Source organism: Enterococcus sp. AZ015 (genome assembly GCF_050499225.1).
Classification (GTDB): Bacteria; Bacillota; Bacilli; order Lactobacillales; family Enterococcaceae; genus Enterococcus_D; species Enterococcus_D entomosocium.
In genome coordinates this window covers 1-57,671 of the sequence record NZ_JBMHEX010000002.1, presented here as the reverse complement: position 1 = coordinate 57,671, position 57,671 = coordinate 1, and the positions used below count along the sequence as shown (strand labels likewise).

At 36.8% G+C, this 57,671-nt stretch carries 55 protein-coding genes and 1 pseudogene (1 of these 56 running past the window's edge); 46 read left to right on the top strand and 10 right to left on the bottom strand.

Features of this window, described 5'->3' with window-relative positions; all coding sequences use genetic code 11:
- The 30 genes from IGK85_RS16900 to IGK85_RS16755 form a co-directional block, all read left to right on the top strand.
- Positions 1-363, top strand: partial view of a VirD4-like conjugal transfer protein, CD1115 family gene (locus IGK85_RS16900; RefSeq protein WP_429972370.1) — the final stretch only. 2,268 nt of this gene lie to the left of the window's left edge; only the last 363 of its 2,631 coding nucleotides appear in the window; its start codon lies beyond the left edge, outside the window; its stop codon occupies positions 361-363.
- 44 nt (positions 364-407) lie between these two features.
- Positions 408-890, top strand: coding sequence for a hypothetical protein (locus IGK85_RS16895; RefSeq protein ID WP_311950824.1), 483 nt, complete (start codon positions 408-410; stop codon positions 888-890).
- 55 nt (positions 891-945) lie between these two features.
- Entirely contained in the window at positions 946-3,357 is a 2,412-nt protein-coding gene (locus IGK85_RS16890; protein ID WP_429972369.1) for a pLS20_p028 family conjugation system transmembrane protein, read from the top strand.
- Between the two features lie 11 nt (positions 3,358-3,368).
- On the top strand, positions 3,369-3,818 hold the full coding sequence (locus tag IGK85_RS16885) for a single-stranded DNA-binding protein (protein WP_200127100.1): 450 nt from the start codon (positions 3,369-3,371) through the stop codon (positions 3,816-3,818).
- Between the two features lie 13 nt (positions 3,819-3,831).
- Entirely contained in the window at positions 3,832-4,140 is a 309-nt protein-coding gene (locus tag IGK85_RS16880; RefSeq protein ID WP_005230821.1) for a DUF5592 family protein, read from the top strand.
- 3 nt (positions 4,141-4,143) lie between these two features.
- Entirely contained in the window at positions 4,144-4,713 is a 570-nt protein-coding gene (locus IGK85_RS16875) for a hypothetical protein (protein ID WP_005230823.1), read from the top strand.
- Between the two features lie 17 nt (positions 4,714-4,730).
- Complete coding sequence (locus IGK85_RS16870; RefSeq protein WP_200127098.1) at positions 4,731-6,656, top strand: VirB4 family type IV secretion system protein; 1,926 nt, start codon at positions 4,731-4,733, stop codon at positions 6,654-6,656.
- Positions 6,657-6,660: 4 nt separating this feature from the next.
- Positions 6,661-7,776 (top strand): lysozyme family protein, encoded by a 1,116-nt coding sequence (locus IGK85_RS16865; protein ID WP_429972368.1) that lies wholly within the window; start codon positions 6,661-6,663, stop codon positions 7,774-7,776.
- 24 nt (positions 7,777-7,800) lie between these two features.
- Complete coding sequence (locus IGK85_RS16860; RefSeq protein ID WP_429972367.1) at positions 7,801-8,466, top strand: hypothetical protein; 666 nt, start codon at positions 7,801-7,803, stop codon at positions 8,464-8,466.
- 377 nt (positions 8,467-8,843) lie between these two features.
- Positions 8,844-9,059 carry a hypothetical protein gene (locus IGK85_RS16855; protein ID WP_429972406.1) on the top strand — a complete coding sequence of 72 codons (216 nt, stop codon included), beginning with the start codon at positions 8,844-8,846 and terminating at the stop codon, positions 9,057-9,059.
- The gene (locus tag IGK85_RS16850; RefSeq protein ID WP_429972366.1) at positions 9,059-9,931 is read left to right on the top strand and encodes a hypothetical protein; all 873 of its coding nucleotides are present in this window, start codon (positions 9,059-9,061) and stop codon (positions 9,929-9,931) included. The genes IGK85_RS16855 and IGK85_RS16850 overlap by 1 nt, the downstream gene beginning before the upstream one ends.
- Before the next feature lie 56 nt (positions 9,932-9,987).
- On the top strand, positions 9,988-10,431 hold the full coding sequence (locus tag IGK85_RS16845; RefSeq protein WP_429972365.1) for a hypothetical protein: 444 nt from the start codon (positions 9,988-9,990) through the stop codon (positions 10,429-10,431).
- A 300-nt stretch (positions 10,432-10,731) separates the two neighbouring features.
- Complete coding sequence (locus IGK85_RS16840; RefSeq protein WP_428214247.1) at positions 10,732-11,004, top strand: hypothetical protein; 273 nt, start codon at positions 10,732-10,734, stop codon at positions 11,002-11,004.
- 17 nt (positions 11,005-11,021) lie between these two features.
- A complete protein-coding gene (gene mobP2, locus IGK85_RS16835; RefSeq protein ID WP_429972364.1) occupies positions 11,022-12,533 on the top strand; it encodes a MobP2 family relaxase in 1,512 nt (503 codons plus the stop codon).
- A gap of 16 nt (positions 12,534-12,549) precedes the next feature.
- A complete protein-coding gene (locus IGK85_RS16830; RefSeq protein WP_207490835.1) occupies positions 12,550-12,741 on the top strand; it encodes a hypothetical protein in 192 nt (63 codons plus the stop codon).
- 520 nt (positions 12,742-13,261) lie between these two features.
- A complete protein-coding gene (locus IGK85_RS16825; protein ID WP_429972363.1) occupies positions 13,262-16,294 on the top strand; it encodes a DUF3991 domain-containing protein in 3,033 nt (1,010 codons plus the stop codon).
- Between the two features lie 13 nt (positions 16,295-16,307).
- Entirely contained in the window at positions 16,308-16,721 is a 414-nt protein-coding gene (locus IGK85_RS16820) for a CPBP family intramembrane glutamic endopeptidase (RefSeq protein ID WP_272017728.1), read from the top strand.
- Between the two features lie 59 nt (positions 16,722-16,780).
- Positions 16,781-18,961: a DNA topoisomerase 3 gene (locus IGK85_RS16815; RefSeq protein WP_429972362.1), complete on the top strand. Its 2,181-nt coding sequence runs from the start codon at positions 16,781-16,783 to the stop codon at positions 18,959-18,961.
- Entirely contained in the window at positions 18,958-19,422 is a 465-nt protein-coding gene (gene ssb, locus IGK85_RS16810; RefSeq protein ID WP_429972361.1) for a single-stranded DNA-binding protein, read from the top strand. The genes IGK85_RS16815 and ssb overlap by 4 nt, the downstream gene beginning before the upstream one ends.
- A 105-nt stretch (positions 19,423-19,527) precedes the next feature.
- Entirely contained in the window at positions 19,528-20,007 is a 480-nt protein-coding gene (locus IGK85_RS16805; protein ID WP_016612331.1) for a phage transcriptional regulator, ArpU family, read from the top strand.
- Between the two features lie 227 nt (positions 20,008-20,234).
- Positions 20,235-20,378 (top strand): putative holin-like toxin, encoded by a 144-nt coding sequence (locus tag IGK85_RS16800; protein WP_080542687.1) that lies wholly within the window; start codon positions 20,235-20,237, stop codon positions 20,376-20,378.
- Between the two features lie 352 nt (positions 20,379-20,730).
- A complete protein-coding gene (gene dcm / locus IGK85_RS16795) occupies positions 20,731-22,188 on the top strand; it encodes a DNA (cytosine-5-)-methyltransferase (RefSeq protein ID WP_429972360.1) in 1,458 nt (485 codons plus the stop codon).
- 112 nt (positions 22,189-22,300) lie between these two features.
- Entirely contained in the window at positions 22,301-23,053 is a 753-nt protein-coding gene (locus IGK85_RS16790; protein WP_271814713.1) for a DNA-methyltransferase, read from the top strand.
- A 293-nt stretch (positions 23,054-23,346) separates the two neighbouring features.
- Positions 23,347-23,550 carry a hypothetical protein gene (locus IGK85_RS16785; protein ID WP_086373464.1) on the top strand — a complete coding sequence of 68 codons (204 nt, stop codon included), beginning with the start codon at positions 23,347-23,349 and terminating at the stop codon, positions 23,548-23,550.
- Between the two features lie 44 nt (positions 23,551-23,594).
- Positions 23,595-23,924, top strand: a complete 330-nt coding sequence (locus tag IGK85_RS16780) for a hypothetical protein (RefSeq protein ID WP_207490841.1) — start codon at positions 23,595-23,597, stop codon at positions 23,922-23,924.
- Positions 23,925-24,017: 93 nt separating this feature from the next.
- Positions 24,018-24,197, top strand: coding sequence for a hypothetical protein (locus IGK85_RS16775; RefSeq protein WP_429972359.1), 180 nt, complete (start codon positions 24,018-24,020; stop codon positions 24,195-24,197).
- A gap of 98 nt (positions 24,198-24,295) precedes the next feature.
- Positions 24,296-24,958: a DUF2786 domain-containing protein gene (locus tag IGK85_RS16770; protein WP_429972358.1), complete on the top strand. Its 663-nt coding sequence runs from the start codon at positions 24,296-24,298 to the stop codon at positions 24,956-24,958.
- 27 nt (positions 24,959-24,985) lie between these two features.
- On the top strand, positions 24,986-25,231 hold the full coding sequence (locus IGK85_RS16765; RefSeq protein ID WP_200127073.1) for a hypothetical protein: 246 nt from the start codon (positions 24,986-24,988) through the stop codon (positions 25,229-25,231).
- A complete protein-coding gene (locus IGK85_RS16760) occupies positions 25,188-25,544 on the top strand; it encodes a hypothetical protein (RefSeq protein ID WP_429972357.1) in 357 nt (118 codons plus the stop codon). The genes IGK85_RS16765 and IGK85_RS16760 overlap by 44 nt, the downstream gene beginning before the upstream one ends.
- A gap of 42 nt (positions 25,545-25,586) precedes the next feature.
- Positions 25,587-25,973: a DUF6075 family protein gene (locus IGK85_RS16755; RefSeq protein ID WP_429972356.1), complete on the top strand. Its 387-nt coding sequence runs from the start codon at positions 25,587-25,589 to the stop codon at positions 25,971-25,973.
- A 61-nt stretch (positions 25,974-26,034) separates the two neighbouring features.
- Here IGK85_RS16755 and IGK85_RS16750 read toward each other — a convergent pair whose 3' ends face one another.
- A complete protein-coding gene (locus tag IGK85_RS16750; protein WP_429972355.1) occupies positions 26,035-26,940 on the bottom strand; it encodes a hypothetical protein in 906 nt (301 codons plus the stop codon).
- 36 nt (positions 26,941-26,976) lie between these two features.
- Positions 26,977-27,375 (bottom strand): hypothetical protein, encoded by a 399-nt coding sequence (locus tag IGK85_RS16745; RefSeq protein ID WP_269924546.1) that lies wholly within the window; start codon positions 27,373-27,375, stop codon positions 26,977-26,979.
- A 546-nt stretch (positions 27,376-27,921) separates the two neighbouring features.
- Between IGK85_RS16745 and IGK85_RS16740 the strand changes: the two genes are divergently transcribed.
- From IGK85_RS16740 to IGK85_RS16730, 3 genes are all read left to right on the top strand, one after another.
- Positions 27,922-28,389, top strand: coding sequence for a MarR family transcriptional regulator (locus IGK85_RS16740; protein WP_260663669.1), 468 nt, complete (start codon positions 27,922-27,924; stop codon positions 28,387-28,389).
- Positions 28,390-28,601: 212 nt separating this feature from the next.
- Entirely contained in the window at positions 28,602-29,648 is a 1,047-nt protein-coding gene (locus IGK85_RS16735) for a hypothetical protein (protein ID WP_429972354.1), read from the top strand.
- A gap of 68 nt (positions 29,649-29,716) precedes the next feature.
- The gene (locus IGK85_RS16730; protein ID WP_429972353.1) at positions 29,717-31,087 is read left to right on the top strand and encodes a YecA family protein; all 1,371 of its coding nucleotides are present in this window, start codon (positions 29,717-29,719) and stop codon (positions 31,085-31,087) included.
- Between the two features lie 10 nt (positions 31,088-31,097).
- Here the strand turns inward: IGK85_RS16730 and IGK85_RS16725 are convergent, their stop codons facing one another.
- Positions 31,098-31,703 (bottom strand): recombinase family protein, encoded by a 606-nt coding sequence (locus IGK85_RS16725; RefSeq protein ID WP_429972352.1) that lies wholly within the window; start codon positions 31,701-31,703, stop codon positions 31,098-31,100.
- A gap of 364 nt (positions 31,704-32,067) precedes the next feature.
- Here IGK85_RS16725 and IGK85_RS16720 point away from each other — a divergent pair, with 364 nt between their 5' ends.
- The 12 genes and pseudogenes from IGK85_RS16720 (at position 32,068) to IGK85_RS16665 (ending at position 48,701) form a co-directional block, all read left to right on the top strand.
- Positions 32,068-32,724, top strand: a complete 657-nt coding sequence (locus tag IGK85_RS16720; protein ID WP_160806150.1) for a hypothetical protein — start codon at positions 32,068-32,070, stop codon at positions 32,722-32,724.
- 998 nt (positions 32,725-33,722) lie between these two features.
- The gene (locus tag IGK85_RS16715; protein WP_429972351.1) at positions 33,723-34,370 is read left to right on the top strand and encodes a hypothetical protein; all 648 of its coding nucleotides are present in this window, start codon (positions 33,723-33,725) and stop codon (positions 34,368-34,370) included.
- A 32-nt stretch (positions 34,371-34,402) separates the two neighbouring features.
- Entirely contained in the window at positions 34,403-34,738 is a 336-nt protein-coding gene (locus IGK85_RS16710; RefSeq protein WP_128489812.1) for a hypothetical protein, read from the top strand.
- 246 nt (positions 34,739-34,984) lie between these two features.
- The gene (locus IGK85_RS16705; RefSeq protein ID WP_429972350.1) at positions 34,985-35,395 is read left to right on the top strand and encodes a Spx/MgsR family RNA polymerase-binding regulatory protein; all 411 of its coding nucleotides are present in this window, start codon (positions 34,985-34,987) and stop codon (positions 35,393-35,395) included.
- Between the two features lie 479 nt (positions 35,396-35,874).
- Positions 35,875-38,556, top strand: a complete 2,682-nt coding sequence (locus IGK85_RS16700) for a MucBP domain-containing protein (RefSeq protein ID WP_429972349.1) — start codon at positions 35,875-35,877, stop codon at positions 38,554-38,556.
- Positions 38,557-39,150: 594 nt separating this feature from the next.
- Positions 39,151-39,504, top strand: coding sequence for an LPXTG cell wall anchor domain-containing protein (locus IGK85_RS16695; RefSeq protein WP_429972348.1), 354 nt, complete (start codon positions 39,151-39,153; stop codon positions 39,502-39,504).
- On the top strand, positions 39,501-40,337 hold the full coding sequence (locus tag IGK85_RS16690) for a WxL domain-containing protein (RefSeq protein ID WP_429972347.1): 837 nt from the start codon (positions 39,501-39,503) through the stop codon (positions 40,335-40,337). The genes IGK85_RS16695 and IGK85_RS16690 overlap by 4 nt, the downstream gene beginning before the upstream one ends.
- A 98-nt stretch (positions 40,338-40,435) precedes the next feature.
- The gene (locus IGK85_RS16685; RefSeq protein ID WP_429972346.1) at positions 40,436-41,506 is read left to right on the top strand and encodes a DUF916 and DUF3324 domain-containing protein; all 1,071 of its coding nucleotides are present in this window, start codon (positions 40,436-40,438) and stop codon (positions 41,504-41,506) included.
- A 15-nt stretch (positions 41,507-41,521) separates the two neighbouring features.
- Positions 41,522-44,491 carry a WxL domain-containing protein gene (locus IGK85_RS16680; RefSeq protein WP_429972345.1) on the top strand — a complete coding sequence of 990 codons (2,970 nt, stop codon included), beginning with the start codon at positions 41,522-41,524 and terminating at the stop codon, positions 44,489-44,491.
- Between the two features lie 289 nt (positions 44,492-44,780).
- Positions 44,781-45,128, top strand: a complete 348-nt coding sequence (locus IGK85_RS16675; protein WP_429972344.1) for a DUF7006 family protein — start codon at positions 44,781-44,783, stop codon at positions 45,126-45,128.
- 102 nt (positions 45,129-45,230) lie between these two features.
- Entirely contained in the window at positions 45,231-46,970 is a 1,740-nt protein-coding gene (locus tag IGK85_RS16670) for a glycosyl hydrolase family 28-related protein (protein WP_429972343.1), read from the top strand.
- Positions 46,971-47,711: 741 nt separating this feature from the next.
- Positions 47,712-48,701: pseudogene (locus IGK85_RS16665) on the top strand (IS30 family transposase).
- Between the two features lie 498 nt (positions 48,702-49,199).
- On the opposite strand, the gene IGK85_RS16660 reads toward IGK85_RS16665, so the two are convergent.
- The 5 genes from IGK85_RS16660 to IGK85_RS16640 form a co-directional block, all read right to left on the bottom strand.
- On the bottom strand, positions 49,200-49,388 hold the full coding sequence (locus IGK85_RS16660) for a hypothetical protein (RefSeq protein WP_429972342.1): 189 nt from the start codon (positions 49,386-49,388) through the stop codon (positions 49,200-49,202).
- Between the two features lie 622 nt (positions 49,389-50,010).
- The gene (locus IGK85_RS16655) at positions 50,011-51,012 is read right to left on the bottom strand and encodes an N-acetylmuramoyl-L-alanine amidase (RefSeq protein WP_429972341.1); all 1,002 of its coding nucleotides are present in this window, start codon (positions 51,010-51,012) and stop codon (positions 50,011-50,013) included.
- A 175-nt stretch (positions 51,013-51,187) separates the two neighbouring features.
- Positions 51,188-51,445, bottom strand: coding sequence for a phage holin family protein (locus tag IGK85_RS16650; protein WP_429972340.1), 258 nt, complete (start codon positions 51,443-51,445; stop codon positions 51,188-51,190).
- Positions 51,446-51,827: 382 nt separating this feature from the next.
- Complete coding sequence (locus IGK85_RS16645) at positions 51,828-52,520, bottom strand: Fic family protein (protein ID WP_429972339.1); 693 nt, start codon at positions 52,518-52,520, stop codon at positions 51,828-51,830.
- A 48-nt stretch (positions 52,521-52,568) separates the two neighbouring features.
- Entirely contained in the window at positions 52,569-53,168 is a 600-nt protein-coding gene (locus IGK85_RS16640; RefSeq protein ID WP_429972338.1) for a tyrosine-type recombinase/integrase, read from the bottom strand.
- A gap of 696 nt (positions 53,169-53,864) precedes the next feature.
- Here IGK85_RS16640 and IGK85_RS16635 point away from each other — a divergent pair.
- Positions 53,865-54,074: a KTSC domain-containing protein gene (locus IGK85_RS16635; RefSeq protein ID WP_429972337.1), complete on the top strand. Its 210-nt coding sequence runs from the start codon at positions 53,865-53,867 to the stop codon at positions 54,072-54,074.
- Between the two features lie 192 nt (positions 54,075-54,266).
- Here IGK85_RS16635 and IGK85_RS16630 read toward each other — a convergent pair whose 3' ends face one another.
- Positions 54,267-54,614 carry a DUF7006 family protein gene (locus IGK85_RS16630; RefSeq protein ID WP_429972336.1) on the bottom strand — a complete coding sequence of 116 codons (348 nt, stop codon included), beginning with the start codon at positions 54,612-54,614 and terminating at the stop codon, positions 54,267-54,269.
- Between the two features lie 256 nt (positions 54,615-54,870).
- Positions 54,871-57,654 carry a WxL domain-containing protein gene (locus tag IGK85_RS16625; protein ID WP_429972334.1) on the bottom strand — a complete coding sequence of 928 codons (2,784 nt, stop codon included), beginning with the start codon at positions 57,652-57,654 and terminating at the stop codon, positions 54,871-54,873.
- Positions 57,655-57,671: the final 17 nt, after the last annotated feature.

Genomic DNA, 57,671 nt, shown 5'->3' with positions numbered 1-57,671 from the left:
GACGTCGATGATTTGATTTCAGAATCAATCAACCGATCGCTGCTTTTGTCTCTGGAAGAAGGCCTTCAGTCAGAAGAGGAACTGTTACAGATCGATGAAGAAGCCTTTGCATCAGTCCTCAAACGGTTTGATACAAAAGATGTGGACAGGTATCGAGAAATTGTCAAACTTTCAATCGTAGAAGATCTAGTCAATTCTGAAAAAATCAACTTAGTCGACTTTTTGAAACAAGCGGTAACCGAAGATCTTAAACCACTTTTTAAAGAAGAAGAACGGTGTGCGTTTTTACAGCTGGCGAATTTTTATTTAAACAAGCCATACTATAAAGATATTTCTAATTTAGTCCGATTAGATACAGAGTAGACGTGCTATACTAAAATCAAATGAATAGAAAAAGAGGGGTTACTGTGAAGCGTTTAAAAATGAGTGTTTTTGGGATCTTTTTGGTAGTGGGAACTGTATTTCTTTTAAGTGGGTGTTCCAATTCACCTGAAGCCAAGCTGGCAGATCTTTTTGAAGAAGATCAGACTTATTATTTAAAGGGTTCACCAACGGATGAACCAATGATCGCAATTGAAAAATTGTCAGATGATAAAATTACTGCTAGCAGGATCAAAAAAGGAATTTCAGAGGAAATGACCTATTCTGTTGAAGAAAAAGAAAAAGGTCTATACTTGTATCATATTTCAAACGATGAAGGGAAAAGTATTTTTAGAGTATCGAATTTAGGTTCTGATACAACTGATTTCAACGTATTTTACGATGAAGAACATGAAGGATATGCTTTCGTTCCGGTTTCTCAGAATTATTCTAAAGCAGATTCAACATTAACGGAAGTGAAGGTCATTTATAAAGATGATCCGATGTACTTCGTTTCAATTTATCAATAAAAGCAACTGTAAAGGGAGACTCAGCATAGGGTCTCCCTTTTTTTATGATTGGAAGGTGAAAATCACGGAAAAAGCGACGGAATTTTTACAAAAATTTAGTGAATGGATCCATGATGCGACTTTGTTTGGCTATATTTTCAAATGGATAAGCAGTAATTGGATCAAAGGATTGTACAAACTGGCTTCAGGAGTGGAAGATATACTTGATCAAGTATTTAAGGTATTTGGCTTTTTGGAAAACGGAAAAATCGGTACGATTTACACCAGTATGCGTATCTTATCTGGAACGATATTGGTCATTATGATCATTGTCTTAGCTTATAAATTTATTCTTAATGAACGTGTTAATTTACAAGCTGGCTTGTTTCGAGCAGCTTTGATCGTTTGTTTGGGCATTCAACTACCTGGTATGATCACGTCCAGTGTCGATTTGGCTGAAAAAGTTTATGGGCAAACAAAAACATTAGATGGTGGGGAAGCAAGTACGTTATCTTATAGTATCGTCAAGGAAAATCTAGCGGATCTGCAGTATGCATCGAAAAAAGGTTTTGGACGGTTGAACGGGCAAGCAGGAACACCTAAAAATAATTTGTCAGAAAATGCTTTTCAGTCTACGGATCTTACTCAAGTGATTACAGCAGATGATTTAAAGACAATGAAAGAGAAAGCTCGTAATGAGGATGATGTTTCTTACTTAGAATATAAATTAGTAACAGATGAAGAAGGAAATATCACTTCGGAGAAAATCACTAATGGTGCATTCAGTTTTTTTGACGAAGGAAAATTCCGTTTCACATACAAGACAGGCACGATCACTTTATCATTAGTGACCGTGTCTTTTGCGTTTATTTGTTCGGCGTTTATCATTGCGACCTCTTTGCTTGAGTTGGTTTTTGCAAAACTGATGTTTCCAGTACTTTCTGTATCAGATATTGAGACGGGACAGCGTGCGAAGAAGATCTTCTTGGATATCGGAAGCAGCTTATTAGCAATCATGTTGACAGGGTTTAGCTTGAGTATTTTCAAACTGTATTTTTCCTATATCGGAACCTTGCACATAGGCTTTTTGGCGTACTTGATCTTGTGTATCGTTGGGGTTCGAATCACGATCGACGGGCCGAATTTCTTTGGTAAATACCTTGGCATAGATATCGGGGTTCGTTCAGGATGGCAAGCTATGGTTGGTACAGCAGTTGCGGCGAAAGCTGCGACTTCCGGAACTGCCGCAGCTGCCGGTGCAGGCGCAAGTGCGGTAAAAGGCGGAATCAATGCTGGAAAAAGTATCAAAGATCATGCTGGCAATGCAATCAATCGGATGCGAGTCAATAACGGTGTTCATGAAAGCAACAATGACAAATCGATTCAAAGTCGCTCAACGGTTCCAGGAAACAATGGCTCTTCTAGAAGCAGTGTGCAGGAATTTGCGGCCAACATGCGCCAAACATTTGGCATGAATGACCAACAAGAGCCGGTGACACAAACGCAAGGATCGAATCGATCAGCGGTTCCAAATGATCAGATAAGTCCATCGGTTCAAGACAAGGATCAGGTTTCTGCTAATGGAGAGTTGCCTTCAGGAACCAATCTTTCACCAGAAACAATGTATCAACCAATGAACGCATCTGCTTCTTCCAGCACCGTTCCCCAAGGAAAAGAAACAGATGGAAAAAGCATTGGCAATATTTCAGCTGAAGAGCTGAAACATATGGGTGAAAGCGGCAATCGAACGGAATCAACGATCGACCCTATCAACGGCAATCGTACGAATGGTTTGGCAACAGGGAAAACGGCCGCTTCACAAAAAATCCAACGAACGACCATTCCGCCGATCCATACGCCAAGTAGAAAAGCCGCCATCCAAGCAGCGACTGACAAAGTCAATCAGAACAACAATATGCAACAGTCAAACAATCCGAGTGCCTCTGAAGGAAATCCAACTAACACTCAGAGAGCCAATGATCAAGAAGTGAAACGATCCGCACCAGAAACGTCTTACGGCACTTCTGCAGTAGCACCTAGTCAATCTGTTCAATCGAGTGAACAAGCGCCTGAAGGAGCTTCTGTGGCGTTTGAACGGACTACAAGTGTAAGTCCTTCTACAGCAGCGAGCGTACAACGAAGCAATCCATCGTCCACCAGTGCTGGCACTCAAATAGTGCAACAATCACCAAGTAGAGGAATTGATCGATCAACGGTGATACCTGCTAGACGTAGTGAGCCAAAATCAGGTTCGATCAAACAATCAGTACAACCAACGAACCATCGATCGGTGACTAGCCAGAAACCTGCAGAAAAATCAACGGCACCAACGTATCATATTCCAACGGTTGAATCAAAAACGAAGGAGCTTTCTACACCAAAAGAATTGGCCACTAAATACTTGAAAGAGTCGAGTGTGACACCAGAAAATGAGTACTATGATATCTATCAATCCATGAATAAAGTAAATGCCGATGATTATATTTAGGAGGAGATCTCGTGTTAAATGTCCATTGTATTGAAGGCCGATTGGCTGAAAGTCCCGTCTTAAAGAAAACGGAAAGTGGCACGTGTTATACACGTGTCTTGCTAATATCAAAACGAAACTTCAAGACAAAAAAGGAATCTGACTATCAATCAGATTCCTTTTTATGTGTGCTGTATGGCACGATCGCAAAGTCCTTTGTTGAAATGACGTGTCGAGGATCTCATGTGTCCTTTGTGGCCAGAGTCCAAGTCCGACCGTATGAAAATCAGTCAGGGGAACGGTGTTACGTGTCTGAAGATATTGTACAAAGCTACAACTTGTTAGAAACCAAGGAAGTGACCGATCGTCGTAGAAAGCACTTATCTGAAGGTCAGCCAGCAGAAGAAACGGCTTTAAATGAGTACCGTCAAGCGGTAGAACATATTCCAACCAGTTATGACGAAGCAGATTGGTACCAATAGAGGAGGAAAAAACATGGATAAATACCATAATATAGTGATTCAACGAAGTATTAAACAAGAACTAAAATATAAATCTTTGTATATCTTGGATCTTCTGATCGTCTTTGGCCCCTCGATGTTCCTTTTGTATCTACAAGGGTATCTGCATTTTTCTCTTGTGACGTCGATCCTATTAGGCATTGTTTTCTTTTTCCTTGGCTTGTTCCTATGTGCAAAGCCAGCGTCAAATGGCAACAGAAGAAACCTATATACGATCTATTGCTTGATCGTTATGGATCGAAATGTGTATGAAGTACAAAGCTATAAAAAAAGGAGAGGGTAAGGCATGGCCGCAAAACAAGTTCAAAGTTTCCGATCAATAGGACGAAAGCGCACTAAAGGGGAGAACCCTTCTATTCAAGAATTGGTACCAATCAAAAAAATGATCAGAGGAAACGTGGTCAAAAAAAATGGCCGGTACCTCTCTTTTTTGAAAGTCACGACAAGAAATATTAACGGTCTCAGTGCAAGCGAGCAATATCAGGCTATGCGACATTTTGAAAATATGTTGCGGATCTATGAAGAAGAAATGAGTATTTTATCGATGATGTTTCCTACAAATATCGATGATAATCTGGTCTATTGGAACCGACAGCTGCAGCTGGCAAGGGAAGAAAGAAACCCCGTTCGAGCAAGAATCATTCGAGAACAGATCAGCCGTTTGGTGTGGGTCGAACAAGAACTATCAAATTTAGAATTCTACTTTATCGTTTATGGAAAAACAGAAAAGGAGCTGAATCTTTCCAAAACGATTCTAAAACGAGCAGGCGGATCCAATCTAGGAATCAAGGATATTCCGCCGAAACAAATTGAGCAGATCTTAATTAAATTAAATAACCTGAATACCCCGATTTAGTCTGGAGGATAAAAATTATGTTAAATGAAAAAGAAATTCAAACACTTGTTAAAGAAGGCTTTGACCTCAGTTTCATCGAAAAAATCCAACCTCAAGGCGGCATTACGTTTCCTGAAGACCGAATGGTCGCAGGGGACGGTACCTATGCTTGCCTTCACATCTATCAATTAGCCAAACGGCCAGCGCCATTTTGGTTAACCACGATCATGAACAATCAAAATTCAATCACAAAATTCGATCTAGCGCCGATCGACAAAGAAGTCATTTTAAGCGATATTGACAAAGCTATGCGTGAATTAGACTCACAAGCAGAAGAAAACCGAACCCGTACCCAACGAAACGAAGCAGTCAATGAGTTTCGTTCTCTGGAACGTTACGCAAATGAAATCAATCAAGGCGACGAAGTCAGTAAAATGGTCGATATACGTATCTATGTGACTGCAGATACACAAGAAGAGCTTGAAAAGGAAGTGGGTGATCTTAGACGTTCGCTCAAAGCCATGGGCTACAAATCCGTTTCTTATATTGGCAAACAAGCTCAAGAATGGCTAGCTTTCTTTCAAAGTTATTCTGAACAACAAAATGAACCAGGCAGTAAGGAAGGCATAACCGTGCCAAGTTCTGCGATCGGTGGCGGTTATCCTTTTAATCACCAATTTTTAAATGATACGGGTGGTGGCTATATTGGGAAAACAGACACAGGTGGGTCATTTATCTATAATCCGTACATGATCACTGCACTTAGAAAATCATTTAGTTCTATGCTTCTTGGGAAATCTGGTATGGGAAAATCGACGTTACTGAAGCTAATTGAGGAATTGTTATATGGCAAGCGGACGATCATTCGAGGGTTTGAAAAAAATCGAGATTGGTATAAATTGATTCAGTCGCAAAACGGGAAAATTTATGATCTTTCTGGAAAAGAAGGCATGTTAAATCCGATGGAACCACTAGCCACAATCACCGATACTAGCGGTAAAGTAATCGATGAACTGAACAGTTACTTGCAGCATAGAGCAACTTTTTTTAACAAAGTGCGCTTCTTAAATCCTGCTATGCGTTCAGTAGATATTCTCGATTTTGGTAAGATCATGGATGATTTTTATATCTCTTACGGTCTATTACCTGAAAACTATACACAGAATCAAAAAGATATTCATATCATTGGATTGGATCCTTCAAAATATCCTACAGTTGGTGAATTCAAGAAATTCGTTGATCAATTTGTGGAAAGTGGCTATAAGGATCGTGTGACAGACGTCAAAATGGTGGAAATGGAAAACTTTCAAACGGTGATCACGTCAATGTGCGAACAATATGGGTCGATCTTCAATGGACGCAGCACGTTTCGAAATATTGATGAAGAAGATGTCCTTTTCTTTGATATTGAAACGATTGGTCACTTTGACGATGAAGTGTACAAATGCATGCTTTATACGGCTATGAATATCGTTTGGAACCAGGCACTTAAAAATGGCCGGAAACAAAAAATTGCTTTGGAGAATGGCGATATTACTCCTGATGAAGTTCGATTCTTTGCCTTTTTCTTGGATGAATGTCAAGAGATTCTAAGTCCTGACACGGTATTTGTTGTTAAACAAGTCGTGAAATTTTTAAAAGAAATGCGGAAGTTTTCGGCCGGTGCTTTCTTTGCGACACAATCACCACAAGAGCTATTGCCTGAAACGTCTTCTGATGATTACATTTCAAAAATCAAACAAGTCTTTGAATTATGTAATGCGAAATTCTTTCTACAGCTGGATGCTTCAGTCAGTGAGACAATGAAAAAAGCAATGGGAAATCTGTTGACTGATGGACAGTATGAAGACCTGGCATTACTCGAACAAGGAGAAGTAATCGTCAATTTAGGAGGAAATAACAACTACAAGATTAAAACGGATCCTGATCAAGAACAGTTGAAACGATTTGCAGGAGGTCATTAATAAAATGAAATCGAAAATAATTAAATTATTGGCAGGAAAAGCAAGTAAGAAGGAGAAAATCCAACTCTTACTTGCTTTTTTAGGTAGTTCTACCGCTGTTTTAACTGCTCTAGCTGTTGTGGTAGCCAGCTTGCTTCTCGTGATCTTTATCGGTGGTGCTTCTCAGACAACATCGACTGATGGAGGTATTGAGGGGGGCGGAATTAGTGTCTCAGAAATGACGATGCAATGGAAAGATAAGGTCACAAAAGAAGCAGAGAAAAACGGGATCCCTGATATGGTGGATCCCTTACTTGGCATTATTGAAGCAGAGACGGGTGGAAATGCCATTCGTTATCCTGATGTCATGCAGTCCAGTGAGTCACAAGGAAATGCCCCTAACACGATTTCAGATCCTTATACGAGCATTGAAGTCGGTGTAAAGTATTTCGCTAGTTTGGTTAAAGCACATAAGGATATGGATTTGTTAAATCTCATTCAGGCCTATAATTTTGGCCCTGGTTTCTTGTCCTTTTCGACAAACAATTACGACTTAAATCGAGCGATCGCTTTTTCGAGTAAATACGCTCACGGCGTACAAGTGACCTACACGAATCCGATGGCGGTAAACCTCGGTTATACCTATCGTTATGACTATGGAAATATGTTTTATGCCATGATCGTTAAACAATATCTAACACCGAAAAGTTCCGGCCTTCCTGGTGGAAGCAGTGATATGGCGAAAGTCGCTCAAGCAGAAATCGATGAAGGTTTGCATGTCGGAGGACAAAAATATTGGTCATGGTATGGCTATGGTGGCCGTGTTGAATGGTGTGCAGTCTTTGTTTCCTATGTGACCGCAAAAGCAAATGTGAACATGGAAAAATTCGCTTATTGTCCCACTGGTATTCAAAATTTCAAACAAAAAAATGAATGGCAGCCAGTCGGTGTGGAACCAAAAGATGGTTGGGTGATCTTCTTTGATTGGGACGCAGATGGCATCAGTGACCATGTGGGTATCGTAAAAAACTACTCAAACGGCACGGTCTATACGTTGGAAGGAAACTCAGGAGACAGCACGAAAGAGCGCAATTACGGCAAGACTAGTCAGTATATTATGGGTTATGGCACACCTAAATAAGTCATAGAAAAGGAGCATAACAAAATGATAAAAGAAGCTTTTAAACAGTGGAAACATGAACTAAAAGAAGAGCATTTACAAATTAAAATCCAAAACAAATGGTTCGAAGAACTAAAAAAAACAGACCTTTATCGACAACTTAAGAAGTACAAATGGTTGAGGAATGGATCTATTTTGATCGACTATATCATTTTAGTCGGGTGCTATCTATCTATTTACACGTTGCCAGTTAGTAAACTAAATGCTATTTTGGGTAGCCATATTACAAAAGTAACCTATCAAAATATTGTATTTATTTATACAATTTTAGTTTTATTACTGATGATTTTCTCTGTTTTCTTTACTGTAGTTCTATCTAAAGACAAGCTGAAGGATGTTCGGGTGCTAAATAATATGCTTATTTTTTTCTTGTTTGGCGGTGTAAATTATTTGTTGCTTTGTTTGGCCTGTATCATTCAACCAGCATACTTATTGTTCGTTTTAGGACTAGGTATTGTAAAAATAGTCATTCGAATATGGAAGGATCTACAAAGAGAAGCCGTCTTCCTATCTTATAACGAAGCAGAGAAAGAAGATTTGATCGGTCATTATAAGCGTCATGGCATACGATTTGAAATGGGAGATGAGCCACGTATTTATCGAATGGACTATTTTCAAGAAGAAAATAAAAATGAGGAGTTGAGATCATGAGTTATCAACGATTGAGCGGTATTTTAATACTTGGTTTATTAGCTAGCTGGGGAGTTTTTGGACTCTTTATCTGGCATTCAAGCAAACAATCAGAAGCTGTTTCAGAAACCAAAATTGAACAATCTATTGAAGAAAACCATTCGGAGCCGGACAATAGCAGCACGGTTGTTCCTACTGAAAATCAGGCATCAGAAACCGTTGAAAGTGAACAAACAAATCAATCAACGGATGAAAAAAGTGCCGTTGTGCAAGACTTTGTGACGACCTATTTCAACACAAAAGATGAACCATTTATTAAAGATCGTGTTTCGCTGTTGAACGAAAAGAAGTTGATTACTGATGAATATAACCAAGAAATGAAGCTATCGATTGGGGATATGGACAATGAAGATGCCAAAATGAGCGTAGAAGATCTACGTGTTTATACGAACGATGATCAAACCTATTTCGTCGTTTTTGATCTCAAATATGAAGGATTGGATTCAAATCAAGTCCTTGTTTATGTAGCATCTGCGCACGTCAGTGATTCGAATCAAATCGATCATTATGAGCTGATCGCAACAAATACCAAATTAAAAAAGGGGGATGAATGATGGTTATTTTCGGAAAAATCTCTCACTTTATTTCTTCAGTAAAGGAAATGAAATCGAAAATAAAACAAAAACATTTTCGAACGAAGACACAAACATACACCAAAATATTAATGGCTTTTGGTTTTTTATTTCTATCGATCATCGGGCAAGCTGTGTTATCAAAACCAGCAAATGCGTATTCGGAATCGTCAGTTGAAAAGCCGATTCCTTTTGATGCAGGAGAGGTCACAGTACTAAAAAAACAATATTCACCAGTTAGTAAAAGTTATCGAATGGATATTTATGTCGATTCAGAAGTCGATCTTGTATCTGATGGAGAGCCAGTTACAAAGGCAACTGTCGTCACAAAAGAAGAGATCAATACACCGTTAAAAGTAGAAGTAATTCCCGTTTCTGAAAATTATTTTGTTCTTTTAGCACAAAATATCGACGATGAATTCGGCGCTTTGCGGTTTGATGTTACGTATAAACGATCCAAAGATTCCGATGAATCAGCGCTTAGTCTGTATGGATCCCAAGAAAAATCGACGATCGTTAAAAGTGATCTTTCAACTTTAAGTCAAGCTGAATTGAAAATCAGCGGACTTGAAAATGATATCCGATTACAGCAGCTAAACAGAAAAGTGATTGAGGAAGAGAACAAATCTCTTGTCGAAGAAATCAAAAATACACGAGAAAAAATTGCTTCTTTCACTGAAGAAAAAGAATATCAAGTCGGAGAGCAGTTAGCAAAAACGGAAGATTCAATCACCACTTTGGAGAATACGATTGAATCATTTAAAGGGAATATTTCAGATAATCAAACGAAGATTTCCGATATAGAAAAGACAATTCAGTTGATTAATGAAAAGATTAATGAATTAAAAAAATAAACTTTTCGTAGTCTAAATCGAATTAGTAAGAAAAAAATAAAGAATGGTGGAATACCATGGCAAAAGAAAAACTACAAGTTTATATCGATCTAGAACATAGGGAAGCGTTGGAAGAATTAAAACTCTGGTTGCACGTAGATGAGAGTGTAAAAGACGGTGCGCTGATTCGATATATCATAATCGATTTGTTAAATCGTTTGCGAAGAGAAGAATCATTTGAAAAAAAAGTGCTGGATTCTTTGTCTGTTTTGTCCGTAATGACGAATGCAAAGCTAGAACAAGATCATACAAAAATTCAAGATCTTTTTTCTTCTGATGTGTATCAAGAAGCAGTAACAATGAGCAAAAAAATTGTTCGAAATAAAAATTATCGGTTCAAGAATAAGAAAAAAGTTCAGATTAATCAGGAAAATAAAGACAATAATGTTGCCAAAGAAGATACAAAAAAAGAACTCAGTTTCGAAGAAATGGTCGCTCCGTTTCTCCACAAAAATACCTAGTAGCTGGATTTTTTTCAAAAGAAAATGGTAACAGCGAAAGTAGTCGCAAAGTAGTCAAAATAGCTAAAATGACTACCTGAGTAGTCGTAGTAGTATTCATGGGAGAATACAAAAAAAGAGGCAATGATATCACTTTGAAATCTCTTAAAACCCAATAGGCACAGCCTATTTTCCACCTTCTAACCAGAAGGTGGGGGTATCTACCTTATGCTCTTTCATTACTTGGGGCTATTTATCCGAATTTACAACCTACAATCAGAGATCTATATTACTATTTTTAACTTACTGAAGGAGAAAACTATGAAAGAAATTGTTGTTCGATTCGAGCATGATGAAACATTAACGTATCTTACTAGAAGAGCCAAAGAATTGTCTGAGCGGTCAGGAAAAAAAATCTCGAGGAATCAATTAATTAACATGATTATTGAAGATGATATGAAAAAATTTTTATCTCAAAATAGAGAAGTCGATATGCTTAAAGATAGTTTGGATGATTTTAAGCACATTCTACAACAATACGTTGATACGAATAATGCGCTTTTGTATCGTGCATTTGAATCTGATGGCATTTAAATGAATGAGGTGATCACATGGCACAATCTGCTGGCTCTTATATAAACCTAATAAGCGTTTTTGTCCTTTCGTTTGATTCTGAGTATGTACAGTATATGGATCGAGAAGATAAGAAAGTGTATCAAGAAAAAGATCTTTCTGACTTTGAAACGGCCATGACGAATGACGATTCGAGTCAATCATTTGAAGGCTATTTGGATTATATGGATCGAAAAAATGCGTTACTTGCTCAATCAAAATTGACAGATGAAGAAAGAGTATCGCTAGGAGAGATCAACAAACGTCTCGCTGATTATTCGACTTTATCAAAAGCACAAATCGAGATCATGCAAAAGGAAACCCAAGAAAAAATATGGTCACTGAATACAGGGATGTTTGATTTCAACAATGATGATTTGACGCAACAAGAAGTTGAACAATACAAAGAATTATTCGATCGAGCGAACAAAAATGAATCTGTTTTGTTTCAAGATGTGGTGACTTTCGATACAAAAGCATTGATTGAAGCAGGCTTATACAATCCATATTCAAATGAATTAAAAAGGGAACCGTTGATCATGGCCGGTCGAAAGATGATGAACGTTCTTTATGAGAAAGAAAAATTAAATGGATCAACAATAAGTGTCGGTGAGATCCATTACAATACGGGTCACTTTCACGTACATTTTGCGACGACGGAAGTCGAACCTACCCGTGAAATGATTTTTGTCAAAGAGAATAATCGTTATGAACGAAAAGGGCAACGTTCCTATGAAACATTAGAAAAAATGAAATCCACTTTTGCGAATCTCATTTTTGATCGATCGAGCGAATTGGAACGATTGAATGATTTGAGAAATGGTCTGCGTAATGAAATAAAAACAGAAATGGCAACACCAAAAAAAGAAAGTGTTTTGTTACTTGAGGAATTAAAAGCGCAGCTGCCGGAGAATCAAAGCAAGTGGAATAGTAAAAACTTAACGCCAGAAAGTCGAGAAACAATGAACCAGCTGATTGATTCATTGATGAAAGACAATGGCCACTTTGAAGAATTCAAACAGCTGGCAAAAGAGGAAGACATTTTCAAGAAAGCTACTTATGGTGAGGGAGATCCTAACAAAGAGAAAAAATCATTTTACGATGGCCGAATGTACGGGCCGGATGGCATCTACTATCGATTAGGAAACAGTATCCTCCAAGAACTAAAAAAGGAAAATGATTCTTCCCCACAAGACAAACCTTTCCATCGATCTTCGGTATCAGGGCAACAAAACCCTAACAAAGAAATATACAATAGAATGAAACAGGAGTACTTCAAGGGGAAGGAAACGAATGAAAGTCGATCACCGCCAAAGGGAAATCCAAGTGAGCGAACCAAACCATTTAAGGAATCATTTAAGTATCGTCGGTCGGTCACAAATCAAGTCAAACACCTGGAACGGGTGACGAGCAATGAATTTGATCAATTCAAAAATAAAGTAGCCTTTGAAAAGCTGCAACGTGAAATCGAACAAGCAAAAATGAGTCAAGAGTCAGACCTATTCAATTAGGAGAAAGAGGAAAGTCATGGAAAATTATTACTTTATCAATAGCGTGGATCCAGAGAACCAAACGATGCGTATTCAAGAAGTGGGTGCTGGCGAAATGAGTGCGCAACAGGTACGTATCACGAAAGAGGATGCCGATGTTTATTCTTTAATGTTGAATGAAGCAACGCAAGAAGGGGAGCCGTTGATCGTTCAGCTGGATCTAAAGTAAGGTCAAAACCGGCTGTAGAAAAATTTTTTTCGACCAGTACAAATAAAAACCGATTTTCTTTTTTTAGAAAGTCGGCTTTTAATAAACGAAGCTAATTTAGTTGAAGTAATTGCTCAATAATCGAAGAGCTGCCTGGTAAAAATAAAAGTAGACTACCTATGACTAACAAGATCCCTAAAACAAAACAGGCTATTACAAATTTGGTTGATCTAGATACTTCTTTATTTGAAACACTTATGATCAACAAAGTTATGCCAACAGCTAACGTTAAAAAATACCAAAATCCCATTATTATCGCCAACTTTCTTTAAATAGTTTTTATTTTTAAACTGTTAAATAAATTTTATCATATGCAATAAGAGCTAATCCTTGTGCAAGAAAAATATATGTAAAGTTTAAACTTTCTTATTTCAAGGAAACTGATAGATTAATTTCAAAATTGATAGAGCCGCTTTCAAATAGTAAACAGAATAAAAAAAGAAGATCGGCGAAAGCCGGTCTTTTTTTGGAGGGAAAGTTGATGGAACAACAGGACAATGATCGACAAGAAACGGACAATAGTCGATTAGCAAGAGCAAAAAGAAAGTTGGAACGTCTGAAGAGAGAGTACAGTGCGCAAATTTCAAGAGTCTTTGACCATCAAGCACAAACAAACGGTCAGCCGATGAATGACAAAGCAAATGGCCGATCTTTTTTTAATAGGCAAGAGCAGCTGGAAGGTAGGGCTAGAACTTTGCTTCGTGAAATAGAAGCACAAGAGGAACGAATCTCGATGCTGGAACACCAAAAGGAACGCAAAGAACTCGGCCTAAATAATCAAGGCGGTTTAATCATGAGCGTTGATAATATTCCAATGATCAAAGCAGAAATCGAACAAGCAAAGCAAGGAAACTCGATGTATTCGGCCGCAACAATTCGGAAATACGAAAAGCAACTGGTGGAGTTAGAAGAATTGAAGCGTCGATCAGAAAGGGCGGATAAACATATGAATGAACAAGCGCAAAAAATGATTGAAAGTGGACGTCTGACACAATGGAAAAAAAATCCAATGATCTACTTTGTAAAAGGCTATCGAAAACTGGCCGTTGAATTAACGGAGGCGGGAACATTCGAACCTTCTCAACGGTATGCGGCAAAAACGGAAGCAGAACAGTCGGTCATTTCTGATATTTTAAGCGAACTAAAATTTAACACTGAAGAAATACCCAATGCTACAAAAGATCAAGAAGCTGCCTTGAACCATTTCTACCGAGTGGAATTTAATGAGGGGTCGGAAAGCATTCGTAATTTTGAAGGAGAGATCGTTTCACAACCTTTGATCGAAGAAATCAAACGTTTAGATCGACCAATGGAAAGTGGGTATTACAAATTTTACTTTCAGGAAATTAAAGATGGAGAAATCGTCGATGCGTTTCGTTTAGACGTCGGGGACGGGGTCAATAGTAACCAAGACTATTATAAAAAGCTCGAATCGTTAGCTGCACAAGATAAGACAAATGCCGTAACAAACGAACGTCCAAAAGAAGGCGTGAACTCAGGAAAAAATGATGCAGTTAAAAAGAGAAAATCAGCCGATGAACTAAAAAAAGAAACAGACCAACTCGTCAAAGACGCCATGGAAAATATCAAGAATCATTTTGATGATCCGGAAGACGTCTTAGAATTAGGTGCGTTTATGAGTAAGTTTTACAATTACTCACTAAAAAATACGGCATTGATCCAAAATCAATTACCGCATGCCCACGCTGTTGCCGGTGCGAAAAAATTCAAAGAAGCTGGCTTTTTTATTCGAAAGGGAGAAAAAGCCATACGGGTTTTGGCGCCAACAACTTATAAATGTTTTATCAATGAACAGGGACGGTCACAGTCATTATCGAAAGCCACCAAGCTACAAAAAGAGAAGATTCTCAAAGGAGAATTGAAAACGGAGGAAAGAAGAGCATTCAAAAACGTACCGGTCTTTGATATTAGTCAGACGACGGCCACAGCTGATGATCTGCCGAAAATTTTCCCTAATCGTCCTTATAACTTTGATTTGACGAAGGCCACAAACACAAAACTGTTATACCAATCATTAGAAACCTATGCCTTATCAGAAGGCCTAACGATCATTGATGATCTAACGACTGTTACGCCAGTGTTAGGAACTGCAAAAGGGGCATATGGTCAGGGTATCGATGGCTCAGAAATGCTTTTCATGAATCCTCGGTTTACACAAGCAGAACAAGTGCCAACCATGATCCACGAATTGGCACATGCAAAACTTCACTCAAAAGCGAGTAATTCGACTTATTCTAGCTCAGTCAAAGAATTTCAAGCGGAGCTGGCTGCGTACATCGTTGCCCACCATTACGGCATTGATACGAAAGAAGAATCGATTCCGTATATTGCGGCTTGGACAAAGAATGGACAGACCGTTGAGGATAAATTGGCTCAAATGGAAGAGGTGAAAGTGTTCTCTCGCCAAATGATTGAACAGATCGACACGCAACTGGTGATCCAACAAGAATTGGAACAAAAAGAACAAGAGCACGCGCCCACGGTAGAAAAACAAAAGCTGACCAAATCACAAAAGACGTACAAAACGTTCTCGGAACAGATTGCTTTTGCGAAGACGGTATCGATCCTAGATATCGCTCATAAAAATGGCATTGACTTAAAAAAAGATTCTGCCAAACAATATCGTATTGCAGACAATCATTCTGTAGTTATTACAGCCCCCAAAAATTTGTTTATTGAAAATAATGGACATTTTGGCGGAGGGCCGATTGATTTTGTCCAAAAGATTGTTGGAATTAAGGACTTTAAAGAAGCCGTTAGACATATTACAGACAATGATTATGACGCAACGGAATTTGTACCAGAAGAAAAAATTGACTACAAATATGATAAAGAAAATGAACGGCCTTTTGTTCGAGCAAAAAAATATTTAATAGAGGAACGCTGCATTGATGAAGAGCTTGTCAATGTTCTTCATAACAAAGGGTTTTTACGACAAGATAAACGTAATAACCTAGTATTGATTTGGAATAATCAAGGGGAAATCTGTGGAAACAGTGAAAAGGGAACGATCAAAGACTCAACCTGGAGAAAAATCGAACCAGGTTCCGATAATTTTGTTGGATTTAACGTTAGAAATGGCGAACCTAAACGGTTGAAATTCTTTGAAGCTGGCGTTGATCTTATGAGCTATATGACACTAAATAAATCTGATCTGCAGGATACCTGGTTTGTCTCTATGGAGGGGTTGAAGCCGGAAACGGTCTACTATTATCTTGAAGAGTCACAGCGTGTAGCGCCTTCAGGAGTTGAAGAAATATCCTTCTGTGTCGATAATGATAATTCTGGGAAAGAATTTTTGGAGAGATTTGAAAAATTCACCTACAATCAAAAAGAAAAACAACCGATTGAATTTCAAGCAGAGTTTCCGCAAGCTCCGATCGGACAAGAAACACAAAAATGGGATTGGAACAATGAGTTGGTCTATCAAGTGAACGAGGGCGAGAATCCAAGAAAAAAGTCTCTCGAATCTGAAGCCGCATTGAGTTTATAAAGAAGGTGAAATGATGAAACGAATGATTTTTACAATCATTCAGGGAATAGGGATGGCCGTTGTGCTGTCCCTTCTTAGTATGTGGATCGGCGAACAATTTTTTTCAACGTATCTTCCTAGACTTCCTGAAGCAAGACACGGAATTTCCATTTCTGCCGCAACGTTCTCTATTGTATTGGCACCGATCATTGAAGAATACTTGATACGGGTCAAACTATTGCCTTTTTTGATTCGACGAACGAATTTGCCAGCGGCAGTCTTTTTCTCTAGTTTCATTTTTTCTGTTTTACATGGGCAGGTTTTTCTACTGCCCTATTTTTTAAACAGCCTGGTCTATTCCTGGGTTGCTCTCAAAACAAAAAAAGCCTATGGATCGATGATCGTTCATAGTGCTTATAATTTTATCGCCCTGATTCCTGGTTTATAAGAAATTTAAACCATTTTTAGTTATACTGATTATCAATCAAAAAAAGAGGTGTGTACGTATTGACTACCGTAATTTTAGCAGAAAAACCAAATCAAGCAGCTGACTATGCTAGTGCGTTAAAACATAGCGTAAAAAAAGATGGCTTTTTTGAGATCCAGGATCCACTTTTTTCAGATGAGACCTTTATCACGTTTGCCTTCGGTCATTTGGTCGAATTAGCAGAGCCAGGACATTATGATGAAAAATGGAGGAATTGGGCATTGGATGCATTGCCTATCTTTCCGCAACAATACGATTTTCAGGTCGCAGCTGACAAGAAAAAACAATTTAAGATCGTTTCTGGACTGCTAAAGAAAGCAGATACGATCATTATTGCAACAGATAGCGATCGTGAAGGAAGTAATATAGCATGGAGTATTATCCATAAGGCAAACGCATTTAACAAAAATAAGACCTACAAACGCCTATGGATCAATAGTTTGGAAAAAGATGTGATATTAGATGGATTTAAACATTTAAAAGAAGGCGCTGAGGATATACCCGCCTATCAAGAAGCACAGACACGGCAAATCGCTGACTGGTTGATCGGAATGAACGCCAGTATGCTTTACACATTAAGCCTTCAGGCACAAGGAGTTAAAGGTACGTTTTCTTTGGGACGTGTTCAAACACCAACGCTTTACATGATCTATCAACGCCAACAACTGATCGAGAATTTCAAAAAAGAACCCTTTTATGAAATTGAATCATTGATCAATACAAAAAATGGCTCGTTCAAAGCCCTATTAAGCCCGTCACAACGTTTTTCTACTAAAGAGGAGCTACTTTCCTTTGTTTCTTCTAAGGGCGCTGCAATCGGGACACAACCAGGCACGATCAAAGACCTTCAAACCAAAATGAAGAAAACGAATAGTCCCAATTTGTTCTCATTGAGCAGCCTGCAGTCAAAAATCAATCAGCTGTATAAAGCAACAGCTATTCAGACGTTGAAAGCCATGCAAGGACTGTACGAAGCAAAATTGTTGAGTTACCCAAGGACAGACAGCCCCTTTATTACAGACAGTGAATTTCAGTATCTAAAAGCAAATTATGACAGTTACGCCCGCTTTCTATCCATAGATGAACCTATGGCACAAGATCAGCCTAGAAAGCGATATGTCGATGGCAGTAAGGTGCAAGAGCATCATGCCATTATCCCTACAAAACAAGTTGCAAGCCAAGCGACGTTTGATCGGCTGGATGATTTACAGAAAAAGATTTACTTATTAGTCATGAAAACAACAATCGCTATGTTTCTACCTGATTACGCTTATGAAGAAACTGTGATAGAAACCAACGTATCAGCTCTTTGTTTCAAAGCGACGGGAAAAGTGCCAAAAGTCGAGGGATGGAAGATCTTATTCAAAGCCGATACCAACAAGGAAAACGAAGAGAGCCAAACATTGCCAGCTGTGATGATCGGTGAAGCGATTCAAGCAGATGTTAAAAGCGTGGCGAAAGAGACGCAGCCACCGAAACCATTTACTGAAGGTACCTTACTTGTAGCTATGATGACGGCTAACAAGACCGTAGACGATGAAGAAGCGATCAAGATCCTTCAGGAAATCGAAGGTATCGGTACCGAAGCGACACGAGCGAATATTATTGAAACACTGAAGCAAAAAGAATATATCAAAGTAGAAAAAAATAAATTGATCGTTACCGAAAAAGGAAAATTATTGTGTCAGGCAGTCGAAAGCCAGCACTTATTGACGAGTGCTGAAATGACGGCAAAATGGGAAGCGTACTTAAAGAAAATCGGGAAAAAAGAAGGGAATCAAGAGACTTTTATTGCCAATATCAAGAAATTTATCGTGCATTTGATCGAACACGTGCCAGGTGATGTTCAGAAGTTGAATTTCCATACCTACCAAGCGGAAGTCCAAAAAGAAGCTGATAAGCAGACGATCGGTAAATGTCCGAAATGTGGCGGAAATGTGGTGTTGAAAAAGTCTTTCTACGGTTGTTCGAATTATCCCAACTGTACGTTTACGTTATCTGATCAGTTCCGGAAGAAAAAATTGACGAAAACCAATCTGAAGGATTTGTTAGTCGGGAAAGAAACCGTGGTTTCAGGAATCAAAAAGGCAGATAAGACGACCTATAATGCAAAAATCAAGTTGAGCGATACGGGACAGATCACTTTTGTATCATTTGTCAATGCGCCAAAAAAAGCAAAGAAAGTAGGGAATAAAGCATGATCAATAACGTCGTATTAGTAGGAAGATTAACGAGAGATCCAGAATTAAAATTTACACCGAACGGTGCTGCAGTGGCCACGTTCACTTTGGCCGTGAATCGAAATTTTACCAATCAAAGCGGTCAAAGAGACGCTGACTTCATAAATTGTGTCATTTGGCGTAAACCAGCCGAAACCCTTGCCAATTACGCCAAGAAAGGGACGCTTCTCGGCGTGACTGGACGTATTCAAACAAGATCTTACGATAACCCACAAGGGCAGCGAGTGTACGTCACAGAAGTCGTAGCAGAGACGTTTCAATTAATGGAATCAAAAGAGGTGTCTGAGCAGCGTGCGAATGAGACCAACGAAACAGCTGAAAAAAGCAAACCGACACCGCCGCCGCTACCTAAACAAGAAACGGATCCATTTGCACAAAGCAGTTCGGCCATCGATTTATCAGATGATGATTTACCATTTTGAGATACAAAGACGAAAAAAGACCTGGAAACCCCAGGTCTTTTTTGATATAAAATTCAGGTTCAAACGACAACTGTTTGTATCACCTATCATGAAAAGAGGAATAATGTGCGATTATTTGATGTTCACCAATTTGAATTACCTGAAAAAGAGGTGATCGATTGGGAAAAAACCAAAGGAGAGATTGGATCGATGCTCTCTAGTTATCTTGTTTCAAGAGAAAGGATGGGATTGACGAGGATGCCGCCGATCCATTCAACTTATTCGCTCTTAGACCAAGATATACCAGAAATCAAACACTCTAGCTTTGTTCAAGAAAATCAGCAGTTCAAACAAGAGTTTCTTTATTTTCACCACTTGTTTTCTTTGGGTCTGACGGCCATTAGCCATCCATATAAACCAGAAATCACCGATCGGAGACGAAAGATTTTTTTGATGCGTTTTGTCTACGGATTATCAATCAATCACGTGAGTGATCGGATCCATTATCAGAAAAATGTGATCGTCGATGATTCTCAATCCGGTTTACTGCAGTTTGCGAATGCTTTGTCTATCCTGGCTTTAAAAGAACAAGAAATCTCTGCCTGATCCTAATATTTTTTCTATCGATCACTTCGGGTTGTGTCAGCAACACGGTTTCTGAAGGAGCGGTGGTGGTGGCTGGAGCGACTGAAGGAACAAGCATTTCACTCGAATTTAGACATAAAAAAACGCTAAAAGCCTTGATAAATCTAGGTTTTTAGCGTGGGGTATGGTATAATATAAGTACAGTAAAGTTTGTGACGGTGGCTATCTTTTGAAAGGTGGTGATGCTTATGAAAGTAAGTGTTCACTCTTTAGAAAGGAGAAGTCTTTTGTCTGTAGCTGAAGCATTAGGGCTAATGATTAGTTTCGGTTCTTTAATCGCAACGATCATCTTTGGCATCCTAACAGCAGTGAAAAATGACAAAAAAAAATAACCGTCAGCTTTAGCAGGTCAGCGGTTATTTTTTAACTTAAATATCTGCCACCGTCTTAAACGGTGCTGTAGGGGAGTTGTTAGCGCAACTCCTCTTTACATAGTAATTATAGCAATATTTTAGTGAAATATCAACCTTTTGCTCTACAGACGTGCCTTGCACGTCTATTTTTTTTGCCCTCCTAAGTGGTGGAGGCGGCTGGAACGTGGAGGGCAAAAAAGATCGCTTTTCTTTCTTAAAAAAGGTCTAAGCACCACCATTGTTCCGAAATTTAACCAACCATTATCTCGGTATTCTTAATCCATCAGGTACTTGAAATACCTTTCATGCGCATGAAGAAACTGAGTGAACAATGGAAAATGGTACAACAGAAAATAAAGGCACCTTTTTAGATCTTTTTTCAGGAATCGGAGGATTTCGTTTAGGGATGGAACAAGCTGGCTTTCGATGTGTTGGGTATTGTGAGATCGATGGCCATGCCAGAAAAAGTTATCAATCAATTTTTGACACAAAACAGGAGGTAGAAATGCATGATATCACAAAACTTTCAGATGAATTTATTCGAGGAATCGGACGTGTGGACATTATCACGGGAGGATTTCCGTGCCAAGCTTTCAGCCTTGCAGGAAAAAGAAAAGGTTTTTCAGATACTAGAGGAACTCTCTTTTTTGAGATTGCACGCTTCGCATCTATCTTGCGACCTAAGCTTTTATACCTTGAAAACGTCAAAGGACTCCTCAACCATGAACGAGGGGCTACGTTTGAGACGATCCTCCGAACCCTGGATGAATTGGGGTATGACGTGGAATGGCAACTGTTTAACAGCAAAGAGTTTGTCGCCCAAAACAGAGAGCGTGTATTTATTATCGGACATCTTAGAGGAGCAGGTACCAAAAAGATTTTTCCTCTCACAAGAGAAGAAGGATCAGCTGATCAAAAATCAGGAAGGATCCATTTAGCTGGAACGACACATGCAGCGAATGATTTAAGTCGATTTACACGAGAAAGAACGTACTATACGGACGGTCTGATGGGGACTTTGACCGCAACGGACTACAAAACACCGAAACAAATCGTTGTTGGCAACGTCAATCCAAGCGGTGGCGGAATGAATGGCCAAGTGTATGACGCTTCAGGACTTAGTCCTACGATCACCACAAACAAAGGAGAAGGAAATAAAATTGCGATCCCGATCCTAACGCCAGATAAAGCTACTGTTCGTCAAAACGGCCGTAGAATGAAGGAAAATGAAGCGCCGATGTTTACCTTAACCACACAAGATCGTCACGGAATTATCGTGGCAGGGTCGATCGATGGTTCCTATCGATCAGCTGCAGCGATCCATTCCGTAGAAGGGCTATGCCCTACACTTACCACCATGAGTGGTGGCGGCCACGAACCCAAAATACTGGTGAAAGAAGCCACGAAAAAAGGCTATACTGCAGCACTACCAGGCGATAGTATTAATTTCGCTTATCCTAAATCTACAAAACGTCGGGGACGTGTTGGAAATCAGCAAGCAAATACCGTCGTTACAGGTGATCAGCAAGCCGTAGTAACCGATGATTTTCAGATCCGGAAACTAACACCACTTGAATGTTGGCGACTGCAGTCGTTTCCTGATTGGGCCTTTTTGGCAGCGAAATTCGGTAATAGGCAGATCGCTGAAGAAATAATCAGTCATGGGCTTGATCACTATAACTGCAGATACGATCAAAAAACTTCGGACAGTCAGCTGTACAAACAAGCTGGAAATTCGGTTACTGTATCAGTCATTTATTTCATAGCAAAACACTTTCAAATTGGCTAAAATCAACTTTTTTGACAACAAAAACGGATATTGACCCAACAAATCAATCAGTAGAATAAACGTATCAAGACTTGAATAAAAGATTTAGGCCTGAATCGTTAGGATGAACCAAATGATTCAAAAAGATACGATTTATTTTGAAGATTGTTTAGAAGGAATGAATAGAATACCAGATGATTCGATCGATGCGATCATTTGTGATTTACCGTATGGAACGACAGCTTGTGCATGGGATAGTATCTTGCCTTGGGATCGCTTATGGAAGCAGTATTTGCGAGTCATAAAACCTGAAGGTGCGATCGTTTTATTTGGTGCAGAACCTTTTTCTACTCAACTGCGAATGAGTAACTTCAAGGATTACAAGTATGATTGGTATTGGATGAAAAATACGGCGACCGGCTTTGCATTTGCGAAAAAACAGCCGATGAGATCAGTGGAAACGATCTCTGTATTTTCCAAAGGATCTGCTATCTATTATCCTCAAGGATTGCAACGGATCCAACAACCTAAGATAAGAGTCAGAAACACCACGGAAGGGTCGATTTATCAGTCAGAATCCTTAGCAGAAAAAGCGTATGTCCAGGAATACACAGGTTATCCGAACAATATTTTGCGTTTTGATAAAGAATCAATGCACACTTTCCATCCAACTCAAAAACCAGTGAGTCTATTGGAATACCTGGTTAAAACATACACTAAGAAAGGAGATCTCATATTAGACAACTGCATGGGAAGTGGCACGACGGCGGTTGCTTGTCTAAATACAGAACGTCACTTTATCGGTTTTGAAACAAATGCCGAGTACTACACGAAAGCAATCGATCGGATTCAAAACAATGTGACCCAGCTGGATCTTTTCGAATAAAATAAAAAAAAGACGATAATAGATTGTCATTATCGGTATACCGTGGTATAATAAATACAACGGTATACCGATATATTTGATTTTTAGAAAGGATCTATAACTATCTGAAGATCCGGTATACGAATAAAAAAGGGAGGGATCACTACTGAAAAATCAAAAAAGCACTTATTCTGAGTGGGTCAGAACAAGTGCAAGTAACAAATCCTTTGACGGGAATGCTACTACTCAAAATATACCATAATTGTGAGTAGTGGCAAGTTTAAATTGTCATACTCCTTTCAGGAGGAAAAAAGATGTACGCAGATAAAGATAAGATAGAATGGTTGCTTTTTGAAAGTGGAAAATCATTGTATGAAATTCAAAAAAAATCAGGAGTTGCCGCAACAACTGTTGCAGATCTTGCTCATAAAAGGTCTTCTATAGAAAGAATGCGATTTGATAATGCCGCCAAGCTTACAAAACTTGCGGATCAATTAAAAGAAGAAACCACTGAATAATCAGAGCTTGATCTTGTAACTCCTTGTCTCTAGGAGGAAAAATAATGAACGCCGTTTTAAATAAGAAAAAATGTACTGTGATATTTGATCACTATGAAGATAATAACAATGTAGCGATTCAACTGGTTAAGAAAAGAAGAGGTCAGTCTGAAGAAGAGCTGATTGCCACGGCCACGGTGAACACGAGTACCGGAATCAAACAAGATTTCGTCGCAATCAAAGGGTGGTCTGAAAATACGGGCATTGAAGAGGTACTGATAGCAGCTGGTGTCATTTGTGAGGAAGCTGTAGGAGCAATTCCTTGTGGCATGGCTGTTGCAAAAGTCTTTCCCCTTACGAAAGAAGCAAAGGAAGTCATGAAAAACAATCAGTAGAAAAGAGTCAATTCAAAGATAAAGCGAGTGTGGTTTCACTCTCGCTGCGTCTTTGATTAAATCTATGATCGTTTCAATGAAGGAGAGTGAGTTATGGCCATTGCAAAAGGAAATACGCGTCTTCCTGTAACGCTTAATGAAAAGAGTAAGCAGGGGCTGAAGCACTTGAACACCAAGTACAAGAAAAGTGAATCGAAATTAATGTGTATCGCTTTAGATATGTTGCTTGAGCAAGAAAAAGCGGGATTTGAGATTCCTGCGCTCAGAAAGTGACCGCACTTTATTTTCTATTTCATTGAAGTGCTATCACTTATCAGTGAAACCGTTATCCAATACGTGGTAAACTAAAATCAGACAAAAGGTGAGATCTAATGGATGAAAAAGCCAAAAAGAAAATCGTAAAATTATTAGCTCTTGCCAATGATGCCAATGACGAGGAATCGATGTCAGCTTTAGCAAAAGCACAAGAGTTGATGCTTCAGCACAATATCGATGAATCAGACGTTTTTCATTATAAGCAAGAACAAAAGTCAGAAGTAGTGATCAATACGGTGATTTATGAAGGCCGGCCACAAAAATGGCTTTACCGATTAGCGAGGATCATTGCTAAAAATTTTCGTGTCCGGTATTATTATCAGTCCGGAAAACCGATTGAACTTCACTTTGTTGGGATCGTGTCCGATGTACAAATTGCTCAAATCACGTTTGAGTACGCCCGTGGTAGTGCCAGCTATTGTGCAAGGCAGTTTCTTCAGATGCCTGAGATCAGACGAAAATACAAACGGAAATGGCAGTTAAAACAAGACTATTTGGAAGGATACTTGAAAGGTTTGTCGGAAACATTTCGAAAACAAGTGCTGACAAACGGTTATGAATTGGCTTTGCAGGTACCTGAAGTGGTTCAGGCTGAAGTCGAAAAAATTGGACTGGTACCTGGTAAAGATACCTCTCACAACGTGAGGGATCGGGAAGCATTTTACTCCGGTTATGCAGAAGGTGTCCATTTTAAGGATAAGGATCGATTAGGTGCTTAATCGTATGTTGAAAGGGGACTTATAAAGATGGCTGAAGAAAGACAATGTTACGGTGGGCAATGGAAAGTACCAATAACGCCCTACAATCGACGCTTATACTGGCCGCCTAGCTGGATCAAATGTGATTGTGGTGAGTTAGCAAAACAAGTTCGTGTCAAAAAAGGTGACGTTCTTTATCCTAATGGTCATTATTTATGTAAAGAGTGTCAACGAGAGTACCAGAAGGTCGATGGAAGAGATCACTTTATCCTGGTCAAACCAAATGAAGAATGATGTAGGCGGTAAACTATCTTCTATTGAAGATAGAAGAAAAAAGGTTTGGACAGTGATCGTTTTCAACCATTTTTCTAAGGAATTGATGGGCTTTTTGAGTAACGCTGCGACGGTTGAAAATTTGCAATTTACGCAAAGAAGAGAAGAGTTAGGTATTTTTAAGGAGAACGAAGCAAAGGCAATCCTTGATGCCATACTTGCGCTAAAAGATGAAGAGGATGTGATCCGCAAAACTTTTACAGATAGCGGTCATGTAGACTGGGTATCTGTAAAGTATTTTGATTTTGAAATTGCAAAAGTAACGTTTGAGTAATTGCTGAAGGAATGGTCAAAACCGATTAGAGGAGGAACAATGATGGAGGAATTATTTCTAAACAAGGAACACATTGCAAGATTTAATTACATGATGGAAGAATTGGGTTTTATAGATCTTCGAGATCCTTATTGGCGTAGCTTGGTTTTTATATTCACTGGTGATGAAAGATTATTTAACCAACGTCGCTCGATGGTTAATTTTGTCCAAAAAGAAATCAATAGTGACCTATGGTTTGATGGCACTTTATCCGGTGGGGAGCAACGACTGGTTGCTTTAGCCTATAACTTGTTTACCAATCAAGATTTCTATGAATTCGAAGATGGTAAGAGGTATAATATTTCGCCATTAGAAGTATTTTCTGGTGTTGATGAAGCTGGCTATCAGGTGGCCAAGAATGCGATTGATATGAGACTACAATTCTATTAAATTAATCATGATATCAAAAAAACAGACCAATGAAATGGTCTGTTTTTTTTGCCTATTCAATTTAAAATGAGTGTTTGATTTCGATGTTAAAAGGTTTGATTAGTCCTAATGATTGCATTGCGTAAGCATAATTGTTAGCAAAACCTACTTTAATACTTTCGTAATTAGAAGGAGCAAAATCATAAACGTCTGTTACTACACCAGTTGTTTTAACCGATCCGTTTGACTGTCTCACAAATGAATATGAATATTTAACATTGTGTAATGCATAGTACTTGTCTCCACTTGTAAAAGCAAATGATCCTTTTATTGTTTTTGTCTTGCTTGTTCCACGCACCCAAGCTTTGTATTCTGAGTAAAAGCTCCCTAAAATATCATTACCAGATACAACGTTTTTAGCCCAAGCATTTCCGTTAGATACATGTTTCGCAGGTGAAGGAGATAAGAAACTAGGCACTTCTGCATATTTCATATACATAGCAGTATTAGGATAGCCTTCGTTTCTAACAATCGCAATCCCTGCTGCCCAGCCGGACCTAGCAAGTTTGATAGGGTCAACAGCTGCACGGCTAGTTGATACTCTACTCTCAGATGTATTGACTAGTTCATTTGCTGAAACAAGAGCTTCTTCAAGCTGCGTGGGATCAATTGTCGCAGATAAAATGAAATCTGATATCGCCTTATTCATTTCTTGAGAACTAATTATGCCACTTTGTTTACAATTTTCAATGATTTCGTTAATTGTATCTTGATTACCAGAAGATTCAGCAACATAATTATCAATCAAACTCTGTGTTTCAGGAGTGATTTCTAAATTTGAGCTATTTGAGATAATCGGTTCTGAAACTTGAGGATTACCTTTAGCGATCTCATCTGCCAGATTGTCGGCAAAAGTTGTTACTGGATTTGAGAAAAATACCAACATACCTCCCATAATAGTAATTGTTCCTAACACTTTTTTAAACATATAAACACCCTTTTCTTTTTTGTATATTTTTAAGAACTACTCGACTCTATCAAAATCATTCTTTTCTTTAAGATCCAAATGAAAGGATAATTTATCTTGTAGATCTTTAAAATCTTGATAATTTGAAAATGTTGATAACTCTTCAGTATCCATATCATATATATAGTATTCGCCATCATAATCTTGAAGAACAACATATTTTTCGTTCCAATTTAATTTATCAACTTCATCTACGATTACTTCCATCTGATGGATTTTTCTATTTTTAACAAAATCGCTCGTTGTAGCAGATGTCTGTACAATGTCATATGTATCGTTAATCACAATAGTGAACGAGCTATTTGTGACTGATGGAAACTCATTCCCATCTAAGACAGAGCAACCAGAAAAGATGAAAGACATAGCTAATAATGTTGAAATGATAATTTTTTTCATTATATACCTCAATACTTTCTAATTAACAACTATTCAAAAAAATATTATATACATAAATATAACTAAATTTATTTTTTGGACTATTTTATCGTCCGGTACATTATAAATAACTGTGTAAGGAAAAAAGAAAATCAAACCGTAGAAGATAACTTATTTAAGAAGCCTACACTTCAATATTATGGATATGATTTGCTAGGATGATCTAGAAGTGTTAGTGAAGAACAGTTTTTGTCAGTAATAAATTCTTATTCTGCCGATTGCAGTAATAAAAAAATGCGAAGCTTTATTTTTACTTTCATAAGATGTATTATATATTAGACTTGAATATTATTCAAAAGGAGATATATGAATGGCTTCAAATTTTAATAAGCTGCCATACCATTTGAGAAAGTGGTATGCATGGTTATATATGGTACCTCTAGTTTTAATCCTGATAGATATAACCTTAACTGAGTGGTTGGATGGTTACTCATTATCAGCGTTGTTTTTAATCCTATATGGTATAAGTTTTTTCTTTTCTACAAAAGCAACTATGGGCAGGAAACAATGGATTATATTAGATACTATCATATACGTATTTTTACTGGCGGTTATTTATATATTTTACAAATAGAGAATAATCTTAAAAAGATAAGGTGGACTATTATGCTAGGATTGAGTAAATCAGAATATCAAATTCTTTATAGTCTTTATGATGTCAATCAATCGTTAACTAAACATGAGATATTAGAAAAAATGCCTGAATTGAACAAGAATACAGCCGCTGTTGTGATACGAAGTTTATTCGATAAAGGATATTTGGAAGTAGGAGAGATTAAATATTCGCAGACCGTATTAGCACGGGCTTACAGGCCGAGTATCCCTTTTATAGATTTTATAAAAGGCGAATACGGAGAAACGGCTGTAGAAAAATTAGTTAATCACGCAATAAGCTCTTTGATGACCAAACAACAAACGGAATATTTTTCTAATCTTATAAATGAAAGGAAAAATATGATAAATAAAAATAGTTGAGTTTTTCATATTTAGAAAACTATTCAGGGAACGATAAAAGGGTCAGAAACTTAAAAGAATCTGATCCTTTATTTTTCCGTAAGCCATAGGTTTTTTTACAGTAGCTCAATTAATCAGAATCATCAATTTATACACTGAAGTCTAATAGTTATATATGTTAAATAAAAGCTACCGATAGATTTATTTGCGAATGAGGAAGGAGATAACAGATTGTGAGTATAGAAGAATATTGGATTCAAATTGGTAAACCAAAAACTATTTACGACCCACAACAAATAGAAATGTTTTTGAATAAATTCATTTCAAAGACAAACGGAAACTTAAATCTGGACACAATCCATAACAATGAATTCAGTGATAACATAGTTAGAATAGAAAGAGACGGAAGTTTATTCAAACTATACTGGAAAGATTATAAAAAAATTTTTGATAAACAAAAAATCGATTCTGCTACCGAAAATGAAATAGAAGAGGTAATAATCAATGGTAGATTCACATTTATCTACTATTTAATGGATATTCATAAAATCTCTATAGATATATGGCCTGAACGTGGACTCTATGTTATATTTCACTGCAACTATTTACCTCAAAAAACAGCTATGAAATATTTAAAAAAAATTTTTTTATTTGAGAATTTTGATTCTGAAAACATTGAAATTAAAGAAACAAGAAGAAGAATTTTTTTCTGTGACAATAATAATTACAAGCATGAGTGTGTGATCGATATTTTACCCATTAGCAACTCGATACTATTTCAAAAAATAAAACCATGGAATACTGGTACATCTCAAGCTATTTTAAAGCTTACAACGCTTACTGAAATAATTAATCCTATATATAAGAATAAACAGCAATTCTCAAAATTAACTGATGATGACGATAAAATTAGATCCATGATAAGTGACTTGCGTTATTCATTGGAAGGATTAATAAAGTTTTATTTCATTACAAAAGCAATAGAAATAGGCATGGATGAAGCAAATTCCGTCAGTTGGAACTCTGTGATAACAGATATTATAATAAAATTTGGTTATAATATGTTATCTGATTTAAAAAGAGGTTTAAACTTGATGGGTATCAATTTGGAGCAATCTTTTATAAAGGATTTAAATACGTACTCTCATTACTCCGGTTGTTTCCCTACAAAAACTACTTTATTGGAGTGTCACGAAAAATACTGTAATACGCTAGAAGATCTTTTTGACTTATCGGAGTATAAAATAAAAATAGATTTACTAAGGTATAATAATGAATAAAAAGCTTAAAATTATTAGATTATGCTATATTTTATAAGCAAATATAATAGAAAGGGGTGTTTACACAAGTGGTAAGCAATGAATTTATTAAGTGTAGCATGTGTGATACTACAATTAATCTTAGAATGCAATTGGGTTATTTTGATATCCCGTTTCATTTGAATTGCCCGAAGTGTAAAACTTCTATTGATGGTAAAATATTTCTTGAAGATGTAGAACATTATGAAGTCAGTGTCAACAATGCTTACTTAGTACGTGACTATGATTCCATTTTCTATTCAGTAGAACTATCAGCAGAATTTCCTACAAGAAAAATAATAAAAAAAAATATGGAAACCGATCGTTTTGAAGAATCTCCTTACATGAGATCATTCCAATGGTATCCTGATCCCCTTGAATCTCAACAACTCATGAAAAGGGCAATGATTTTTGCGGATTACTATAGAACTGAATGGTACGAGTTAAAATCATTTTTTGAACTTTTTTGGAATAATCAAAACCATATTCTATATAAGAAATTAAATGAAGAATTACCTAAGCATCAACAGCTTGGTGTTACAAAGGTAGCCAACAATCTAGATGCTTGTGTATGCTTACATCAACTACTAATTACGACTACAGGAATTAGTAATATCTTAGAAAAAAAATCCCTATCCAAATATAATGAGATAGGGAGGAAAATTCTAACGGATAAAGATAATTCCTTAGCATATGAAGAATTTGCAAAGAAGATAGCAGATAAATTCACTCCTGTAGAGAGAAAGGCATTTAATTTAATAGAATCATTTGCGAAAATATATGAGCAGTTGATTCCTGTTATAATGCTAAAAAAGGCCAATACTTTCGATAGAGTGGATAAAGAAAACTATGGAATAATGACTGCTAACTTTGAAGAATTGACTTCATTCTATGCAAAAAGCTTTGAGTGGATACTTGAAAATATAGATTTTGTCATAGGATTAAACAATATAGCTGTAAGAAGAGATCACAATTCGTTTAAAAAAGAAAACAGAACATTCGAAGATTATCTGAAGGTTTTAAAAGGAAATAAAAAAGACTGGATGAACAAAGAAGAACCTTTCAGTATACCTCTCCAGAGCTTAGATACTAAAAAAAGGAATGCTATCCAGCATTTTGATAGTGAGATTGACTATGTCACACAAAAAATAGTATTTAAAGATAGAGATAATGTTCAAAGCATTTATCTGATTGAGTTTGCTTCACTTTGTGTTGATAATTTTGAGTTAATATTTTATATATTAGAGTTAGTGTACAGTTTGAGAAAAATCTACTATATTAAGCAAAATTTTATTCCACATTTCAAGCAGTTTCCAGATCCTGATGTAGTTCGAAATTCGCCGAATTCAAAAAAGGTAGGACGAAACTCACTTTGTCCATGTGGTAGTGGAAAAAAGTATAAGAAATGTTGCTTGAAATAGGCACAGAAATTCAAATGATTAATTCGTTTTTAATTCTATAAACAGTTTGCCTAGTAACATTATGATCCTTTGCAATTCTTGAAATAGCAATTCCATTTTTAAGATCCTGAACGATGCTTTTATAAACAAGGCGACGTTGGGGATCTTTTGTGTCTGCACTGTATAACTTAGGCCGACCTTTATAAACGCCATTCGCTTTAGCAATCTTAATTCCTTGAGCCTGACGTCTTTTAGATTCTGTCCGTTCTTGCTCGGCAATCATGGCTAAGATTTGAATAATCAAGTCTTTGATGAATTTATCCAGAAGAGGATTTCCGATTGCTTCAGCCATGATTGGTAAACTCGTGATAATAAGCCGCACATTCTTCTTCTTTAAATAATTAACTGAATCGATAATCTCGTCATAATTTCGTCCAAGTCGATCGATTGCCTCCACAATAAAAATATCTTGCTCTCTGACAAAATCTAAAGCTTCCTGGAAAATTGGACGATGACTAATAGTCGCTCCAGATTGTTTCTCTATGAAAAATTTTTTAGCACCAAACTTTTTCATTTCTTCAATTTGACGTTGTTCATTTTGATCAATCGATGAAACTCGGATATATGCAATTTTCAATAATTTTTACCTGCTTTCTCGAACCATATAAAATACACCCTAATCATACATTGAAAAACCATATTTTTCAATGTTATATTCATGTCTATTTAGGGTACGCTTTAAATATACAATTTGATTTAAAATGATAAAAGCCAAATACCTTATAAAAAGCATGCCCCTCCTTTTCGGTGGGATTAAGTATTTTTGATGTTCCACAAAAACGGCGAGAATTATAAAAGTTTTAAATAGTTATTTTAAAAAAATGACCATTGCAATTAAATGATGATAGGTTGTATAATTAATAATATAAGAATTTCGTTGATTGATGTCCCAGAATTTATGTTTGAACTTAATTGGTCTTAATTTCAAAGGAGAGTAAAAGATGAACAATTTTTCGAAAGCTTTACGTGAAAAGAACTTTAAATATTTAGTTACATTATTCTGCAGTATGATGATGCTCACTATCGTATTCCCTCCCGTCCAAGTGAGTGCAACAGAAGCATCCAATGTTCAAAATGAAGAAATAACAAATGACCAAATTAACAAGTTAGACAAATATGTTTTGTTTAGCGAAGATGGTTTTTATAGCATATCCGAAACAGCATCTACTGAACTTTCTTCTAATGAATATGCATTATTAGTTGAAAAAATTAATGATGCAAACAGTATGGTTGAAAGCTTACAGGTTGATTCAAAAACTGAAAAATTGTATATTGATGTTAATGAAAAAACTGTAACGATCGAAAAGACTGGTAATAACGCCTATCTTAGAGCATATAAACAAGGAAAAACAGCAATTAAAGGTTACTGGTGGGGCACAAGAATCTGGATTTCAAAAAGCGCAGCAAATAATCTTTCTACTGGAATTTCAATTGGAGGAGTTTTCATTAAATCAAATCTAATTGGTTTAGCAGTTGCTTTAGGAGGTGTCGCTTTATCAAATGTACCTGGAGGTTTTGTATTTAACGTGTCTACCATTTTCGTACCTGGCATGACATTTAGTGGGACTTCAATACCATGGGGATTTGAATGGCAATAAAAAAGAGGGTGAGCTATCATGAAAATTTCTAAATTTAAAATTTACCATATATTTTTAGTCGTTGTTTTTATTTTAGCTTTAGTATTTCTAAAATATGATCAAAGTTTGTACCGAAATATTTTTTATATAGTCTTAATTATTTCTTTAATTGTAAAAATTATATATGATTATGTAAAAAAGAGTAAAACAACTAAAAAATTTAACTGATTAAAGAATTACAATGACAAAAGAGCGAATCTATAAAAGATCCGCTTTTTTTGTTTCTACCCGATATCCTGTTGTATTTTACTTCCGAATATGGTCTATTTGATTTATAAAGAAGGTAATAGAATTGAGGATTAAAAAGGAGTAAACGATTGAGATTACTTAATTTAAACGGATAAGCGGTTGTATAAAAATTGGTGAATCACGCAATCAGATCTTTAAAGAATACGCAACAAACGGAATATTTTCCTAATCTTATAATTGAAAGGGAAAATACTTTGAGTAAGAATAGTTAAGTTCTTCATATTATTGAACTGTTCAGGAAATAATAAAAGGGTCAGAAACTTAACAGTTTTTGATCCCTTTTTGATTCCTCATTTCACAGCTCTTTTGGTGGCTCAATTAATTAGGTCAGAAAGTTACTCTCTTTCGGGGACAACAGAGTATATGGTGTTAGGATGATTTAGTGGACGCATTTTGGGAGAGGACTATAATAATCTCGAACGAAAGGAAGTTCACCAAATGAAAAAATACAGTCAAGAAAGAAAAGACCTGATTCTTCAACTTGTCGCAACTGGTAAGCCAGTCGCCGAGATTTCTCCCAGATAGATTAGTTGAATATTCGTTCTAAAAATTTTATATCTAAGGAAACGATTAGTTTACATAGGCATAAAAAAAGCTGCTAATAAAGGGCTTTTCATATATGTAAACCATTCGTTTCTTTAAGAGTCCATTTAAATAGTAGATAATATAATGAGAAACAAAAGTTTAAATCTTGAAAGGAGTAGATTTTGATGAAGAAGTTGATGTTTGGTTTAATCTTTGTTTGTGGGACATGTGTTTTATTAGGTGGCAGTGAGTTGGTTCATGCTGATTCTAGTCCGATGGCAGACTCAAGTGATAGTACCCTAGTCCAATTAGAAGAAGGAGATAATAACGATCAGTCTGTTATACCATCAAACCCAGTAATTACAATGGAGGAGTTTGAGAAAGGTCAATTAAATGATGGCTCGCCATTACCTGAAGAATTTAACATTGAAACAGGAAACTCTTTAGCTAGATCAGGAGGATACACTTATTCATATAAGCGAGATTCTACAAAAATACTGAAATCAAATGCTGTTATTGGCGATCACCCTGGAATATCCAAACAAAAAAATATCGCCTATTACTATGTTTATGTTAATAGGACTGCAACAGCGACTATTTCTTTTGGATATGGACCAGTGTCTGTTACCTATTCGCCCGCTGGAACCACGGCTGGCGGTGTTTTAGTTGAGTCTATTTCGAAAGGATGGACCCAATTGCGCATTAGAGGAAATGTGAGAGAAAGTAAGTATACAGTAACAGTGTATGATAAGTACTCTGGAAACCGAATTAAATCGTACAAAGAAACTAAAAAAACGACTGAAAATATATGGTACGATACTAGAAGAGCTTAAAACAGAAAAATTATTGAAAGTTGATGATCACTATGCGAAGAAAAGGATTGTTCATATTAAGTTTCTTACTCCTTTTATGTACACTTTCAGCCTGCAAAGATACCGCAGCTGATCTTACTAAAATTCCGGATTCGGATCAGTTACTATATGCGACCAACGCCCCTGTCAATCAAGAAGATATTGGTGAAAAGATTGGTTCCATCGAGAAGAAAGTAAACTCGGAGGCTGATCTGGTAGATTGGAGTTCTATGGATTTGCAGGAAGGGACAGAAATATATTTATTAAAAGATCATGAAACAAGCGAAATAAAATATGCCTACAAAAAAGGGGATACTTTCCATAGCTTTAGCCCCTATACCTCAAATTAAAACAAAACGAAAGCACGTTGTTTCTTCCCCGTTTTTATATAAACTTGGACAGTCCTCAACCGAATTTTTAACGGAGAAGATGTCTTGTTCTTGAACAATTTTCTTAAAGAAGGTAGACTGAGTTTATCCTAACAGTTAGAACCTTTCGTTCTAACTCTCTAAGCTCGATCATTGATGATCGGGCTTTTTTTTATGCTATAATCAACTTCAATAAATTTAGGACAAATTTCTAGGAGAGACGATCATATGATTGAAGTTTATTATCTTTCTAATACCAGCTCTGGGCGTACTGCAATGAAATGGCTAGAAGATCACAACTTACAATTTTTCGAAAGAAAAATCACTAAAAAGAGTCCACTTGAAATACATGAGATCAAAAAAATGTTAGAACATACTGAAAATGGATTTGATGATTTGATAAACACTCGGACAAAAAGATTTAAAGAGCTTGAAATCAATGAGAATGAATGTTCCACAGATTATTTATTCGAGTTACTTATTAAAAATCCATTGCTAATTAAGCTGCCCATTATTATTGATGATAAAAAGCTAGTGGTTGGATTCAATGAGAGAGAAATAAGGTGCTTTCTTTCAAAGGAGTATCGACGTACACTATTGTTAAATAGTGGTGGATATTTGGTAGAAGAAGAGCTTTAAGTAGTTTTTTTAATTATAGATAAATCGCTTTTTGAAAGTGTTTAGGAAAGGCTCTAAGATACAACGGTGTATTTTACTTTCTTATCTGACACGCTCACTAATCTAGTGGGATTGTGTGCTGTAGTTAGGGGGAAGTGTCAACGGTTTTTATCGAAATAGATAAAACGATAAAAATAATAATGGGACAGGGACGAATATATTACTACTTCTTTCTGTCTTTATAAGAGGTGGGTTAAGTTAACTAATAGATACGGACTTCACAAAAATTTATGTATATTTAACGATACCAGAAGTTGTACATATACAATTAAATAAAACGAGTATATATTAGCAAATAATAACATTTGTTTTATAAGATGAAAGAGTCTCTACTATGTATAAAAGCCATTTACTATAAAATAAAATATCGTTATAATGAATAAGATATATAAATCTATAAAAATAGGTGGTTTAAAAAAATACCACGAAGGAGATGGCAGATGAAAAAGAAAATTTTTTCCTACATATCTTTGGCAAGTTTACTAATGCCTTCTTTTTTTGCTCCCATTGTGAATGTTCGAGCAGATGAGCAACAAGAAAATGTAGCGCAAACAACGAGTGAAGAATCTGAAAATATGAATAACTCGAGTACAATGTTGGATTCTTCAACAACGCCTAGTGAAACTTCCGATACTTTGGCAGAAGATAATAATGAATCTACGGAAGAAACAACAACGGAAAGCTCTTCAAACAACGCAGAGTCTTATAGCGAAGATCAGGGTAATTCCCAAGTTGAAAATGAGACGACAAGTCAAAGTGCCACAGATCAATCTGAGGTTGCAGTAAATAATGACCAAGAAGAGCTTGCAACTTGGCTTCCAGATCCAACACTACAATCCGTGGTAGCTAAATCTTTAGGTATAGATGTGTCCGAAATCACAAAAGAACAGATGAGCAAACTTCAGACGCTTTATATCTATGCTTCTGATTCTGCTATTGCTGATTTGACAGGATTGGAATATGCAACAAATCTATCATCATTTTATATGAGCGGCAAAAATCAAATTACTGACTTTTCCGTTCTTACTTCGTTAAATAACTTAGTTTATGTATATTTGATGGGTGCTAATGTAACGGATGATAATGTGCCAAACTTTGGTGACAATATAACTAGATTAAATCTTAGTTCCGCGAATGTAACTGATGCTGTATTTTCTAAAATCGTTAATATGAAAGGACTAGAATCGCTAAGTTTCGAGTCCAATATGAATATTACGACTATTGCACCGCTAGTTGCATTGCCAAATCTAACAGAATTGAGAATTCAGTTCTGTGCTGTGACAGACTTTACTGTAATAAATGAGTTTCCTAAATTATCAAACTTAGCTGCTTATGGCCAAAACACCGGAAGAAATGATGCGAGTACTTCACTATCTGCAAGAGAGTTAAATTATGATCCCGATACTCAATCATTTTTTGTTCCATTTTCCATTATGCCTAATCGTTTAACAAATTTTGATGGGTATCAGCCTCCTTTTACAACATCGAATAGTACTAGTCAGACGTACTTTGATTTGAATGGTGTACAGGTACCATCTTCAAGATTAAGTATCACAGAAGATGGAATTACTGTATCTGGGGTTACTCAAAGTGAATTTGAAAGTATTGAAACAATGGAATACAATGCGTTTTACAATAATCCTGCCGGATCCTATGCACAGCCAGATGGATATAGTTTTTACGCCATTTCTTCTGGAACCTATTTGCATCAATTCTCGATCAATCATCAAGAAGCCGCTGCAGATGTTACGGTGAGTTATATTGATACTGAAGGGAATGAATTGAAGCCTTCTCAAAAAATTAGCGGTAACATTGGTGAATCTTTTGATGCAACGACGCCAGAGTATAAGTTAGAAATAGACGGGTATACTATAAAAGAAGTTCAAGGTAATCCGACGGGCACATTCAGTGATACAGCGCAAGAAGTGGTGTACGTGTACGAACGCAGCGATGCAGCACCCGTCACGGTGAAGTATCAAGATTCCGAAGGGAATCAGTTGGCAGATCCAACCGTATTAAGCGGAAAAGTAGGGTTATCATATACAAGCGAAGCCAAAGAGATCCCTGGTTGGTATGTGGTAGAAACCCCAGATAATGCTTCCGGTACATTCAGTGACGCAGCGCAAGAAGTGGTGTACGTATATGAACGTAGCGATGCAGCCGATGTGACAGTGAAATACCAAGATTCCGAAGGAAACCAGTTGGCAGACCCAACGTTATTAAGCGGAAAAGTAGGGTTACCATACACAAGCGAAGCCAAAGAGATCCCTGGTTGGTATGTGGTAGAAACCCCAGATAATGCTTCAGGCACATTCAGTGATACAGCGCAAGAAGTGGTGTACGTGTACGAACGCAGCGATGCAGCACCCGTCACGGTGAAGTATCAAGATTCCGAAGGGAATCAGTTGGCAGATCCAACCGTATTAAGCGGAAAAGTAGGGTTACCATATACAAGCGAAGCCAAAGAGATCCCTGGTTGGTATGTGGTAGAAACCCCAGATAATGCTTCCGGTACATTCAGTGACGCAGCGCAAGAAGTGGTGTACGTATATGAACGTAGCGATGCAGCACCCGTCACGGTGAAGTATCAAGATTCCGAAGGGAATCAGTTGGCAGATCCAACCGTATTAAGCGGAAAAGTAGGGTTACCATACACAAGCGAAGCCAAAGAGATCCCTGGTTGGTATGTGGTAGAAACCCCAGATAATGCTTCCGGTACATTCAGTGACGCAGCGCAAGAAGTGGTGTACGTATATGAACGTAGCGATGCAGCCGATGTGACAGTGAAATACCAAGATTCCGAAGGGAATCAGTTGGCAGATCCAACAGTGCTAAGCGGAAAAGTAGGATTGCCATATACAAGCAAAGCCAAAGAGATCCCTGGTTGGTATGTGGTAGAAACCCCAGATAATGCTTCAGGCACATTCAGTGATGCCGCCCAAGAAGTGGTGTACGTGTACAGTACTAAATCGCATAATCCGAAGAACAATGGCAATTCAAATAATTATTTGCCAAAAACTGGAGAACAGATTAAAGGACAATTAATTTTAAGTAGTGTCGGAGTTTTATTAGTCACTCTAGTATTTGTAGCATTTAAAAAACGTAAAAGAAGTAATCGATAAGAATAAGAAAGAGTGTTCAGAAAATGACCTATTTCTGAACACTCTTTTTAGATATCATAATTGGTAGGTATTGCTTTATTTTTGTGTTCATAAACTCGTAAATAAATCATTGTTCAATAAAAATTTAAATTTATGAGAATTAGGACAAACATAGAATGTGGTCAGAGCCCCTTTATTCTCGTTATATACTAGTCTATGCTTTTCCTACAGATTATCTTTTGCTTAAAGAAGTACTTGATGAACAAGATAGGCAACAATTAGAGAAAAAGATCGATCCTTATCGAAAAAAACGTGTATAATTCCCCCCACGTTCTTAGGTGTAGGGGTTTTTTCGATTTTTTCCGATACAGATGAAAAGAGCGATTTCGTTTTTTCTTTTTCTCAAGTTATGATAGATCTTGTAAGGAAACACGCGTGCAGACTTAAAATCTATTACCAAAAACCTTCGTTTTTTAGAATGAATATTTGTTATGTATTCTCTAAAATAGAAAACTTAATCTAATAACTTTTCTAAGACATTCGATTTAATCGTATGTCTTTTTTTGTTCTCCTCTCAAAAACGAAGATTTTTGAGATAAATAAAGGAGGAGGGACATGTTAGAGAAAATAAAAAGGTTGAGTATAGCTGTTTTAATGATTGCTGTCTTTTCATCCAGTGTGGTTGCTGCCAAGGAAGTTCAACGAGTTGAGACAAATGGATCCATTGGTTTTACTGGGACCTATGAACCTATCGGCACACCTGATCCAACACCACCTGGAAGTATGGTGAGACCACCAATCACCGAAGAAGCCAAACCAGGAGGAATATTACCACAAACAAATGATAACGTCTCTTCTTGGCTTCAAAGCTTAGGAAGTTTGAGTGTCAGTTTCGTTTTTCTTTTGTGGAAACGAAAGAAAAATCACATAAAAAATGAGAACTATAAGAAAGCAGGAATTAGTACATGAAATTACTCCGTTTAACAACAATAACCGCACTATCAAGCACGATCTTAATGGGAGGGACTGTATCCGTTTTGGCTAGTGAAACGAGGGAAGTCACGACAGAAGGCCAGATTCAGTTTACAGCACCAACAGACGAAGATGGTGAGTTAGTGGTTATTCCACCAGTTGACCCTGACGAAGGCGGACCAGATGTCGAGATTGAACCAGAAGTACCCGGAACAACAGGCCCATTATCCATCATGAAAGCTACCACAATGAACTTTGGATCACAAGTCATCTCAAACCAAGATCAAACCTATCATATGATTGCAGAAATGGCAAAATTAACAAATCCAGTGACAGATGGGCCAACCCACGTTCCTTACGTATCATTTGCGCAAGTCCAGGATCTAAGGGGGAATAATGAAGGTTGGAATCTAAAGGTGAGTTTGAGTGAGTTTGAGTCAAACTCACAGAACAAGATTTTGATCGGTTCTCAAATTACGCTAGTTGATTCGGCTATTCGTTACGAAGGAAGTAACCAAGAAAATGCACCAACGGCCCATACAGCTGGACTAACGTTGTTGCCTAATGGTGCTGCGCAATCAGTCATGAAAGCAGAAAAAGGGAAAGGGGCAGGGGCATCCTCTGTTGTCTGGGGAAATCAAAAAGACTTAATGGATCAATTTGAAGCCGAAGGCTTTGATCCTGAAAAAGATGTGGTCAAAAATAGTGCGATTCAATTGTTCATCCCTGGATCCACCGCCAAAGATGAGGCGACCTATACGTCTACTCTGACTTGGGAACTAGAGAACACACCAGATAACTCTGGTGGTGACGAAGATGATAACGCCTAGTAAAAGGCAGAAAACGAACAAGTATTCAATGACACTAGATTAGATAATTGACTCTCGACAGCGTTGCAGCTACTTGTAGCGCTGTTTTTTTAGAAAGGATGTTTTTCTTGAATAAACAAAAAGCGATGATAATGAAAAAAAAGGCGCGTTGGCTTGGATTGCTTTTCACGCTGATGCTTGGCTTGTTTCCAGTTATAGGGCAAGCAGAGGAAGGTACGTTGAACTTTTACGTCACACCGGAATTTCCTGATAGTCAAGTTGAAGGATCCAGTAGCTATTTTGATTTGAATCTGTCTGCTGGAGAAACAGAACATTTAGCACTAAAACTACAAAATGCCAGTAATGATTCGATCCGAGTGCAAGTAACCCCACATACTGCGTACACCAATGTCCATGGCGTCGTAGAATATGGTCAGGATGCAAAAGAACCAGATCCGAGTCTGTCTCACTCATTGGATGAACTGATCGATCCATCGGAAATCATTGAATTAGCTGGTAACGAAACAAAGACGATCAGTGTCCCGTTACATATGCCCCAAGAATCATTTGAAGGCTTTCTAGCTGGTGGATTGCGTATCGCACAAGTCAAAGACGAACCAGAAGAATCTCCAAACAATGGAGAAGGGGTCGCAATCAAAAACGAATTTGCCTATGTCATAGGTGTCGTCGTCAGTAACGCACGAAATTCAGTCCAACCAGATCTTGAGCTTTTAGATGTTTTTGCGGACCAATTGAACTATCGAAACGTGATCAGTGCTAATTTACAAAACTTTACGCCAGCATTTATCAATCAACTGGCGGTCGAAGCCACGGTGCAACGAGCTGGAGAAGACGATATTCTCTACAAAGCCAGTGAAGAAATGATGCAGATGGCACCCAATTCAAATTTTAACTTCCCGATTCCCCTTGAGGGAGACAGTTTCCGATCTGGCGAGTATGTATTAAAATTAAAAGCCACCTCAGGAGAAGAAGAATGGTCTTGGGAGCGGACATTTATAATTGAAACAGAAGATGCCCGGAGTTTTAATCGATCAGATGTGACGATCGATACGAACACCAACTGGTGGATGGTCGGATCAATCGTCTTGGGTATTCTTTTACTTGGCGTCATTTTGTATCTACTGATTCAAAAACAGAAAGCAAGAGCAACAAACGAGCAAGAACAGTAAGAAGGAGTGGATGATATGATCACGAGGTTTAGACGACCGATGCTTGTGTTAGGGACAACCATCTTGATCATGCAAGCTATATTTACGCCTGTCGGCATGGTCTACGCAAAGACAACGGTGGACACTGAGAAACAAGAACTAATGGAACTTCCCCCGATGAAAAACTATCTAGAAGAAGAACCGATTAGTATTCCACATTTTTTCTTTACTCATTCGCGCATGCAAGGAACGATAGAGGTTCCTCTACAAGTGACGTTTTTTTCAAATCAGGAAGTGTCAGAAGTACGAATACTCATACCAGAAGAAGCAACGATTATTAAAGATAAATTACCAACAGGTATGACAGCTCACCGAGAAGATAATTCTCAAGAATGGATTGTTATGACAAAACATGCTCAAAATACGTTTGTTCTTCCTCTAGTATTTGATGCAAGAGGAAGCTATGAAGTATCTGTTGAAGATAAGAGATTGTTCATAGACATTAGTGAAAAAGAGGCCGAAGAAGAACCTACTAAAGACGAAAGCTTCGAAAAATCAGAAAGTAGCGATTTATATAGTAAAAATGACCAAAGTAATATAAGGCATGATCTGGAAAATGCTGATGAAGAATCAATTGCTGTAAATACTGATGGAGTAGCAAATGTAATTGATTGGATAGGTTTTATCGAAGCATTTTCTGATCCTACAATTACTACAATAGATATAAATGACGATTTTGAAGTGCCTACAGCACCATTGTCAAACCAAATTGGATTATTGACGGGTGACAATTCAAACATTATTGGCGGTGCAACTTTTGTCTATTTGAATAAATCAGGTATTTCAAGAACATTAACGATTAACGGTCATGGCAATCAAATAGATTTTGGTTCAGTCTCACTAGGAATGAGCTCAGTCACTCATAACGCTAATTCTCCTTGGGATATTACATTTAATGATCTAGACATTTACTCAGGCAACTGGTGGGGATTTTTTCAAACTGCTAATTTGACAGTAGCTCAACATACTGTTTCTAATATTACTTTACACAATATTAATAGTTATGGTAATGAACTGATTGCCCCATACTTTACTAATGTAAACATATCTGGTGTTGTCAATAATCACATTACAGAAACGTATAGTTCAAAGTTTAGAACAAATTGGCGAGTTAATACAGTAGAGTCTGTCAATTTAGAAACTAGGAGCTTGCATATTAAAGAGGATGCCACATTAAATTTGAGTACTGTTAATAGTGGGAATATTATAATTGGATTAGGAGGACTTGATGCGAGTCTTACTTTAGAAAAGAATGCTACGATTAACCTTGAATCAAACGGTACTACCACAGGTGCTAATGCTCATGGACTGGGAGCAAGTATTGATATAGTGAATGGCAATTTAATAATGAGTGAAGGTTCGGTTATAAATTTAAATACTACTAGAAGTTACAGTGCCATACAGTTACGTAGCTCAGGATCCAATCTTCTTATGGAAAAGAATTCAAAAATAAATGTAACCTCTACCGGACATACAAATTCCACGAATTCAATCCACAGAAATTTAATTTATATGGGAACCGGTAGCAGCTTAATGGTAGAAAATGGAGCAGAATTTTCTATAAACGCTATTAACAGAGGAAGCGCTAATTCACATATTTTAAATGTAGCTGGGAATGCCCAGGTGTCAATTGGTAAAGATGCTAAATTAAATATAAAAAGTGATAGTACTTCAAATACTCAAAGCTTAATGTATTTCGCTTCTGCTGGGTCAGTTTTTGAGTTTTCTGATGCAAAGAAAGTAAACCTAGAAAGAACTGGAGAAATTGCTGGAGCTACGAATAATGGATTAATTAATATTGCAGGAAGTAATGGTCTCTTAGATATAGATGTCCAATCAGTGAAGCAATGGGAAAGAGGGAATTTTGAAGTAAATCCAGACTTTTCTTGGACGCCTGTCTTTAATTTGAATCTCCGCTATGCTGGAGTAGTTCCGACAATTGATACTATGTCCTCTATTTCAATAGAAACTATTGATAGCTTTAAAGAAAACTTTACGACTCAAAATGTTCAACGAGTCTTATTCGAGAAAATACCTGATGTTGAAATTAGTATTGATCCATTGACAGAAGATCCAGCTGAGGTTAATTCTTTTACAGTCACAGGAAAGGCAACACCAAATAGTTATATACGTTTATCCGGAGATCCTGCGTTTCCAATCGGAAACATTGTCTCTCCTAACAATTTTGAAAGCGAGTTTTACCATACTATTGCAGATGAAAATGGTGATTACCTTTATGAACTTCCTGGTGACTTAAAATTTACAGCAGGTAATACTGTAGTGGCATATGCCTTTTTAAATGGCAAATATAGCACTGCAAGAACGATTGTAGAGGAGAGAAGATACATTCCTCCAGCTGATCCATTGAATCCTGAAATAGAAGTTGATCCAGAAAATAAACCGGAACTACCAGAAGATCAAGGACTTTTAAGTATTGATTTTATCTCTTCGTTTAACTTTGGCTCTCAAGTTATTTCAGCTCAAGATCAAACCTATTATGTTCAACCACAACGATTATTAAATGAGGATAGTACAGTTAATGAGATGGAAGTAAGACCAAATTATGTGCAAATCAGCGATAGACGTCAGGAAAACGAACGCAATGGTTGGCAACTAGCCGTTACACAAAAAGAACAGTTCAGAGGCGAGGAAAAACAAGAGCTTTTTGGGGCTAGTTTGAGTCTATCGAACCAACAAGTCATTACCGCTCAAGGTGGAACGGCACCAGGCTTTCAATCCGTTCCTTGTGTTCTCATTCCGGGCAATCGACGAATACTGCTTAAAGCGCAGGGGGGTGAAGGAACAGGTACTTGGGTCTATCGGTTTGGTGATGAGCAAACTGCAGGAGAAAGTATTGCACTCAATGTGCCAAAAAGGGCAACCCCAGAAGCTACGACTTATTCAACGACACTTATCTGGGAATTGAACGCAGTTCCTATAAATTGAAAGGAAAATATAAAATTTAAAACAGCTTTTTTCTTCCATTTATAAATCTATATTTGGGAGGAAAAAGCAATGTATCAGCAAATTTTATTTTAAGTTTACTAAAAATAAAATGGTGGTATACGATTTTTAATCAGCTATAAGAAAAGCAAACGTTCATAACAATGAGAAGAGTGAATAAAATGATTGTTCGCTACTATGTTCTGTTGTAAGAAGTTTATTTGACTTAGAAATAGTTCTTTATAAATTATAGCGAATAGAAATAAATCATAATGAGAAAGGATTTTCATCGATGACAAAGTACTTATCAAAAAAAGAGTATATGGAACATTTTCGAGAAATTGTACCAGCGAATATACAGAATACGAAAGAATTAGAACAATGTTTAGCCGAACAATTTAACCGACTAGAGGATTTGGCTGCAGAAGTCCTCCCAGAAAATTTCTGGCAAACCCAATTGGAGGTCTTGGGGATTGATGCAAAATTATCGATTATCACTGAGTTGGCTCAATATGAGGAATTTTCAATGGATGATATCCTACGTATTGTTGAAACGGATTATCGCTCGTATTATCAAGAACTATGTGGATATGGATTAAAGGCCCAAACAAAACCTTCGATAATATTTCATGTAATTTAATACAGATAATAAAAAATATATACGACTAATTTTTTCAGAAAAACAGATAATTAATCTTCAAGTTATTTTTCAATTTAAATAAATGATCAGATGGAGTGACTAATGTATGCTAGAAAGACCAGAATCATGACAAACAGCCTATTGATAGTGACTGCAGGGATGCTATTAGTTACGCCAATGAAACAAACCCAAGCACAAACCATCTCAACTAGTGAAATCTATGCACAAGATTCCGACTGGCTAGATGCAACGAACCGAGAACTGTTTGGTGACAAGGCGTTAGATAAACAAAGTCCTCTTGACCAATCAGAAAAACTACAAGCGATCATCAATCAGGCCCAATCTTTGACCAATCAGATTTATATCCCTGCAGGTATCTATATCCTTAATGAAACAGTAACTCTAAGGAATGGTTTTAAACTAAAAGGAGATCCACTAGCACCAACGATATTCAAAAACACTACGAATAAAAATGTTATACTATCAGACGAGAATTATCAAACGAGCCATAATATTGAAATCACCCACTTCTTTTTTGAGGGTGTTGGAATCTTTACACGTCGTTCCCACGATATTGTGATCAATGAAAATGTTTTCTATCACCCAATTTCTGTGTATCTAATCAATCTATATGCATCTGTGGGTACAGTGTTACAAAATAATATTTTTATGAGGGACCATGAACATGCGACGCCGAACACTGAAAATCGAGCGATTTATGTAGGAGGGTTTGCGACCTCAGGTCTTTATGAATACATGGAAAACGTTCAAACCAGTGACAATCTGTTCGGGTTAAGAATCAATGAACTAGACGCAATCAAAAGTATTAGTAATGACCCTATCATTCGAACCATCGATCGACTTCAGGATGCTATCAGATCACAGAAAGTCACATTCACACACAATGACCAAAACTATCTGTCTTGTGGGGTAAATTCTTATAATAATGTAAAAGGAGCGCTGATCAAAGACAATTTTTTCCAGCAAATGTATGAAAACGAAGATCGTTATGGGGTCGTAGGCGATCATGCCATCTATCTGCGGGGATCACAAGATATTCAGGTTATTGGAAATCACTTTCGTGGACTACACAATGGCCCTTATGGGGGCTTCAAGTTTAAATCTGGGCGCGATATCACCATCATGAACAATTATCTTCGGAACACAGGACTCATACTGTATGAAACACCTGAATTTGGGTTAGGCGATAGCTTTTTCCAAGGAACAGTAGCGGAGCTATCCAATTTTTTGGTTGCCAATAATATATTTGATTTCAAAGAATGGCAAGATCGCTTTGCAATAGGAATGGAATATAACCGTCATACAGGAGTAGATAATGTGTTCAATGGAGTTTTTATCGATAATCACTTTGTAAACTACCACAATATCCCAGAGAACCGTAGACGAGAGCTTTTGATCATGAACAGTGCCGGAGAAGGCTTCAAAGGAGATACAACGTTTGTTTCTGGCAATACTCGTGATGATACAGAAAATAAAGCGTTACTCGTTGAGTACTGGTCGCCTGAGGATCATCATAATATGCCTACTTCTTGGTCAAACATAATTGAACCGAGTATATATGAGCACTTTAAAGAAGCGAGAATCCCCATTAGAAATACTCTTCCCGTGGGTCGTGAAGTAAGCTTAACACTGGGTGGAACATATGATCCCTTTGATTTCTTAGATCAAGCTTATGACGCAGATGATGAAAAGCCGGGGGTGGCCATTCTAAATCCAGAAGTTTTGTCTATAATCGGACAGCATGAACTTGAATTACTACTTGTTTACAATGATGGGAGTGAGGTTAAAGTTTTGTCCAGAGTAACAGTTACCGCTCCTTAAATTAAAGCAGATTGACCTATCGAAAAAAACTTGGGATTATAAAATTTTTTGGGGTATATTGATTTGATTCTCTAGTTTACACCGACTCACAAAAGTTAGACCAAAATGGAGTTGGTATAATGAAGTTGTCAAGAAAAAATGATTTAACAAAAGTACTTGTAAAAAATTTGATAACTGATAGAAATTCATTTAAGAAGTACGAAATTCAGACCTGACATCAATGGTCTGAATTTTTTTATCTAGCATCAAACTCGTTAATATGAGTAACTTCCTTTATCAATTATAACTGCATTATATTTAAAGTTTGAACACAAATCAGCATTATTGTAAGTATTAAAATCTAAGGTATTAAAGGAATAAACGTGGAAGTTTATCTTTATAGTACAAGAAATTATATTTTTGGGGTGATCTAAACAAATAAGTTAACATCATTAAAACGATACAATTGTAACTCTTTTTTTAAATAGGCGTTCCACTTCATAAACTCCTGGATAGCAAAATAAAGCGCAATAAACCTCCACAAACTTATATGGATGCTAGTTATTTAATATGATACGATGTGCCTGCATACTGCAGGGAGTACGATTTGATTATGAACACAGATATGATAGCCTTGTATCGGCTGAGCTGACTTGTCTTAAGTTAGCTCCTAGTTGGAAGCGGATCTCATATCTGTGAAGGTTCATTGTCAAATCATTCGTTGTTGTAGTAATTAATAGAGCAAGGGAGCTAGTTTGATACATGGTATATAAGCATTGAACCGCTGAAGAGCGTGGGAAAATTGAGACCTATCTTGACGAAGGATTACGACCAGCTGAAATAGCACGTAGATTAGATCGTCATCGATCGACAATCACTCGGGAGATTCAACGGGGGACTGAAGCTAGAAAAGCCAACAGTATCGCACGGTTGCCTTATCAAGCTTCAAGTGCACAAAATATCGCTAAATTGCGGAAAAAGAACTGTGGAGTTACTAAAAAAGCCACGATTCACAATACCAAAACTATTTTAAAATATCTGAATCTAAAATATTCTCCAGAACAAATTGCACATTCCGTTAAAAGCGTAAAGATATGTACATCCACGATCTATAACTGGATTTACTCAAAAACCATTGATTTCAACATCAAAAAGCTTAGGAGACATGGAAAAAGAAATAAAGTAAAGTCATCTGGATCGAAGATTCGCATTGATCGAGCTTTTTTTGAAAATAGAACCATTGATTTGCGCCCAGAAGCTGTTCAGCTTCGTACAGAATTTGGTCATTGGGAAGCTGATACAGTAGTTTCAAAACGAGGCATATCAACCTGTCTAGCAACTTTTATCGAAAGAAAGACACGACAATACGTAGCGATTAAACTCCCTAATAAAACAGGACGCGCTATGATGGCAGCGATTAAAAAACTAATGGAAATGTATCCTCAAGGGGTAAAATCTATTACTTGTGATCGAGGAACTGAATTTGTAAATCAATTTCAAGTCGGTCTTATTGAAGACACCTTCGGGTGCAAAATTTACTATGCAAATCCGTATGCACCTCATGAACGTGGTTCTAACGAAAATCATAATGGATTACTTAGAGAATATTTCCCTAAACCGTTTAATTTTAAGAATGTCTCGCAACGTATCGTCGATGACGCTGTAGAAAACTTAAATACTAGACCAAGAAAAATTCTAAATTGGAAAACACCAGCTCAAAAGTTCAAACTAGAATACGCGAGAATTACATGATATTTTCAAGAGGATATTTCATTTGTTATAAAATGTTTTTGTCGAACAATCGTATCAATTTAAGTTTACAAACAGGAATAAAAAGAGCAAAAGACGAACTATGTTTATATAAAAGCAATTTATAGTTGCGCTTAATATTAACATTCGCCCTACCTTATAAACTTTGTATAATATATCTTATGTAAACTAAAAAACTAAAATCACCTGGTTCACATTAAATATGTTTATCGCAAACAATCATGTGCTCTCTTTTTTTAGACGTGAAATTAATAAAAAATCCAACTCAATATTGCTAATAACTCTTTATGACCGAGTCTGAAATACTTCCGCAAGCATTCATCTTAAAATCTCATCAGACAGCATTACATGTTAATTAGCACCTTACGCAATAAAATGGATTTAAGCAAGTGATTTCCTTTAGCAATAGTGATATCAGCCCAAACCCAATTTGTTAAAGATTAACAGACTAAATTTAGAAGCTCTGTAGTTCTTTATAACTTATGATTTTTTTTCTGAGGTAAATTTTATTGGTGCTGTTGATAAGTTAACAATGGCAGAATTACCTAGTAGTTTTATATTTGTTCCAACTACTTGTTTCTTTCTATATACAAACACGACTTTTTGATTTTTATGAAATGCTTGCCCTTCGATTGATGGTTCTTGTGGTTTCCATTGTGAAAAACTCATTATTTTCTCTCCTTTGAAAGTATGAAAAACCCATCTCAAACGTGTTGAGGCGGGTTAAAAGACACTTTTATACTTTGTAAATATTAGTAGCTTGCAAGCCGTGTTGCCCTTTGTATTAAAATGAATTGTGAAAATAGATACAATCATTTTTAAATTTATCAAAAAATGATAAAATATTAAAGAAGAGTACTGAAAGAAGATAAATATAATTCCCCAAAACTTCCCCAAGTTTCAATTATCTACTCTCAGTGCTCTTCTATATTGAATGCAACCCTTGCGTGATTATGCAAGAGTTGCATGTATCATATATAAAGATAGGCGAAATCATCATATTATGCAAGCGTTTTTTATACGATTTATAGTTTCTTATATCTATTACTTATCATCAATCATAGTGATCTAGCGTTTATTATTTCCACACATAACCTATATATTCCAAGTTAAAAAATTCAACTTAGAAATTTAAAAAGACTTTGCATATGATCATTTTATATACAAATTAACTTAAGTTAGGTTATCTTTTAATAGTTAAAAAATTTGTTATAAGTATTCGCCGTACAAGAACACAAATAAATAGTCCTATCTAGTTAAGAAAGGACTATTTATTTTGATTTCCTAAATCCTAAATTTCGATGCCACTAACCCAGTATGAGGTAACTAACCCATTGACAGTCGAACCGATAGCTAACCAGACAAATCCACTATTGATTGATTGGCGTACAAAGGCGTGTCCATTTTTCTGAATCAGTACTTTGTCATAACTAAATGTCTCCCCAAAATCTAATCGACGCATAATTGGTAAACTCGTCGGGTTCGTCACATCACCTGCCGAAGGACCTCGGAGATTAATACCTCCAGAAATAGCAACTGTCACTTCCCCGCTTTGTTCGATCCACTCATTATCCACAGAGGATTCTGCAACTAATGATCCTGAAACCCATCCATTCCCATCAACTTCATACCAATGTCTGATTCCATTTACTAATTCACCATTTATAGTGACACGCGCGGATTGGAAAACTTGGCTTCTCGTTAATTGTCGCAAAATTGCTGATTGTGTATTTGGCTCTTGTCGCACATTCAAAATATCAGCTGCAACAACCATCTCTTTGTTCCAATCTTGCATAATATAATCTGGCTCTGGGATATTACCATCACCACCGTTAAGAATATCTCTCACAACATCCATGTTGATTCCCGGGCAAATGTTTGACGCATGACCACTAAATTCGTTATGACCCAAAATATTTTCAACACCTAAACCAAATCGTTCCATTGCTGCTTTTGCTCGTTCATTAAATGCTTTTTCTTGAGCTTCAGTAAATGAACTATTCCCTACTAAACAAATATGATAGGTCGGTGTATTGTGGCCACCTACACCATTTGTTACATCATCATCGAAGTAACACCATTGAACCGTTCCATCGCGTAGGATGATTTCATGATAACCACCCGTTCCCCAACCTAATGTTCCATTCCAATACTCTTGGAATACAAATACATCACCAGTGTCCGTTGCTGAATGGTGACGAGCAATATTTGTCACCACAGAAACATCACGCTTTGCATTTGATGGTCCTAAAATCCTTGCATCTCCTCGTAAGTCCTGAATCGTTGTTGTCATACTAATCTCCCTTTCTATCTTTAATTTTATTACCTAAACTTATTTTTACATATTTTTTTGAATTTATTTGGTGTATTGTATGCGTTTTTATAGGTGGAATTATGATTTCGACGCTTCATTTTAATTCTTCAGGCTAGGCATCTTTCATAGGTTGGTATCAAAGTAACTCATTTAATTATTTTAAAAGCTTCTCACCATTTATGACAAATTGATGCCCCAAAACCGCTGCACCTGTTACAAAAACAGCTTGTATTATGTTATCAGCAGTATATGCACCCAACTTAAACGGCGTAAAGAATAAACTAATTATGAGTAGTATAAAAGGAACCCATTCATGCTTTACTATCTTTGTCATTTTGATAAAATACCCGACGATCCATAAAAAAACGATTAACTCTAATCCATCTTCTATAATAAACTGTGAAATCTCCATATGATTTTCCTCCTTCCATATTAGTTTTATAAAAAGTATGCCATAAAATTATGTTTTAATTGAAAACGATTTCTTAATTTAGTTTGATAATTATCTGAATAACAAACGAATGATATATTTATATAAGAATGTATTATTCCAATCGTCACCGTAATTATGTTTTATTCTAATTTTTTGATATCAAATAAAAAAACAGTTATAAACTGTTTTTTTCACAATAAAGATATTTATCCTCAGATCTTCTTTTTTTTTCTAATAAGACCATCCATAGATGGACTATACAAAAACAAAAATTATATAGCTAACATTTTGTTTTCTGAAACTAATTATCTATTACAAATTCTCTAATCGCTTTAAATTATAATTTTAACAATGAGAAAGCTTAATAGGTAATTCCAAAAATACAATGATTGTACATAAAAGAGGTGATGTTTATTAAGGGAACAATATCATTACTATTATAATACATCGATAGTAGTTCATTGAATTTTACAAATTCTGTTTCAGGAATGGACAGCAATCCCAAACCTTGGCTAAACATAATCTGATTAGCAGTTAATAACGCAGTTCTCTTATTACCGTCCCAAAATATTTGATTTTTCGAAATGAATAGAAACAGTCGCAATGCCTTTTCTGTCTCTGATATCTCTTGATTCATTATCTTGTCATATTGATTGTTTACCTCGTCTTCAGTTAACATTGGTGGCACATATCTTCCTTGAATAGTCGATACTTCTACCCCACCGGTTCGTATTTCACCAGGAAAAAGGGCATCCTCCGCTGCAACGATCCGATTAATCCGCTTACTTGTCTCTAACAGGGGCTCCTGTATGTGATTTAAAAGCATTTCAAAGCCTCTTTTTAAGTTAACGACGGTCAGGACATCATCTACAGCCACGTTGTTGGCCCGATTATACTTAATAATCTCTTCTGTTTGTAATAGTGTTGTATTCAATCCTTCAAATTTTCCCGCATTATACACCAGTTCCACAATGTTTTTCTTCAATAAATACACAGACTCTTTGCGAGATAAGTGGTACTTATCAGGAAATTTCGGCTGCTTTTCTTCGTTCATTTTCTCACCTCTTGAATTTTTCCATCTATTATATAGGGCATTATTCTGTCATAGATCCAAACTCTTTACTGCGGTATCCTTATCTTCCTGGGTGATCCCAATATAGCGTAAGGTCTCCCGTTGCGAAGAATGGTTGAGCAGCGACTGAATGATCTCTGTTTTGGTCCCTTGCTTGTACAAAAAGTAGCCGAAGGTCTTGCGCATCGAATGGGGACCAATTTCATTTAACCCAACCGCCGTTCCTGCTTCATGAATGATCCGCCAAAGACTTTGTCGGGTCAAAGGCGTATCGGCTCCTTTTCGACTTGGAAACAAATACTTGCTGAAGTCATGTACTTGCAGCTGCTCAGGAAATTCGGATTGAACATAACCGAGAATCACCTTTCGTAATTTGTTCGAAATGAAGACCGAATTGTGTTTGGCCGTTTTTTGTTCCTTCATGGCCAGACGTTCTTTGACAATCACCCGCCCACGGGAAATTTCTAACACATCACTTAATTTCAACTGTCTCAAATCGGAGATTCGATACGCCGTATTGATCCCAATCGAAAAAAGTACCAAATTTCGTTGTCCATATTTTCCGGAAGCCAAAATTGCCTTCATGGCATCGATCTTTTTTTTGTCGCGAATCGGTTCCACGCTCTTCATTTTAAGCCACCTCTCAAATGTTACTTAATATGATTATAGCAGATAATAAGTCACATTTAAATAAGCTATAGAAAAAAGGCTCTAAAAGAAAAGTGATTTTCTCATAGAGCCTCTAAGGATGGAGCGATTTTCGCGAATGTGACAGAATCCGATTGTGTCTCATTTGTTAATTTAGTGAAATTATTTTTAAAACAAAAAATAGGTATTTGCTAATTAAATTTATTTCTGATTAATTAATAAATAGAGAGATATTGATCAATAATATAAAAATAAGATCATAAAAAAATAAAAGATATTTTTTTATGATCTACGAATATAAAATTTTTTTTTAGAAATTTACCTTGATCTCTAATAAAGGAGATAAATAGTTCAGGAAAGAAAAAAATAGAATTAAACATATATACTTTAGTGAATGCTAAATAATCTACTAGTTGTAAAATTAGTCCGTCACTTTAATTGTACCTTGTTATTAGTGTTATTCAAGAACATTTTTTTCCTATAGATAGGAAGATTTCGATTCGTTATATATTTATAGAAACATTATAATGTAATTGAGATAAATTTTTCGTGCACCTCATTCCGTGCACCATAAGAGACGTTTGATCTTTTTTTAATCACTTATTAACTATTGATTAAAGTAAGATTGTCATCCTTTAAAAATAAATACAAGAATATATTTAGGAAGGGAGTTTTATTATGAGACACTTATATTTTTCATCTGACAAGATCAAACGAATCGAATGGGAATATAATATACTTGAAGTTGAGTTCAAAGATGGTTCCATATACCAATATCACAATGTTTCAGAGGCCGAACTAAGAGTACTTATGGAGTCTGAGTCAATCCATTCTGGCCTGCTCCGAATAATGAAAATTCATCCTTACAATAAAATAGAAAGTATGTAAATCATAGTATTCATATACCACAAAAAAGTAGAATTTTAAAACATTGAGAAATAGAGTAATCAACCTCCTTAAATTTTAATCTCTTTTTTCACAACTTAGTATACGATTTACAAAGTAAATCCGTCAAAAGAACACTCTTTTTCAAAAGTTATGCATGTTAACTCGGTTTCCTACTTTTTTAAGAACATAATCTCATATTATAGTGAAAATCATAGAGGGTTTTGTTTTCGTTTTCAGATCATATCCACATAACTCTTTAAAATAACTTTTATAATCATTTTCAATCATCTGAATGATTTCTGTATTTGTAAAATCATCAAATAAAAGCAATTCAACCAATAAGGCTAATCTTGCATCAACACCTAGTATTTCTGGGAAAATCTCCCAAAAATTTTTTTGTGAGATTGTTGCAGTTAGTTGTTCTAATTTATCTATTTGCTCATTCAGATAAGCTTTCAGCAGTTCTCTTTCTTTTCCAGCACCTTTAATTGTATTTTTAAAATAGTCTATATAATCCTGCTTTATCATAATTTCTGTCATAATATTTCTCCTATTTCACTTATTCTGATCTATCATTTGTTAGGAATTCAATTCCCTTTCTCCTATTTTTCTAATAAATATTGATTGTTTTGTTCGATGGGAATATCAAGCGTATATCATCTTGTTAAGACCAAGAGCTATCGGGTTCGTTTAACAAGTAAAACGTTCCTTCCTGCCTCCATTAATAATTATTTTTTATGATTAGATAAATGATGTTAGTAAAAAAGAATAGAGCCCCCTATTATCTGATCTTTTTTTAATTTTCAGGAACCGCGCTCAATTCCCAGATAAGAGTTGTAGAATACTTCGTAGCTTCAGGATTTGCGCCTTTTGGTACGTTCAACGCAACGCTTTCTCCTTTTGTAACGGAGTCACCGAATCGATGGATCCATGTGCCTGCGCCTTCATTCCCTTGCGCTATGAGCAAGGTTCGTCGCTTTCCAGGAATAAGAGTACAAGGATCGGATTGAAGTATTGGTTTCGTTCGACCTTGAGCTGTAATGATTTGCTGGTTCGACAGACTTAAACTAGCGCCAAGAAGCTCTTGGTTTTCGTCGCCTTTAAACTGTTCTTTTTGGGTGACCGCTAGTTGCCAGCCATTACGTTCGTTTTCCGGACGTCGATCACTGATCTGGATATAATTTGGTCGTTGCTCCGTGCCATTAACTGTACCATCCGCATCTAACAATCGTTGTGCTTGCGCATAGTAAGTATGATCTTGAGCAGATATGATTGAGATACCAAATTGAAATTGTGAGACAAAATCAATACTCAATAATCCCTGATTTTCTGGAAGAATAGGTGGATTCTCTGGATCTATTTCATTTTCAGGCAGAAGTGGGTCAACCGGCGGTACAAGCGAATCATTCTTTTGACCGTCTCCTTCGGACTTCATCCTTGAATACAATGACAAACCTTCCCCAAAGGATTCTACATTATTATTAAAATCCGTATTATTTGCTTCAGTAATTACATTAAAATCACGACCAGATAATGCATAGTCAAAAGAATCCCAAACTCGTTGTGGATCGTTGTTCAAATTAGAGCTTTTCTCCCATAAACTTAAGTTATTATTTTTGGATATTAAAGTTGATCCTACTGCTGCATCAAAAATATTCCCTCTACTCCTGTGTTGTATATCAATTAGTAATGCATCGTCAAACACAATATTCATTACGTCTCCATTGACTACACCTGATTGTGAAGCCTGTGCTATAAAAGAACTGGATTCTAGAACATTAATCGTTGCGTTTGCTCCTAAAGTCATTCCTTGGAACGGACTATTCATAACGAGGCTACCTCCCTTAATATTCAATACTGGGGAGTTCCCATTTAACCATATAGCCCTGCGGCGCCGCCCACTAGTTATAGTGACATCAACTAATGAATCTTGTAAGATCTCGACATGTGCGGATGCCCCCCCAATATGCAATCCATTATTGAAACTTGCATCAGGCCGAATATTGGTTGACGATGATCCTGCAGCCGTAATAGCTAGTTTTGATTCATTTTTCACAGATAACGTTGGTTGTTTTTTTCCATTTCCCAATCTAACTGTATCTGATCCATTTGATTGTACCGTTGTAGCCCATGTACTAATAACCTCTAGTCTGCTTTGATTGTCTAATGATAACAGTGAGTTACTTCCATCTAGCAGGAGTAATGTCCTATTACTTGCACTCGAAATAGTTACCTCACTGGCATCCAGAATCAAACGCGCCTGATCTCCGATTAACGACAGTTGATCTAGACGGATCTTTGAGTTCTTTATATTTACTTCTGGTTCGCTTCCTGTAAGCGCTACTAACCCGTCCATAGATACTTCTGATTTCGCAATGCTAATTTTTGGTATACCTGTTGTACCAAAATTTATCTCTGACCAACCTAAGCTATCATTAATGTTCAGTCTACTATTACTAACTTCAACGGTACTATTAGCACCAGACCACAATATGGCCCTGCGGCGCCGCCCACTAGTTATAGTGACATCAACTAATGAATCTTGTAAGATCTCGACATGTGCGGATGCCCCCCCAATATGCAATCCATTATTGAAACTTGCATCAGGCCCAATATTGGTTGACGATGATCCTGCAGCCGTAATAGCTAGTTTTGATTCATTTTTCACAGATAACGTTGGTTGTTTTTTTCCATTTCCCAATCTAACTGTATCTGATCCATTTGATTGTACCGTTGTAGCCCATGTACTAATAACCTCTAGTCTGCTTTGATTGTCTAATGATAACAGTGAGTTACTTCCATCTAGCAGGAGTAATGTCCTATTACTTGCACTCGAAATAGTTACCTCACTGGCATCCAGAATCAAACGCGCCTGATCTCCGATTAACGACAGTTGATCTAGACGGATCTTTGAGTTCTTTATATTTACTTCTGGTTCGCTTCCTGTAAGCGCTACTAACCCGTCCATAGATACTTCTGATTTCGCAATGCTAATTTTTGGTATACCTGTTGTACCAAAATTTATCTCTGACCAACCTAAGCTATCATTAATGTTCAGTCTACTATTACTAACTTCAACGGTACTATTAGCACCAGACCACAATATGGCCCTGCGGCGCCGCCCACTAGTTATAGTGACATCAACTAATGAATCTTGTAAGATCTCGACATGTGCGGATGCCCCCCCAATATGCAATCCATTATTGAAACTTGCATCAGGCCCAATATTGGTTGACGATGATCCTGCAGCCGTAATAGCTAGTTTTGATTCATTTTTCACAGATAACGTTGGTTGTTTTTTTCCATTTCCCAATCTAACTGTATCTGATCCATTTGATTGTACCGTTGTAGCCCATGTACTAATAACCTCTAGTCTGCTTTGATTGTCTAATGATAACAGTGAGTTACTTCCATCTAGCAGGAGTAATGTCCTATTACTTGCACTCGAAATAGTTACCTCACTGGCATCCAGAATCAAACGCGCCTGATCTCCGATTAACGACAGTTGATCTAGACGGATCTTTGAGTTCTTTATATTTACTTCTGGTTCGCTTCCTGTAAGCGCTACTAACCCGTCCATAGATACTTCTGATTTCG

Coding starts and splice junctions, on each gene's coding strand:
- IGK85_RS16720 (WP_160806150.1), top strand. CDS start 32,068: ATGAACAATTTTTCGAAAGCTTTACGTGAAAAGAACTTTAAATATTTA.
- IGK85_RS16785 (WP_086373464.1), top strand. CDS start 23,347: ATGTACGCAGATAAAGATAAGATAGAATGGTTGCTTTTTGAAAGTGGA.
- IGK85_RS16710 (WP_128489812.1), top strand. CDS start 34,403: ATGCGAAGAAAAGGATTGTTCATATTAAGTTTCTTACTCCTTTTATGT.
- IGK85_RS16880 (WP_005230821.1), top strand. CDS start 3,832: ATGGATAAATACCATAATATAGTGATTCAACGAAGTATTAAACAAGAA.
- IGK85_RS16800 (WP_080542687.1), top strand. CDS start 20,235: ATGAAAGTAAGTGTTCACTCTTTAGAAAGGAGAAGTCTTTTGTCTGTA.
- IGK85_RS16630 (WP_429972336.1), bottom strand. CDS start 54,614: ATGACAGAAATTATGATAAAGCAGGATTATATAGACTATTTTAAAAAT.
- IGK85_RS16755 (WP_429972356.1), top strand. CDS start 25,587: ATGGAGGAATTATTTCTAAACAAGGAACACATTGCAAGATTTAATTAC.
- IGK85_RS16850 (WP_429972366.1), top strand. CDS start 9,059: ATGGTTATTTTCGGAAAAATCTCTCACTTTATTTCTTCAGTAAAGGAA.
- IGK85_RS16650 (WP_429972340.1), bottom strand. CDS start 51,445: ATGGAGATTTCACAGTTTATTATAGAAGATGGATTAGAGTTAATCGTT.
- IGK85_RS16830 (WP_207490835.1), top strand. CDS start 12,550: ATGGAAAATTATTACTTTATCAATAGCGTGGATCCAGAGAACCAAACG.
- IGK85_RS16745 (WP_269924546.1), bottom strand. CDS start 27,375: ATGAAAAAAATTATCATTTCAACATTATTAGCTATGTCTTTCATCTTT.
- IGK85_RS16700 (WP_429972349.1), top strand. CDS start 35,875: ATGAAAAAGAAAATTTTTTCCTACATATCTTTGGCAAGTTTACTAATG.
- IGK85_RS16750 (WP_429972355.1), bottom strand. CDS start 26,940: ATGTTTAAAAAAGTGTTAGGAACAATTACTATTATGGGAGGTATGTTG.
- IGK85_RS16875 (WP_005230823.1), top strand. CDS start 4,144: ATGGCCGCAAAACAAGTTCAAAGTTTCCGATCAATAGGACGAAAGCGC.
- IGK85_RS16855 (WP_429972406.1), top strand. CDS start 8,844: ATGGACAATGAAGATGCCAAAATGAGCGTAGAAGATCTACGTGTTTAT.
- IGK85_RS16780 (WP_207490841.1), top strand. CDS start 23,595: ATGAACGCCGTTTTAAATAAGAAAAAATGTACTGTGATATTTGATCAC.
- IGK85_RS16680 (WP_429972345.1), top strand. CDS start 41,522: ATGATCACGAGGTTTAGACGACCGATGCTTGTGTTAGGGACAACCATC.
- ssb (WP_429972361.1), top strand. CDS start 18,958: ATGATCAATAACGTCGTATTAGTAGGAAGATTAACGAGAGATCCAGAA.
- IGK85_RS16775 (WP_429972359.1), top strand. CDS start 24,018: ATGGCCATTGCAAAAGGAAATACGCGTCTTCCTGTAACGCTTAATGAA.
- IGK85_RS16690 (WP_429972347.1), top strand. CDS start 39,501: ATGAAATTACTCCGTTTAACAACAATAACCGCACTATCAAGCACGATC.
- IGK85_RS16660 (WP_429972342.1), bottom strand. CDS start 49,388: ATGAGTTTTTCACAATGGAAACCACAAGAACCATCAATCGAAGGGCAA.
- IGK85_RS16870 (WP_200127098.1), top strand. CDS start 4,731: ATGTTAAATGAAAAAGAAATTCAAACACTTGTTAAAGAAGGCTTTGAC.
- IGK85_RS16645 (WP_429972339.1), bottom strand. CDS start 52,520: ATGAACGAAGAAAAGCAGCCGAAATTTCCTGATAAGTACCACTTATCT.
- IGK85_RS16715 (WP_429972351.1), top strand. CDS start 33,723: ATGAAGAAGTTGATGTTTGGTTTAATCTTTGTTTGTGGGACATGTGTT.
- IGK85_RS16845 (WP_429972365.1), top strand. CDS start 9,988: ATGGCAAAAGAAAAACTACAAGTTTATATCGATCTAGAACATAGGGAA.
- IGK85_RS16695 (WP_429972348.1), top strand. CDS start 39,151: ATGTTAGAGAAAATAAAAAGGTTGAGTATAGCTGTTTTAATGATTGCT.
- IGK85_RS16820 (WP_272017728.1), top strand. CDS start 16,308: ATGAAACGAATGATTTTTACAATCATTCAGGGAATAGGGATGGCCGTT.
- IGK85_RS16635 (WP_429972337.1), top strand. CDS start 53,865: ATGAGACACTTATATTTTTCATCTGACAAGATCAAACGAATCGAATGG.
- IGK85_RS16840 (WP_428214247.1), top strand. CDS start 10,732: ATGAAAGAAATTGTTGTTCGATTCGAGCATGATGAAACATTAACGTAT.
- IGK85_RS16770 (WP_429972358.1), top strand. CDS start 24,296: ATGGATGAAAAAGCCAAAAAGAAAATCGTAAAATTATTAGCTCTTGCC.
- IGK85_RS16740 (WP_260663669.1), top strand. CDS start 27,922: ATGGATTATATTAGATACTATCATATACGTATTTTTACTGGCGGTTAT.
- IGK85_RS16655 (WP_429972341.1), bottom strand. CDS start 51,012: ATGACAACAACGATTCAGGACTTACGAGGAGATGCAAGGATTTTAGGA.
- IGK85_RS16670 (WP_429972343.1), top strand. CDS start 45,231: ATGTATGCTAGAAAGACCAGAATCATGACAAACAGCCTATTGATAGTG.
- IGK85_RS16760 (WP_429972357.1), top strand. CDS start 25,188: ATGGAAGAGATCACTTTATCCTGGTCAAACCAAATGAAGAATGATGTA.
- IGK85_RS16685 (WP_429972346.1), top strand. CDS start 40,436: ATGTTTTTCTTGAATAAACAAAAAGCGATGATAATGAAAAAAAAGGCG.
- IGK85_RS16860 (WP_429972367.1), top strand. CDS start 7,801: ATGATAAAAGAAGCTTTTAAACAGTGGAAACATGAACTAAAAGAAGAG.
- IGK85_RS16640 (WP_429972338.1), bottom strand. CDS start 53,168: ATGAAGAGCGTGGAACCGATTCGCGACAAAAAAAAGATCGATGCCATG.
- IGK85_RS16790 (WP_271814713.1), top strand. CDS start 22,301: ATGATTCAAAAAGATACGATTTATTTTGAAGATTGTTTAGAAGGAATG.
- IGK85_RS16825 (WP_429972363.1), top strand. CDS start 13,262: ATGGAACAACAGGACAATGATCGACAAGAAACGGACAATAGTCGATTA.
- mobP2 (WP_429972364.1), top strand. CDS start 11,022: ATGGCACAATCTGCTGGCTCTTATATAAACCTAATAAGCGTTTTTGTC.
- dcm (WP_429972360.1), top strand. CDS start 20,731: ATGGAAAATGGTACAACAGAAAATAAAGGCACCTTTTTAGATCTTTTT.
- IGK85_RS16675 (WP_429972344.1), top strand. CDS start 44,781: ATGACAAAGTACTTATCAAAAAAAGAGTATATGGAACATTTTCGAGAA.
- IGK85_RS16625 (WP_429972334.1), bottom strand. CDS start 57,654: ATGGACGGGTTAGTAGCGCTTACAGGAAGCGAACCAGAAGTAAATATA.
- IGK85_RS16765 (WP_200127073.1), top strand. CDS start 24,986: ATGGCTGAAGAAAGACAATGTTACGGTGGGCAATGGAAAGTACCAATA.
- IGK85_RS16865 (WP_429972368.1), top strand. CDS start 6,661: ATGAAATCGAAAATAATTAAATTATTGGCAGGAAAAGCAAGTAAGAAG.
- IGK85_RS16705 (WP_429972350.1), top strand. CDS start 34,985: ATGATTGAAGTTTATTATCTTTCTAATACCAGCTCTGGGCGTACTGCA.